Raw genomic sequence first — 41,499 nt, 5'->3', positions numbered from 1 at the left:
GTCCCATCTCCCGCATCCCCTCTGGTTCTCCCCCCCGATCTACAGCAAGGCCTTGCACCGGTCATCGATCGGCACATCCGCGTGCTGGTGCTGGGCAGCTTTCCCGGCGCGGCGTCGCTGGCGGCGCAGCAGTATTACGCGCATCCGCGCAAAGACCTTTGGTCAATTTGACACCTGGCTGGATATAATCGGCAGCCTGCCTGCCCTCGTGCCGATTCCATGCCTGCCGCATACTCCTATATCCGGTTCTCGACCCCGGAACAGATCCGAGGCGACTCCCTTCGCCGCCAACTCGAAGCATCAGAAAAATACGCAGCTGACCACGGATTGACACTGGATCAGTCGTTGAACGTGCGCGACCTCGGTGTTTCCGCCTTCACCGGTTCGAATATCGAACGCGGCGCCCTCGGTCAATTCGTCGCGGCCATCGACGAAGGGCGGGTACAGCCCGATTCGTACCTGCTCGTAGAATCGCTTGACCGGCTGTCGCGTCTCCCTGTGACCGAAGCGCTCGCCGTATTCCAGTCCATCATCAATCGCGGTATCACCATCGTCACGCTTGTCGATGGGGCTGTATATAGCAAGGATCGGCTGAGAAACGACTGGACGCCGTTGCTGATCGCATTGGTCAGCATGTCGCGCGCTCACGAAGAATCGGCCGTGAAGTCCAGGCGGATCAAGGCAGCGTATGAGGCAAGGAAGAAGCGAGTCATCGCTAACAAGGAAGTGAAGATCGGGCGTTGCCCGTGGTGGCTCAAGCTCTCCGATGACAAGACGAAGTACGAAGTTATTGAAGAGAATGCCGCGACAGTTCGGTTGATGTTCGATCTAGCGAAAGACGGGATGGGCAATGCCCTGGTCGTGAAGGAATTGAATGCTCGCGGTATTCCGACAGCGCAACATTCAAAGTATTGGCAGAACAGTACGGTTGGGTTCAATCTGACAAACATTGCTGTTATCGGCGTCTTGCAGATGGATCAAGACAACAATGGCCGCACGACGACCAATACTTTCGTCGAAGATTACTATCCACCGATCATCGACAAGACGCTCTTCTATGAAGTGCAGGCGATGCGTAAGGCTCGAGACCGGAACAAGGGAACAATGAACGCTGGCAGAAAGGGCCAGTGCTACAACATCTTTCAGGGTACCGCGAAGTGTGGCTATTGCGGGAGTCCGATGCATATTCGGCGTAAGCCCGGAATCAACACGGGCTTTCTTTACTGTTCCGGCGCGTTGCAGGGTAGCGGCTGCGTTGGTGGCGTCTCGTACAACATCCGGCAACTCGAATCCGAGTTCATCACGTTCACGCGGGAACTGGACCTTCGTCGCGTCCTTGGCGAGTCATCCGCGGACGATGGGATGACGGCGAAGCGGGCGAGTTTGGCTGCTTGCAATGCCATGGTGGAAGAAGCAGAGACGAAGCTAAAGAATCTGATGGCGGCCATCGAAACAGGTGGCGACATGCAGATCCTTGTCCAGCGACTGCGGGATGTGGAGGCTCAGCTAAATGACTTGAAGAAGCAGCGACTTGCTCTGCAAAGCGAGGTCCAGATTTCGTCGAACATCGCTCGGGACGAACAGGCATCGCTTGAAGTGCTGGGCCAATTGATGGAGCAGCTCGAGTCCAAGGAAACCGAACTTGATGAAAAGCTGCGCCTACGTTTCCGGATGCTGAGCGAGGTGCAGAAGGTTGTCCGGCGACTCGATCTATTCCCCGGTGGCCCCTTGCTCGCATCGGATGAAATCGAAGCACTGCGTAGCCAGTTGGAGGACAGTGGTTTCGACGATAGCCGTATCGATGACTATTTTTCACAGCTACCTCTCAAGCCGGATCGGACTGCGCGCTATTTCATCGCGTATCTGCGGAACGGTATCCGCCGTACTGTTCGTCAGGGAGAGGTCTTGGAGATGGACCCCATGCGTTCCCAGAAGGCCATGGCCGCAATAGAAGGTTTGATTGCGGACGAGGTGGCTGATGACGCTTAAGCGCTGTTTCCCTCCGGTCGTTGATGCCAACACTCGGGTATTGATTCTCGGTAGCTTGCCCGGCGAGGTTTCATTGGCTCAGGGGCAATACTATGCGAACCGCCAAAATCACTTTTGGCGGTTGGTCGGCGATATCCTTGGCGAAGACTTGGTTCATATGGACTACGCTGCGCGGTTGCAAGGGCTTTTGGCGCATCGCGTTGGTCTATGGGATGTGGTGGCTGAAGCTAAGCGAGAAGGCAGCTCGGACAGCAAGATACGGGGTCATGCTGGGAATGATCTGCTGGGTTTGGTCGAATCGATGCCGAATCTAGCAGTGATTGCGTTCAATGGTGGTACGGCTGAGCGTATTGGCTTGAAGGCTCTCGGGCAGCATGGTGATCACCATCACGTCCTCAGACTTCCTTCCAGCAGTCCGGCGCATACCGTGCCATATTCGGAAAAGCTGAATGCTTGGCGGGAGTTGGAGGTATGGCTTGCCAAGTCAGCTTGATGGGGGCGGTGACAACTCGTTCGAATTCTGTGTAACTACTGTAGGCTGCGAGTTGTCACCGGCCGACGCTTGCTGACCACGGACAGGACGGTCCGAAAGATGCGGCGCCGGGCTATCCAGGCCGGCCGGTATGTACGGAACTGCTGGCCGAGACCGGAGGCTGTCCCCGGCGGCGTCCTGGACAATATGGGCGACGTCTTTAGCCAGGGAGGGACTGGGACGCATTTGTCATCGTTCAAAAGCCCGCCACGATTACGCTCGCTGAACCCAAGTAGCGCTTAAGCTGCGCGTCAACTGCCTGCGTAAATTGGTCCATGGCAATAGACCGAACCTTACCCCCAGATCCCAGCAGTCCGTGCATCGTATGTATTGACCTTAGCATGCAACAGTTCTTCTAGGGCCGCAGCACGCTTCATGTCTGCCTCTGAGAAGACACCGATATAGATGCTCCAGAGTTTGGGAACATCTTTGGATGGAAAGTGCGTGGCACGGTTCAGGGCCTCGACAATGTGCAGGTCGCTGTCGCCGAACGCAAATCCAAAAGTGACCACTGAACCGTCGACACTACTTAGATGGTCGAAACAATCGGCTAAATAGGGGTTGGCTCGGATTTGCGCCAGCTTGTCTTCCCCAGAACCAGCAGTGACAAACACCGGGTAATCGTCGGCCTCAATGCGGGAGCTGATGTTTTCGAGCAGATAGCTCGCTCCGTCATACTGCTCCTTCTCGACTGCGGTCCCTGTGTCAAAGAGAGGCAAGGCGCCGTGGACGTAAAACACGTTCTGCTTCGATCTATTCGGCCCCCAACGCAGCGCAGACCATTCTGATTCCTCCACTTTCCGCTCAACCTCTACGGGGTTTAGAAGCTCTCGGCCAAAGCCGTCACATGCATTTGGGATACCCTGGCGCATTAACACCCAGTACAAAAGAAGGTCGTAGTTAGACGTGAAGATTGACCCACCGGTCTCAAGGAACCGGTTCACGAACTTGGCGCACGATGCACTTTTTTCATCCGGCACTTTGAAAACGTGTTCGGGATGCAGCGACTTAATGGCATCAATCAGGCTCTTCCGCAGGCCATCGTGGGCAGCTGACACTTTGGCTTTGAGAGCTTCATCACCTCCGAAAATCTCCAAGAGAGCTGAGAATGCGTCTAGCTGTTCCATCATCAGCTCGAAATTCTTGGTCTTCATTGCGCCCAATACTCCGGCCAGCATGGGATCCTTAAGGCTCGCGACGAAGTCGAATAGGGCGTTGTATGAAAAGATTGAGCTGTCGTATGCCATGCTAAAGCCGTTGCCCAGTAGGAGATGGGCTGTGCGTTTCTTCTTCGCCAAGCTCGTCATCACGTCTTCAAATGTTTTGTAGTGCATTGCGTCTCTTCCTCCGGTTGGAATTTTGCTGCATCTCGCTGGGCCAATCCTGCACCTAGTGCCGGTATTTTCCACAAGAGTTCGAATTATCTCGCAAACTCACGGACCGTGATTGGTGGCAGCATCTGGGTCTGGTCGATGTGCGCTTTCGCTGCATTGCAGACGTTCGATTGAACAAGCGCAAAGACCGCAATGGGTTGTGTGCGGCCGCCAGCCTGGCATCGTTTTGATGCTTGCTGAAACGCCGCGGGTGACAACTCATTCGATTTGTGTGTAACGACAATGCGCTGCGAGTTAGCACCGGCTCTTCGGGCTCAGCACCTCCCGCTCCCTTTTCCCGTAGGTTGGATAAAATGGCGTTATCTGCACTTTGCGAGGTAAGACTATGGCAAACACTCCGCTGTTCGATGATACGGGCCGCAGGATCGGCTTCACCGAGGATCGGGCCAACGGCAATATCGTCGCGTACAACGCCGAAGGCAAGCCGCTGGGCTACTACGACGCGTCGGCGCGGTACACCTTCGAGTGGAACGGTCGTCGCGTCGGCAGCGGCAATCAGGTAGGACTGCTGTTCCGCTGATCGTCCTGCACGCTGTCGATGGCGGTATCTGTTTGCTGTTCGTCGGCAGATTCCCCAAGCTCAGCCGAGTCTCGGGCGGCTATCTCAGCCAGATATCGACGCATGAACGCGTTACATTCGCGGGTCATTCTGCGTCCCTCATTGGCCATCATCACTTCTTCCATCGTGGGATGGCGGCATTCTTCGGGCGATAACCATCCATACTTCTCTGCCCAGCGTTGTCTGTGTGCGGTGATGACTGCCTGTAGTCGCTCCAGTCTGTCCATGTTCTTCTCCTTGCCTGTTCTGGCGAATCACTGATCGGACTATTTATCCGTGGTCGAAACGACCACTCAGCACTGGGTAGTAGCGTTCACGGCGTTTTCGCCGACGACGCTTGCAGTTCGAATGCCCGTCGGGGTAGATTCGATAGCTTGACTGAGGAGCTATCGTGGCAGCGAATCTTGAACAGATCGCATCGATGTTCCGGGTGACCTACTCAAAAGACCCGGCAGGTGGAAACAAGGCAGAAGCGTTTGTAATAGACAAGACAGCGAGCGATTGGCTGTGGTGGTGGTATCGCTACCTCAAGGAGAACCGAGACTACGAAGCCTATTGCATGGCACGCCGAACAGACGACGCGGAGAAGTGCGCCTTGCTGGAAGCCGAGTTTGAACGTGTAGCCGAGGTGTATTCGGACTGGGGTGACATACACGACGAGAAACCGATGCACCGGAACGAGGCCGGTTGGCAACGATGGTTGTACGACAAGCGGCGTTTGTTCTTCGTCGAGGTGCCTTCGGTCAAGCCAATCGATCTGCCGGCCATCGGGATCGATAGCGGCGCCGTCGCCATCCAGATACCGGCCACGGTATCGAAGGACGAGCTATTGCGCCTGCTCGGCGAGTTCGTTGAGCAGGACTACGCCAAGTTGGCTGATGCGGTTGCACCCAAATATCAGCTCTACGCACCGCAGGGTCGTATCGACCAAAGTACCTTCCAATCGGCAAAGAAGGCGTTCTACGTCAATGCTGCGGCGCAGCAACACGTGTTCTTTCCCATTACGAATGCCGGGACAGCGCTGGAAATCATGGCGTTGGAACTCAAAACCGAACTGGGATTCGACTGGGAACTTGACTCGGACCAGGAAGAGCGGCTTCTGAATGGAACCTTGAGCATGCTGGAACTTGAGGCCGTCAAAAGGCAGGTTGCCCGCTACAAGCTTCAGTACGACGCCTACGTTTCGAACACTATCCACGGCGTGTTTCCGAAGAAGTAGCGCACCGATTCACCGGGAACAGATCAGTTTCGAAACCCAGATTTGATCTGTTCGTTCCAGGGAAATCTCCGAATTGGAACAATGCACCCCGTCAACAGCACATGCCAACGAGGCGATAGCTGAGACATCCATTGTTCAACTAAACGGAGGTTTCCATGCAAGAGTTCCAACAAATCGATGCCCAGATTGCGCTTTGCGACAAGGAGGTTGCGGCCATTACCGAGGCGAGGAACATCCTTTTGGCACAACGCGAAGAAATCCGGCAGAGCATGCGTCAAGCGGAGCTGCCGGGTCTGCTGGCCAGGATCAAAGAACTGGGCTTCAGCAAGGCCGAGCTGGGTTTCGTGACGCCAAAGATGGACAAGTCTGAAGACACCGGCCCCAAGAAGTTCCGTAATCCGAAAACGGGCGAGGAGAGCTCCGGCCGCGGAAATCTTCCCGCTTGGCTGACCAAAGAGAACAAACCGCAATTCTTGAATCCGGCGTATGTAGAGCCGGCGTCTAAGATGAAACCCGCTGCCGCATCGCCTGTACCTGAGAAGCAGACTAGTCAAAGCACGGCGCCGGTAGCCGATACGGCTCAGGATAGGATCTCCGCTTCTACTCCGACGCCTGTCGATCCGCCCACTGCTGTTGTCGCTCCTGTTGTGAGCGTCGCCACGGAGGTCACGGTTGAAGTTCCCGCCATCAGCTCGAATGAGGTAGCTGGGCCGGCGCAGGTGCTTCCCACTATTGATTCCAGTACGCAACCGATCGCTGCTGCGGCCTGACCCGACCGCGCCCGGACGGGTGCCACTGCACAAGCCGACGCTGTGGCGTCTGACGTGCAGCCGATAAATAGACCTGTTGCAAGCCAGTGGGTGGCCGTCTCCGCTTCGCGTCGTTACCAATAAACGACGGATGCCCACTGCGCTTCGCAACGGTCGATCTGGTAACTCGACCATACCCAGCGAAGCGGCACCATCCATTGTGGTTCCGCACAACCCTCTGCGCATAAAGGAATTCACATGTCCAATTGCAATCTGCTCATCCGTTACTCCCGATTCGAACAAGCCTACGACAACCTGGTCCAGCCCATGGAAACCACGTGGGGCAGTTTTTCCCAATCGCTCATCTCCGGTCACACCGTATCCGATGAGCCCAAGCTTTCGTTGCCGTGCTTCAGTGCATGGCGCTACAAGGACGTCTCCGATCCGACCATTGATTATGGCACCGATAGTGAGGGAAACCGTCAGGTGCGGTTCTCCATCACTCACACCCGCCGCATTCAGGGGAATCTCGTCGAGATGACGATGCTGGTCCTCGATTTCGACGGCGATCTTTCGATCAGCGAAGTGCAATCGAAATTTGAAGATCTCGAATTCGTCTGCTACACGTCGCTCAACCATCGGGTCGAAGAGAAAGATAAGTTCCGCGTCGTCCTCCCTCTGGCTAACCCGATGCCTGTTGCTGATTTTCGGCGCCTGTCGCCCGCAATCGAGCACTGGCTTGCAAAGGTCCGTGCAGTGCGCGTCGATGATTCGACGCTGGACATAGGACGAGTCTTCATTCTGCCTGCTGCCCGCGATGAGCGTCGTTCGTTGGCGCAGGCGTGGCGAAACGAAGGGGAACTGCTCGATTGGCGAGCATTCGAATCGATACCGGGCGCCAGTCTGCGAAAAGGCTCCGCCAGTGTCCGACGCAATGCTGTCGTTGGATTCAAGTTGAAGCCCGACGATGTTCTAGATACGGCAACGGGCAGCATCACCGTTCGCGACATTGACCGCAAGATCTCTTACGTGCGGTGTCCGTTCCATCTTGATTCGAAACCGTCTGAATTCGTCGCGGTATCAAAGGGCGGCACCCCGTATCTGGTGTGCAAGAAGTGTGGAACCATCTATATGGGCCACGCTCGTAACGACGACATTATTGACGGCTTGGCCAAGATTGTCGAGCGCAAGCGCCTTCGCGCCGAACGGGAGGCCCAGCAATGAGCACGACGCCGTTCGATACCTACTCGGAGAAATCCGTATCGCAGTTCTGGCACGACTGTACGGAACTGGTTCCGTTCAAGGATCAGCACACTTGCAGTGAGCGCGAGGCATTGGATTTCAACAGCGCGGAATCCGATGGCAACATCCTGGTCGATACTCGCTATCTTGGTACGCAAGTGGAGACTGATAGCCGACGCCTTCACGATGCCAATGTCATCTTCGTGAAGGCTCCGAAAGGAACGGGTAAGACGCAGTGGCAGGCCAAGTACCTGAAGTCGATTCCACCACAGCGGAGCGTGCTGCAAATTGGACACCGCCAATCGTTGGCGACCGTGCTGTCGCATGAGTTGGGTCTCAAGTGCTATCTCGACGACAAGGCGATGCACTGGCGCTACTCCGTCAGCGTGGATAGTCTCGACCTAGTTAAAGCGGCTCCGGGATATGACTTGTTGATCATCGATGAGTCTGAGCAAGTGTTCCGCCACCTCATTGGCGACACGACGAAGGCGAAGCGCGAGAAGATCTTCAGTCTCTTGGTCAAGTTGTTCTGGTGCGCCAAACAGGTCATCTGCTTGGATGCGGATATGACCAGTGAACTCACTGGTTACGTGGTGTCGAAATTGCGCCGCAATTTCGAATCCGATCGAATTCTGTCTATCGTCAACGAGTGGCAGTCGGATCGAATCATCGAGGTGTACCAAGACAAGGACCATCTGATCGCGGAACTCATTGCGGCCATCTACGAAGGAAAACGAGTGTATGTTCCGGTCAGTGAACTGAGGCTCGCGAATACGCTGAAGTCTTTTCTGGAGCAGTTGCCTCGGACGGATGGCAAGCGAATCGATGTGTTGCTGCTGACGAGCGAGACGAACAACGAGACTCGGCACAAAGCATTCTTTGCAGACCCCAACGGGGAGGCATCGAAGTATCAGGTGCTGATCGCCACATCGACCCTCAGTACCGGTGTGAGCATCGATGTCGAATGGTTCGACGCCGTGTACGGCGTCTTCGGGCAGGGGGTCTATACCTATCAGGATTGCGATCAGGCAATCAGCCGTGTTCGGAAGTGCGATACGGTGAAGGTGTGGATTCAGGGCGGCGGGAAGCGCGAGTTCTCGTCTGAGGAGGCAATTCGTAGCAGCGCGGAAGAGAAAGAGGTGATGACCCGGCGACTCATACTTCCGGACGATGATCCGTCGCTTACTCTGGCTGAAAGGAGCTACCTCGACGTGTATTCCAGAATCGCCTGGTGTGATCAGGAGTGGAAGATCAAGCGCGATGGGAAATTTGCCGGATTGAAAGAAGATGAGGGCTGGCGAGTGCTGGTGGTTTCGCGCAATGACGAAATGAAGAGTGCCGGCCAAGAGATGCAGAGATTCGGGCGTGATCCGTTCGGCAACAAAAAGGCCAAGTTGATTTTCGATGCAAAGAGTATTCCCGCCGATGAGGCTGAAACGCTGAATGAGATAGACCGTTCGGAGCTATCAATCGAAGAGAAGCGATCACTGAGGAAGTGGGTCATCGCCAAGTTCTTCAGGTTGAAATCGCCGGAAGAGTTGACGTTGAAACAGATCCAGTTGTATGAAACGCCTTCGATCCGTGATGTAGTGAAGAACGCGAAGCTGCTACAGGAATCGAGGGCGAGTGCCTTGCACATAGATCGATTCGAACGCGAAAGCGACAAAGTCACCCATGCTTTCACCGACCACGATCATCGCGTTATGAAGCGTGATCTATTTAATGGCGCGCTACGGGCCGCGGGCATTGAGCGCCAGGAGGCGTTTCGAAGGGCAACGCTGTATAGCGCCGTGGAACGAGAGTACGCAACCGTCAGGGCGGATTATCGGGATTCCAATTCGCGCCCGGTTCGTGATGCTTCGAAGCATCGACGAGAGCAGTTGGCGAAGCTGGAGTGGATTGTCCCCATCGAGGCGATCGATCGTGTTGCAAGCTACGCAGCGGAGAATCTGAATACGGTGAACCACTTCTTGGGTACGAACTTCGTAACGCCGGAGGCACCGGAAACGAAGGTCAAGATCTTCAATACTCTGCTGGGTCGGATCGGCATCGCCATTAAGAAGAATCGAAGGACCGGCAGCGAAGGGTATGTGGTGGACTACGAGAGGATGGCCGAGCTGTCGCCGGTGGTGAATGAGACCGAACTTGCCATGGGGTAAAAGGGATGGGCCTGTACAATTTTGCATGGGTTTTCAGTAGATTAGTAGTATGTCTACGAACTCGAATCTACTGGGGCTGTGTGCAAATATGTACAGCGGACGGTAGTGGGTAAGGCTGGGGCTGAAGATCGGGCATTGGGCTGGCCGTACAATTTTGCGTGGCTTTTCAGTAGATTAGTAGTATGTCTACGAAACTAATCATACTGGGCGGCCATGCAAATTTGTACATGGGTCCCTGCTGGTCAGGGGCGCAGGAACGGCCGGGACACCGGCCGACCATCAAGAGGCACACAGGGACGGCCTGGCGGCCGGCTTGCGTTGATCTGTCCGGTCAGCTGCCTCGCCGTCCCTGGCGGTCTCCTGGGCGGCTGGCCAATTGGCAATCGGTACCGCAGGCCCTAAAGTTGAACCCCGATTGGGTGATGCACCATTCGGTTTCGGGCTGGCACTTCGGGTGATATTAATCTAGAGCTTGTCTAGCTCAATAGCGTCTAGCACTCTTTCAAATTGGACGTTACGGGCTTGCAGCTTGACTTCAAGGAATCCAGTTGGGCTAGCGGGACCCTCGGTGCGCTGCCTCCACTGCGAGAAATCCATCGGTACGGCATCAGTTGCTATCTCCGCCCCTGGGGGAAAGGTCATAGATTTCGAATTCCAGTCGAAGAATCCGGTTCCGCTGATACCAACGAGTCGCTCCAGCTTGTCACAAACGCGCTCGGCATTGAATGAGATTGCTGCGCAAAGGTACTCCTCGCCCGGGCGTACCAAGACTAGTTGAGGCCTATCAAATTGGACTTTGATATTTACGACCCATCCATATTCAGTGATCGTATCGTCCTTTTCCAACAAGTAGTTCGTAAACCAATCGAGCACTTTCTTACCCCGAATGGAAAGGCTGTCCGCGTTGAAGTGAACAGTATCAATCGGATCCTGAGCGAAGTGGAGGGTCATAGCAATCTGCCCCCAGCGGGTGACATCGGCCTCCCAACGCGTTCCGACGAAGAATTTCTTGTTTGTTAGATTCTTGTCGAGGAGAGACAGAGCTTGAATCCCATAGTGTGCGCACTTCTCCAGTGCGGGCTTCGAGAAGCCTTTGCGGGAGACCAAGATCTTGAAATTCGCATTTACCTCGGACGCCTTGGTAATGAACGCGTCGATTTCGGGCGTTCCGACCTTCTTCCCTAAGTCTTTGCACTCGATGACACCTAGCATTTTCTGTCCGGCAAAGACGCCTCGTACAACTACATCAAACTGCCGAGAATGCCCGAGCCGGTCCACGATCACCTCGTCGTGCGTGACCGCTGCTGCAGGATCAAGTTGATGTTGAATGGCTGCTACCACCTTTTCGAACGCAATGCCGGGGCGGTCTATTGAGCCATCATTATTCTGCTGTTCGTTCGCGGCTGCTACCATATAGAAGTTTGATGGCTGTGGGGATTCCATCTGCCCACTAATAAGACGAAGGGACTCATGAATACTGCTTAATTAGCGGGCTTCACGCATGGTTTGCCATTGCCTGGTTCAACGGGATACCCAGCCGAATTCATGTCTTGTCGTCGAGGATCCCCTTGTAGGTACGTCACCTCGTTGTCTTTGACCACGTAATCGGAAGCGACTCCGCCGTCGAATAGGGCCACTCTCTCTGTGGTCGCCGCAATCAAGAATCCTTGCGCCTTGATTGTGTCGCCATCGTGCACCCGCACGAAGCTATAGGTCGGCGGCAGATGATTCGGGCAAGCAAGAAAGACTTGTTGATAGCGTTGCGCCAGCTTCTTTCCTGCGTACGAGCCGACAGTCGCTGGCAACGCGATCGCCACACTGATGATGAGCGGGAGGCCAAACATAGTGTAGACGCTCAGGAACGGCAATGCGCACAAGCCTACTACCACGCGCGCAAATCTCATCCCGCGCTGGCCAGTGGGAACCCGTTCTTGCTGCTGTCGCCATCGCTCCACCTTGGCCTGTGCACGATTCAGTAGCGCCCAGAAAGCGGAGATTGCCAAGAGGAAGAGGAACGTCACCAAGAGGACGGACCATTCTCGGTTGAGGTACTTGAAGGCCGATTGGCAAAACGTGGAGATCGCATTGATGCCATGCAGCATCGTTTGCGTCTTGTCGCGCGGAAACCGATCGGAGTCTATTCTGAACTGGCCGAAATACTCGGTTTGGAACTGCACGCCGATGAAGTATATGGTGGCAGTGAACAACACGCCCAGGGCGGACGCAATGAGACTTGCTGGCAGTACGTCGGCGATGCGTGTCGAGCGGCGCTCGGCCGACGGCGTCTCCGTTTGCGCTCTCATGTGAGTGATCGGAGTTGCCAAATTCTTGGATTGGTTCAAGTACGCGCCCCTAGGGAATCAATGCCGGTAACTGATGATGATATATCGGCTCGGCGTGGATTGGGTCCCTGGCGGCGTCCTGGGCGGTCGGTCTGCTGGCCTGTCTTCTGCCGTTGCCGGGCGAGCAGGAAACATTTACTAAATACATTTGGTAAACATTCCGATACCTGGAGCCATCCCGGCAGTGTACGAGGCCAAACCACCTGGATAGAATGTTTAAAAAGTTCGATTGGCGAACAATTTCTAAACATTCTGAGGTGCCGGATGCGGGAAGGGAAGGCGAAGGTCTTGTCCGAGGCTGAATTCAAACGGGCCGTCAACACGGCGAAGAAATACGCGCATGCCAAGCGCAATGTTGCGCTGCTCTATTGTTCGTTTGGCCTCGGGCTGAGAGCAAAGGAGATGGCTGCACTGAGAGTGAGGCATGTCATCGGGCCGGATGGTGATCTGCTGGAGGAAATCAACCTCGATGGTTCAATGACCAAGGGCCGGAAGCAGCGCCATGTCTTCCTCACGAACATGCGTGTGGCTGACGCGATCCGCGAGTATCTCGATGAACGTCGGGAGGCAGAAGGAATCCTGTTCAACTACGAGGCACCGCTGTTCCGGTCGCAGAAAGGTAGCCAGTTCTCACCCAATACGTTACAGCAGCTCTTCCACCGGCTGTATGCGCAAGCACGATTGCAAGGTGCGTCGAGTCACTCCGGACGACGCACGTTTGCTACCACGTTGATCGAGAAGGGCGTAGACATCAAGGCCGTCTCGACGCTGATGGGGCATTCATCGATTGCCATGACGGCGCAATATGTGGAAGATAATCCTGTAAGATTGAAGCAGATCAGTGCCGACTTGCTATGAGTCAGTGCATGCTGCGACCAGACTCACTGGATGGCATTTTAATGAAGGCGGATATGACGATGGTTGAAGATAGCCAGAGCGATGAAAATGTAATGCCAGACGAGTCGGTGCTGGAGAACAACACTGGCTACGATGATCAGCTCGTGGCGGAAATCCTGAAGGCGGAAGCTGGTCCTTGGTCTGAACCAATGACTGCTGACGAGTTGCTAAAAGACCTGGGGATCAAAACGTGACACAGTATGTGCGTGGCAGGAGCTAGACGGAATCCTGTTCAACTACGAAGCTCCGCTGTTCCGGTCGCTGAAGGGCAGCCAGTTTTCACCGAACACGTTGCAACAGCTCTTCCATCGCATGTACCAGCAGCCGAGGTTGCGGGGAGCATCCAGCCACTCGGGGCGGCGCACGTTCGCTACCACACTGATCGGGAAGTGCGTGGACATCAAAGCCGTTTCGACATCGATGGGGCATGCATCGATTGCCATGACTGCCCGGTACGTCGAAGATAATCCGGTACGATTGAAGCAGATCGGTGCGGATATCCTGTAGAGAAAAAAAGCAGTGCTGAAAACGGAGATGACGACTCAAGTTGATATTGAGTAGGCCGTTATCGTTGATTGGAGCTGGTACTCCAAGTTTGTACGGCAGGCCCGCAGCGCGGCTGTCCGGTGAGATGGTGAACTAACAAACAGCGAGCGAGGCACTATGGAAAAGTCGCACGAGGAATATCTTTCCTGCTTTCGCGGTGTGGAGCAGGGGGAAGTTGGGGTGGCCACGCCACAGGTGTGTGATAAGTGTGGTTCAGACGCTCGGCTGATCAAGGCTTACGAGGTGGCACTCGATATCAGAAAATTCGAGATTGATCTGTACTGGAAGCGATCGAATAGCTTCTGGTTGATTGTGGCCGCACTTGGGGCCTTGTTAGTTGGGACACTTTCGGCAAAGGATGTTGGAGGGAATTTGAAGTCTCTCGTTATTTTTGCCATCTGCACCTTCGCGGCGGTTGTTGCGTATGCTTGGTCGCTCGTCAATAAGGCCGGGAAGTTTTGGCAACGAAACTGGGAGTATCAGGTTGACGTACTAGAGGATGCCGTCATCGGCCCACTGTATAAAACAGTCTTCTCGAAGCATTCGCCGGAGAAAGAGCAACTGTATTCGGTGTCGAAACTCAATCTCGCTTTGTCACATTGCGTGATGGGGGCGTTCCTCACATGCGCGTTGCTTAGCATTCCAGTGCCCAGTCCAACTGACGCCGACACGCTCCCATGCATGTTCGGGAAGCTTGCTTTTTTTGTCATCGCGGTTGGGGCCGCGATGTATGTCTGGCGCAAGGGGAAGGCTGACACGGCCAAGAATGGTGTCTCAGAACTGCGATTGCACTATACCCGCCGGACCGTTGGCCCACTATCGGGTTGACGCTGCGCTATTACTCGTCACCGAAAAAATGGCCATCGGGCAACTATGATTGATCTGTCACGAGGGATCGCTGACATTGTCAGCCACACTTTCGCGGGAATCGATACAAAGGAAGAAGCAATGAAATTGAATGCGATGCGGGTAGCAGTGGTAGCGCTCGCCTTGACCGGGTGCGCGACAGGAACACCAACGACATTGACCCTCAAAGATCCCCAACACCGGCATCTAGATGATGAAGTGGCGATGACAGACGCTGGGACGGCACGCCGGTGCGCCGAAAACATGCTGAATGCTTCGCCCGTTGTGGCGGCTACTGATGTTTCGACAAAGGTGTCGGGTTCTGGGAAGAATATCATCGTTGACGTTTACGCGACGTTGTTAAATGTAGGATTCTTCGGTCAATCGCTTCCGGTGTCCTATCGTTGCACGTATGTCAATGGAATGATGTCAACTACGTGGACAGGCGGGCTGAAGGGCGGCTAAGCGAGAAATTGACTCGCATCCATCATCGGTTAAGTGCTCGCATGTAAACAACAACGTAATGACGCTGCGGTCGGCTACTGTGTTTGTCTAAACGCGCATTGACCCGCTGAATGCGAGTCACGCTCGGGAAAAAATTGACCGATCAAGAACTTTTCTCGGTTCTTGCCGATCTATGCCGCGCATGGCCACGCTAGGACCACGTGGCGTCAGCAACCTTGGAGGTGTGGATGGCAGTAGGCATGCTAGAGGCGCACATGAGCTCAGTGGAGAACGCGCTTCTTCACAACTCCCGGATTCCTGCAAATGCCGGGCATATGCTTCATCGTGGAACCCCACGGGAGAATTTGATCGCCACCTTTCTGAACTCTCATCTGAGCGCAAATGTTGCGATCGGAACCGGTGAGGTCATAGATTATCGGTCCAAACCGCGAGAGCAGAGAAACCAATTTGATATCGTCATTTATCGCCGAAACTACCCCAAACTGGATTTTGGCGGAGTGAACGGCTTTCTGGTCGAATCCGTTGTGGCAACAATCGAAGTGAAATCGGTTTTGGACTACAGCGCGCTGCGTGATGCTGTGTCTGCGGCGTCCAATCTCAAGAAACTTGAACCGAAATACAGTCGCACCGCTTCGTTTGGCTGGTTCCCACCGAAGCCGTTGTCCTTTGTGATCGCTTACAGTGGACCTGCAAACATATCGACTGTAAGTGCCTGGACGGCGAAAGCGCGAGATGAGCTCGGAATTCCTCCGGACGCTTGGTCGCCCGAGAATCGATTAGCGACAGCAGGACAATGCCTAGACGGGATTAGCGTCCTCGGACTTGGTGCTCACTACCTTTGCAATTCGCCCCTCTTTGGTAACCAGATTGACCCTCGGGTGCGTCGATTCTTTTGCGAAGGAGAGACGGGCGCATTGCTATTATTTTTCCTTGCGTTGCAACAGGCGTGCCAGAGCACAGAGAGTGCGGAACTCAATACGAGGCCATACCTAGAGGGGCATGCGTTCAATGGCACATTCAGCGATTAGCGGCGCTATCGGGTCGGTATGCCGCTGGTGTATCGTGATGCGCGATCCGAACCATATTTGTGAGTGATTGTTGTCATGGACCGCTGCTACATGTGTGAAAATCCAGCGACCTCCCGTGAGCATGTGCCTCCGCGCTGTCTTTTCCCGGAAAGCAAGGACATGGAGGGTGAGCTTCACAGGCGAAACTTAATTACTGTCCCGTCGTGTGACGTGCACAACTCCGCAAAGTCGCGCGATGACGAATTCCTAATGGTTAGCCTAGCCGGCATCATCGGGAACAATTCGATCGGCTATCGGCACAAGTTCGGCAAGGTCAACAAAGCAGTCCGCCGCAGTGCGAATCGCTTACTTGAGGAGGTATTTGTCAAGAAAAAACATGTGTTTGTAGTTGAGGTCAGGCCGAACAAGTTTATTGACGTGATTTGGGGTACGGCTGATGCTGAAAGATTGCATCGTTGCTTTGAGCACATTATTCACGGCCTGCACGTTCATCACTTTGGCGTCCCATTTAGTGGACAGATTCGTGTGCATTTGGCGTACCTCCATGCAGAGAAGCAGAACGCCAAGGCGTTCAGCGAGCTATTGAAACGGAAATTTGAGATTGAACTTGATGGAAGACCAAAATTTGGGGAAAATCCGCAAGTCTTCTTCTATCAGGTTACCGATGAAGATCGCCTCGGCCTCTACGCCATGCGTTTGTGCTTCTACGGCGGTCTGAACGTCTACGCATCGTTAAAGCCAGATGGCACTGCGATGCCGGCTGATCTGGGCATGGAACTTCTGAATCGGGGTATTCCAACTGTGGTTACACTCGGGGAGGAGAGATTCGTTTTCAACGACGATGGGTCCGCAGGTCTTCTTGATGAAGGTCATGCTGTGCGAGGCAATTCTGGTTAGTCTTTTAGCGTTGGGGGGCAGGCAGCTCAGTAGTCGCTCGGAAACAGCAATGTTGTGGCGCTGCGGTCAGCTTCCGTGATGATCCAAACACATTCGCCAGCGATCCGGTACGACGATAGGATGCGTGTACCCGCCAAAATTGCGTACCGGTTCGCTTCGGCATCTTCGGTCGGAACGTCACCCCAGTCACCCCGAACATGACGGTCTAGGTAAGGATCGGCAGCAACGCCTTCGCGTTCAAGGTGCGTCAGCACGCCACGTGTTGCAACGATCTGTCCAAGCGGGAAGAGTGAAGGTCTCGGTTTCAACGGAATGATGACAGCGCTGTGCATCGGTTCTTGGTCATCGATGGACATGAATAGATGGTCTCCATAAGTGGCAACGTCGGCGCTGCCGGAAATAAAAAAACCAGGGCGGGGTGCCCTGGCTCTCGGTGTCATGTGGTCAGATCGACAATGACGGGTCGTTCGATTTGAAGCCACCAGGCTTCAAATCGCAATCGTCGTTGCTTCATATGTATGTCCATTGGTTCGCTGTCGGCGGACGGCAGTCGGTTCGAAAGGGATGTGCCGCGAAGCGAACGCCTGGCCGCTTGTCGGGAAATGAGTCGATCAGCAGGGAAGCCCGCACGCTGGAACCATCCGTCCCCGTTGTCGGTGACAACGTAAGCGCCGTGTTCCAGATCTTTGGACATGCTCAGAAGCGTCTCAAGCATGGTCGTGGATCGAGGCTTCCATTGGTTCTGTGACCTGACCGGTGTAGCGTCGAAGATCAGCATGCCGTCAGCCTTATCGGGCGAGTCAATCGTGATCGAGGAGGGCTCGTAGGGCATGGTGATGTCGCTGCCGGGAACAACACATCGATCTCATCACTATAGAATGAAGAGAGCGGTGTTGTTCCCGATGGCCGTTAGTGGCCAGTGGTGCCGTTCGGATTTACAGCACCACTGCCCGCCAGCCGATCACGTTGCAGCTTGTTGTATTGCGTATCGTAAGCTTTGGCGAGGCACTCGGGCGTTTGGCACACATTGCGGACCTTCGTCAGCCACTGACGCTGTTCCTGTTTCACCTGATTCGGATTGCCGGTGGCGCTGAGGACTTCCTTGTAGAAGTCGGCAACGACAGAATCGGCGTCGGACAGCGTTTGGTCCGCACAGATCATCTTTTCAACGTTCGTCGATGCCTTCGTGCAATTGAAACTCGGGCCAGCGAACACGGAAGGACTTGCTGCAAGAAGCACGGCGATGAGAATGGCGGTGTATTGGGTTTTCATGATGGAAGTTGCTGTCTCTGTTGGTGACGCGTGGTGAAAGAGATTACGACGCGCTGGTCAGCTTTCGCGTGCATACCGTCATCAGTGCGCCGGAAAAACGTAACGGGTCCGCTCCGAACTTCCGAGTCGTCGCGGCAAGGTCCGGGTCGCTTTCAATGCCGTGTCCAAAATGAAGCAAAAGCTTCTTCTCGTATGCACGATATTGCAACGGTACTTGGCCGCTGAATCGCGAGTGGATTCGATTGGCGTGCTCTTCGATGTCAATCCGTTCGCCTTGAGCCTTCGATGCGAGAACCCCCGACACGTAGGTCACGACGACAGAGCACAGGTTTGTTGCAATGTCGCTGGGTAGCGGCGGCTTGATGTTCTCGGCTGCCTTCTTCTCACGCTTGGCAACCGCCTTTTCCTCGGCAGTCTGCCGGTCGTGGGCGACTTCTTCGGGTGTGCGGGTGACGCTGGTGAGCATGGCCGTCACAACGAGCACAGGCAAAGCGATGAGGGCAATCTTCTTGCGACTTGGATTCGCGCTCTTGCGCATGATCCAGGCAGGTTTGATCATGCCTGCGATGAGGCCGATCATGGCGAGAGCGAACAGCAGGTGAAAGATTTTGGACATGGCTTTCGGTCAACTTTGAGGCAAGGCAGTGACGAATATGGTTCCGGGCCGTTTCGCTGGGCTATGCGGGCGGGAACAACACATCGTCCATCTCTCTATAGTGTTGAGGTCGGTGTGTTGTTCCAGCCCTGATCTGCGTTGATCACCACATGCTGACGCCGCAGTAGTTGCGCGTCACGCTGACGTAGTTGTTCAACTGGTTGGCTGCGATCTTGTATCCCATGTCGGGGCTACCGGAACGCGCATAGTTTGCGATGTCGGCGGCAGACCCAGATTTCATGTAACCCACCAACTCACTGATGGCATTGGCGCAAATGCCATTATTGACCTGGGGCGACTGCTGTGCCTTCTGGATTACAGTCTTCGCCGTGGCATACACGTCCACGAAGTCGCGCTTCTCTGCCGACATATGCGCAGCCGCATACGCTTGGCCCTGGATGCCTCCATCGTTTGCAACGGACTCAGCGTCGTCTGCCATCTTGGGTTTCGTCACGCCCGACAGCGCAGCCGTCACGACGAGAATTGGCAGCATGCGGACGAGGATCTTCTTTCGCGTGGGCGTTGCGATGACCCTCGCTGCAAAGGCAGGGCGGATCATCGCGACAATTAGCGCCAGCAGGCTGACGGTGAAGAGAAAGTGAAATAGTCCGTGCATGGTGATTCCAAGTGACTAGGAGAGGGGCCTTGCTGGCCGATGTCTGTTGGCTGGCGATGCGAACAGGAACAACTCATTCACTATCTCTCTATAGTGTTGAAGATCGCGAGTTGTTCCCGAGGCCCGCTAGTTGCGCTGATTACTGTGGAACAGAAACGCCATACACCGAGTCAAGGCTCACAATCTTGCCTTGGAACGGAATGATCCAGTTCAGCCAGGTCTGACCATTCGGGAACGATGCCGTGTTGGTGTAGATCTGACTTGCGGTGTTCGACGCGAGATCGACCTTCTGAATCTCGCTGAAGCCGTAGTACGCTGCCGTGTGGGTCAGGTGAACGCGGTTCAGGTAGACCTGCCCGTTCTTGAGCACAACATCCAGCGTGGTCGTGTAATTCGCATCCGCAGGCAGGGCTTGCGTGGTTACGAAATGCTCCGTCCCATCGTTCTTGATGATCGTCGGAACCCAACCGGTGTTGTTCGTGTTGTCTTCGTCGCCAGCAAGGAATGCGTCGTACTGACCACGACCGAAATCGATCAGCTCTGCCGTATAGATCTGGGACGAGATAGGAATCGTGCCAGGGAGTCGCGTGAAGTCCTCGGCGAAGGAGCCGTTCTTGTCGTTGATGAGGAAGTACGGCTTCGCGTGGACAATGTTGTCGGTCACAACCACATCAGCATAGCCATTGCCATTGAAGTCGGCGGCGGATGCGCTGTGGCAGAAGCAAGTGGTCGGTGCCGTTGCGTTCTTGTACGAGCCATCGGCTTGACTGAGCAAGTAGTGCGGCTGCTCGCCAGGGAACGGCGCTGCATCGAAGCCATGGCAGGCGAAGAAGACATCCGGCTTCCCGTCAGCATTGAAATCCGCAACCAGTGCCTTCCGAGGGTGGAGGCAGCCGGTGTTGCTCGTCAGAACATCCGAAGTATGGTCGATCCACTGGCCGTTTACATTCTTCCAGAAGTGGATATGCCCGAATTTGTTGGCCGTCGTCGGATCGCCAGAATTGTATTCAAGCGAATGCGTGACCATCGAATACGTGCCTTCCTGGAAGAAGTCGGCGAATGCGACTGCATTTCCGGCAGCAACTTCTTTGGGAAGGGCTTGCGGACCAATGGCTTCGCCAGCCGTGACTTTGTTCAGGTACGAGGCTTTTTGAACAGTCAGGGGAACCATCATCGTGGCCGACTGTGTTGCCGAGCCACCAGCGCCAGTGCATTGCAGCGTGAACACCGCCTGGCCAGGCGTCGAAGCCGCTTGTGCCGAACTACCCGAGGTCGCTTGCGTACCAGACCATGCGCCGGACGCCGTGCAGGAGGTCGCGTTAGTGCTCGACCAAGTCAGTTTCGTATTCTGGCCCAGCGCGACCTTCGATTGATCGAAAGCTATGGAAACGGTCGGTGCAGGCGATGCAGTCGGCGCGGTGGATGTGGTTGCGGAAGAGCTTCCATCGCCTCCGCCCCCGCACGCCGACAGCACTACTGCGCTGACTGCGATAGCAAATGCTCCTGCGAACTTCGATTTCATACATTCCTCTATGTGAGTTGTTATTGGTGCTCAAGGGCTCTACTTGCGGCGCGTGTAATGAAACGGCTTGACCCACACAACGCGACCACAACTTGCAAAACTGCGCCGCCGCATCAATGACGCGGCAGCGCAGCACTAACGAGGGCAAGGCAATGCCTCCCCAACGGTTCGCATAAGCAGGCATCCCGCCTGTCTCAAAGCTCGATGATCTGGTGAACAATTGCCTGGACCTCCGGACCGCTTTTCCGCAGAAGGGAGGCGAAGCGCGAGACGATGAGCCGATTCTTCCGCGTCTCGATCTTGTTGATCTGCCGGACCACGGCCGGATCGAAGGGCTTGCCGGGCTTCATGTTTTCGATGGCAGTCTTGGCCAACGTAGTGCGTTCGCTGTCCAGTTCCTGCAATGCCGCCCGGAATTTCTCGGGGGATTCGCCAGCGATGCTTCGGGCAGCTGGCTTCGGTTGCGGATTCCCTGCTGCTTCGGGAGTGCTGGCCGGGGCGGTGGAAGGCTTCGTTTCAGGCTTTGCGCTCATAGTATTTTCCGATTAAAGTTGTCAAAACAACAGTTAAATACTATCCAGTGTTTTTGGCTTCGTACATCTTTTTTCGCGAAAAATCAAAGAGTTAGATTGAGTTCGTTCGGCCAAGGCGCCAGCCGGAAAGTACTGGGTAGGATGGCCGGCGCCGTCGTTACAACTTCTTCTTCCTGTCCGAGGCCATCAGACGACTTGGAACTAGGCTCCCGCTTTGGCATCTCTGCATCCCCTATAACGGCATCGCATTGTAATCTTAAACATCACAATGTGATGCCGCAGTTCATGTAATTTTTGCCTCACTGAGCCGACCATTACGACCGTGCGTATGAGGTCACACATGGACGAGTTACGGAAGGCAGCATTGGTGAAGGCGGTAGGACAGGCAATCGCGTCGAAGCGCGCCGCGGCTGGGCTGTCGCAGGAGAAGGTCGCGGAAGAGCTTGGCATTAGCCGCGAGGCGGTTTCACGGATTGAAACCGGCGTAGCGGTCCCATCGGTGGTTCGGCTCGCGGAGCTGGCCGAGATTTTTGGCTGCGGGATAGAGGAACTGCTGACCGATGCCTCGAACCGGAAGGTAGATCAGGCCAGGAAGATTCTGGAATTACTAGATGGCTTGACCGATGAGAAGCGCGAAATGCTCATGAGCGTGATTCGCCAAGTAGTCACTGGTTTTACCAAGTGACTGATCTTGCTTGGTAGGTCTTTAGACTTAATGGAAAAGATATTTGTGCGGGAGTGCGAGGCAGGGATAACACATCTCACTCATATGTATAACTGTTGTGAGCGCGTGTTGTTCCATGGGGAAATGCGCAATCCCCCTTTGCCCCTATATCAAGAATGTGAGCTAGCCGATAACTTATCGTCACGGCAGGAATTGGTCAACAAAGGTCATATGCCGGCTGTATATGATAGAAGGTGCGATTCAAAGCTGGGTTTGAAGCTATGGCAAAGAAAAAAAGAGAACTACATACGGCCTACTCCGGGTTCGTTCTCACATTCGAACCAGCGAGGACAGGATGGCTCGCGGAGCGGTTGCACTCCGGGCTGCCATTAAGCGAGTCATTCTCTGCGCTCGACTGGACCTTTGCGCGAAAAGAGCTGGTTATGTTGGTGCTCGCAAAGGAGCCGCTGTCGATTTCGGCAGTGACTTTGATGGAGAGGATGCATGGAAGCGGCGGCTCTGGCAAAGTTAAGATGCGCATGTCCAACATGGTTGTCTTCGATGCTCCGGTGGTTGACCATGAATTTATTAATACCACATTAGCCGATTCTGTATGTACTCCTGAAACACTCAAACGGACAGAGTTCAACGCCTGGGAGGCGTTGATCGCCGAGCTTTGTGAACTTCGTCCCGACGCTGCCCACGCAATTAGCCAGCTCATAGCTTTGCGCGGAGCAGAGCCCCGCCTAGTGGGAGAGTCTAACCGCGTAGAGCGACTGAATGAACAACGTGATGGGCTTGGGCTGAGCCTTGACATTGCGCAACTTGATCGACCTGCTGTGTTGAAGAATCTGCGAGTAGACAAGGTCGAGAAAGCGCAGTCGATTATTGACCTGCTTGATGCAATGCCAGTTCAAGAACGCAGCATGCTAGAGCATGACGCGCGGATTTTTAAATTCTTGCTGGGCGAGAAGTCCCAAAAGGCGGCACTCTTCTCTGACGGCGCCGAGCGGTCGGTACGAGTTTACGTAGCAGACCAGACAGACCTTGAGACAGTGCTTGGCATTGATCTTGTAATCTATAGCACTTGCTACGATAATTTCTTGCTGTTGCAGTATAAGAGAATGGCTAAAGATATCGATGGATGGTCATACCATGTCAAGCCAACATCGAATCTTCACGGGCAACTTGCAAGCATGGCAGCTTTTCGCTCCGTAGCCAAATCTGTGCCTCCTTCGTCGCCTACGCTTTGGAGTTACCGTCTCAACGAAGAGCTCTTTTACTTCAAATTTTGCGAGCAGTTCCGCCCCGATGCCCGGGACGATAGCCTAGTCCCGGGCATCACTCTTTGCGAGCCACATTTACGCGAGTTCCTCACATTGCCCGAGGCGAAGGGGCCAAGAGGTGGTACGACTATTGGTTACAACAACTGCCCCCGTTATCTGAACAATACAGAGTTCGTTCAGTTAGCGAAAGTCGGGTGGATTGGTGCCGGAGCGCAATCTGCAACTTTATTGCAAAAGGTTCTTGAGGCGAACCGGAGTGGTGGTCGATCGGCAATGCTTGCGATAATAGATACCCCGAAGAGGAAATCTGCATCTGGGCGGGGTAAAAAAAAATAAGCGATCATCAAGAAAGCTAGGGGTCGTGGGTACAAACCAACTACGGAATACCTCGGCACTTCTCGATTACACCAGTGACCTTGTCTGGCACTCCTGTGATTTGTTCAATGCTCCTGAGGACGCGGCGTCATGTCCAGTCAATTCGGAGAAGCACCGTTAGAGTGAGCGTCAGGCTGATCAGCGTGGAAATTAGAAAAATAGATATCCGGAGGCAACTTTGGACCTGCATGTACTGAAGAAAGTCCTGCAAGATCACTTCCGTGACGGCTTGGTAACAATCATCGGCTCCGGCTTGTCGTGCGCAGAAGGCTTGCCAGGTATGGGGGAACTTGGAGCTCATCTCCGTTCCACGATGGGTCCTCTCGTTTCCAAGGACGACCGTATCCTTTGGGACTCGATCAGCGACGCAGTTGAAAAGGTGGGTCTAGAAGCGGCCCTTCTCAAGCATCCGCCATCGGTTTCACTAGAATCTTCAATTGTCGCTGTTACTGCGGCATTGATTGTGGAGCGTGAACGCGCAACAGTCGCCGAAGTTTTTAATGGTACACGGGTTCTGAGGCTGACCCGGCTTCTCAAGCATTTGTTGAAACCCAATAGTGGATTGCCCATAGTGACTCCCAACTATGATCGACTGATTGAGGTTGCTTCTGAGGAGGCGAATCTGGGCGTTGACACGATGTTCGTGGGCCGATTTGCAGGTCGATTGAACCCAAAAGAAAGCCGCCTAAGCTTTTGCAGGAGTGTTTCTCTGCGGAAAAAGCAGGCGTCGTTTGAATACAGTCCACGGGTAAATGTCCTTAAGCCCCACGGAAGCTTAGATTGGTATCTTCGGAATGGGACGCCTGTCAGCTATGGCGGTGAACTATCGGGCGCAACGCGACTGATCATTACGCCTGGACAGAACAAATTTCGAAACGGATATGACAGTCCGTTCGACATACACCGTGAGCGAGCGAACAGAGCTATTGACGAGGCTGGGCGCTTGCTCATATTGGGATATGGCTTCGCTGATGGGCACTTGGAGACTCATCTTGTGCCCGCAATACGTGCCGGTCGGCCGACACTGATGCTCACATATCTGTACTCTTCAGTCTGTTGACTGTTTGGCGTTTGGACTCGCTTGGGGTGCCTACAGTGTCGGATGCAGAGTTTTAGATTGGTCAGCGCCCAAGTCATCCGTCCAGTACAGCCTAACGGCCATCTTTGGTGTTGTGTTTAGATGTACGGACGCAAGGAGTTGCACGGATTGATATCGGTCCAGCGTTTGCAGGGGAAACTTAAGTTTGATGTCACTCTCTAAAACGATTTCATTTCCCTCCGGGAAATCTATCCGAACGTTGCGTGCTGTAGCGCGACCTTGATTGAATATCTTCAAGCGGTAGCCATTCGAGCCGAGTTTCACAAAGCTCGCACCAAGGTCGGCGCGCTTCCCATCCTCAACGTCCGCTTTCTCACGCTCGATGAGCAGAGCGTTCAGAGCCGCTTGCCCCTTGATCAACTCTACCTGTTTTCGGTTGAACTGAACCGTTTTCACTGTCGAGTAAACGGACAGTACTAGGGCAAGTACCGCAGCGGTGCCGCTGAGGTCGACCGTCATGCTGATCATTTGAGCGTTATGTTCTTGCTGTTTTTGAACGCCTCTTTAAGCGTCTTCTGCAGTTCCTCGGCGATGTCTCTTTTGAGCTGCTCAGCCACTTCCTTTAGGTGCTGATCGACGTTCTCCGCGTTTGCTTCCATCAAATCGGCGCGCGACAGACTGCGGCCACAGGAGCCACAGGTCACAATCGCAGAGTCATCTGTTGACCCGTTCTCGCAAGAAAAGTGCGTTGATCCGCAGGTTGGGCATTGCAATCCCACTTGGCGGTCGTATTTGGAAGCATTCATTGTGGCCTCACGAAGGCATGATGGTCAAAGCCAGGTTTTTTTGCTTGGCGAGATATTGAACAAGCCCGCGAGGGCTCCGGCGGGTGGCTGACTGGCATTTGCTTGCTGCCCCAGTAAGATTGATGCCAACGTGTTGGCAGAAATGGCGCTCTTCTTCTTTTCGAGCCAGTCCTGCATCCCGCTATTCAATACATCACCTTGATGGTGCGTGGCGGGGAGAAAAAAGTTCATCTGTACGGGCGTCAACAAGCTCTTGTTGTGATCATTGAGGTTCTGGTGGACGACGGTCGCCACTTGTATCGGGAGCTTTCCGTCCTTGTTGCCTTGGTGGCACAGATTCGAGGCTTCGTTCACAACGTTGCCCATCCAGACAATGTCGTTTACGCCCGATCCGCTGTAGCCGGATTTCAGCATCAAGGCCCTTCCGTACGAGATACCGATGCCACATTTGATCGGCGTGTACCCCTTCTTTTCAAGGCGCCAGTTGAGGTGCAGGATCAGCGAGTTGAGCGACGCCGCTGCGAGGAAAGCCTCGTCAATGTTCTCTTTGAGAGGCGTGTCGAAGATACCGCTGACGCAGTCGCCTGCGATGAAAATCTCTTTGCATTGCCGGGACGTGTTCAGCAAGGCCACGCACTCACTGATGTACGCGCGGTAGATTTTGCCAAGTACCGGCGTGGTGTGCATTGTGGTCAGGTTCGAACTTCCGCGGATGTCGATGAAGACTGCCGTGCAATTGACGTAGAAACCGTTGGTGTATGTAAGACGCGCACGGTCGGGAATGCTGTCCAGCTCTTCATATGCACCGGCCGGTGCATCGAGGATTTCCCGTAGGCGATCGTCGCTGTCATCAGACGTATAGTTGCGCCAGTTGCTTTCCATGCTTACCCCATCGCCTTAATGAAGATCGCGCCTGCGGTGAGCAGGAGTGCGCCGATCCAAAAACCAGCTGCGTGCTTAACACGCACGTTCTTAGTCATTGCCACGTGGCATATTGCGTGGTGCTGCTCCAGCGCCTCGCGCGCCAGATCTCGGTCGCTCATCGCCAGTACGTCGTTGGCAAAGCGGGAGCCTTCAGATTCGCCATACTTCCCCGCAACGTAGGCAAAGAACGAAACTGAACCGACTGACGGCTTTGTGTCGAGCTTAATTCGGGGGAATACAACGGCGACCGCGAGCAGAAGTGCGATCAGCGCTAGGCCGGATGCGATGTATGCCAAGTGCTTGACCCAGGGCAATGGGCTATCCGGCAGCTTCGCGCTGGTCCAGACGAATGCCAGCAGCGCGCCGTTGATGGCGACGAGAAAGCCAGCCTTCGTGTCGAGCACAGAGACCCATTTGCGCGAAACCTCTGCTATGGCCTGGAAGGTCTTAATCTGGTCTGCTTCGGTCATCGTTTTGCTGGCTTTGACCACTATATATTGAAATATATTACACGAATTTTCTAGATCTAGTGGTGTGCGCTAGCGCATGGTGGCTTTACTGCCATATTGGCAGGTGTCAAATTGACCAAAATATCAACCAGTTCTGGCCGCTGCTGGGCGCGCTGACCGGTGAGCCCCTGCCTGATTTGCCTTACGCTGATCGGCTGGCGCGGCTCCTATCCTACGGCATCGGCGTGTGGGACGTGCTCGGCGCCTGCGTGCGCGAGGGCAGCCTGGACAGCAATATCCGCCATCCGCAGGCCAACGACTTCGTGCGGCTCAAGGCGCTGGCGCCTGCGTTGCGCCGCGTCGGCTTTAACGGCGGCACGTCGGGTCGTTTCGCCGCGCAGTTTGCGGCGGCAGGCTATGAGACTGTGGTGCTGCCCTCATCGAGCCCGGCACATGCGGCGCGCAATTTCGAGCAGAAGCTGGCGTTGTGGCGTGGGCTGCTGTCATAAGCGCTGGTCGTCGTGCCGGCGGGCAAGCCGGTTGCTCTGATGGTCTATGATCGAAATCTCGCAACGCCAATCGACGCGCCGCGGCGCAGTCATTTACCGTGAGGGTTCCCATGCCGCGCTCTGACTGGACCCGCGAAGCGATTCGCAAGATCGAAGCCGACTTCAACCGCAGCGCCGATACGCACCTGATTCCGCTGGACCTGCCGGGCTATCCCCGTATCCAGTTCTATTTCAAGGATGAATCCAGTCATCCGACCGGCAGCCTGAAACATCGCCTGGCGAGATCGCTGTTTCTCTACGCGCTTTGCAATGGCTGGCTGAGCGAAAAAAGCACCATCGTGGAGGCATCCAGCGGTTCGACGGCCATCTCCGAAGCCTACTTTGCCAGGCTGCTCGGCCTGCCCTTTGTGGCGGTGATTCCGGCGGGGACCTCAAGGGCGAAAATCGAGGCGATCGAATTCTATGGCGGGCGCTGCCAACTGGTTGCCAATCCGGCGGACATCTATACGGAATCGCACTGTATCGCGCTGGAGACCGGGGGCCATTTCATGGACCAGTTCACCTATGCGGAGCGTGCTACCGACTGGCGCGCCAACAACAATATCGCCGAGTCGATTTTCAAGCAGATGGCTGACGAGGAGCACCCGGTTCCGGCGTGGCTCGTGGCCAGCGGAGGTACCGGCGGCACCGCCGCAACATTGGGCCGCTACGTTGCCTACAGTCGACATAAAACCCGCATTCTTTGCGCGGACCCCGAGAACTCCGTATTTTTCGACTATTTCAAAAGTACGCTGGCGGGCCAGCCGGACAGCAGCCTGAGCCTGGACGCGGGATCGAGGATCGAGGGCATCGGCCGCCCGCGCGTCGAACGCTCCTTTATTCCGACGTGCATCGATGCGATGCTCAAGGTGCCCGATGCCTTGTCCTTTGCCGCGATGCGCTATCTGGCGGGGCGCTTCGGGCGTCGCGTGGGCGGCTCGACAGGCACGAATTTCGTCGGTGTGCTGTACCTGGCCGAGCGGATGGCGGCTGCGGGTGAGGAGGGGGCTATCGTCAGCCTGCTGTGCGATAGCGGCGAACGCTATAGCCACACCTACTACGACGACGCGTGGTACCAGGCGCAGGCAATCCCGGTCGCGGAGCCTGATGCCCTGATCGCACGTGCGGTGAACGGCGAAGCACTGCTGACACAGCAGGCGCTTGCTGGACTGGAGGCTGCCGGCGATGGGGTTCAGGGCGCTACGTAACCCCCGGGCAGCACGCGCTGGCGCCGTGGCGCGCGCATCGTCGGCAACAGCGGCCGGGGCGGCGATGGCGCCCCGGCCGCCAGTTCTGCCCCATCACAACGCCAGCGCAGCCATCTCCCCGTAAGCCCGGTTCAGCCAGACCTTGACGCGCTGGCGCTCCAGCATGCCGAGCCCGGTGGTGGCGCGATCCGGGTGATTGACCGCGGCCCAGAAGCTGGTGCTTTGCTGGTCGATCTTCTGCATAGTCGTATCGGGCAGGTGGCGCAGCGTCATCACGCTGGCGCCCAGCGCTTCGGCGCGGGCGCGTTCGCCCGAGGCTTCCAGGATCTCGAAGCGATCGCCGCGGACTTCATTGAGGACCAGCACCAGCTTGATGCGGCCGCCAAACTGGTCAAGCCACTGGCGCAGCAGGTCGACCGAGTCTTGGCCCGCATCCATCACGTGCCACCAGGTGAGCGTCAGGCCGTGCGCTTCGGCCAGCGCCAGCACGTCGGCGTCGTCCATCCATTTTGCGAGTGCGTGCTGCGTCTGGGCCGCGAGGTCGACCAGGATGCGCCGCTGCGGGTCTTCCACGGCGTGCTCGATGATGGGGTCCAGGCTATCGTGCTTGTCCAGCACGGCGGGCGCGGCAAAGTCGGCATAGAAGCGCAGCAGGGCGCCGTGCGACTTGTCGGTGTCGAAGCCCAGGAACGGCATGCTCCGGTCGATAAAATGCTGGGCTAGCAGGCGCGCGACGAGCGATTTGCCGACGCCGCCTTTTTCACCACCGATGAAGTGGATGTAGCTCATATCTGCGGATCCTTTGTCGTGGAGGGCCAGGTTGGAGGGGCGTCTCGGGTTTTGGCAAGGCAAGCCCGGCAGGTGAGCCGGCAAGCCAAGCGCAGAACGTAAGCGCAAGACAGCCTTACCGTAAAAGGCATTTGTGACAGTAGCAAGTAGCATGCCGCATCGGGCACCCCGGCCGCATCTGTCACAATCACGGCTACGCATGCCGGTGGGAAACCCGCCGGCCAACGCTTTGCAGGATAGATAGACAATGCCGTATCTAGGAATTGGTTTTCACGTCATCATCGCCGTGTTCTTCGCCGTGCACGCAGTGCGCACTCAGCAGAACATGTACTGGCTGTTGATCCTGTTCGCCTTCCCGGGCCTGGGCAGCGTGGTGTATTTCTTCGCCATCTACCTGCCCGGGCTGCGCCAGACGCGGGGTGCGCGGGCCGCCAAGCGCGCCATTGGCCAGTTGGTCGACCCCAACCGCGCGGTGCGCGAGGCGCGCGACGCGTTCGACCGCGCGCCCACCGTGGATCACCGCATGCGCCTGGGCGCCGCCTTGCTCGACGCGGGCGAGCCCAAGGCCGCGCTGGAACACTATGAGGCCGCCGCCAGCGGGCCGTTCGCCACCGACCCGGCGCTGCTGCTGGGGCTGGCGCGCGCGCAGTTCGCCACCGGTGGCCATGCCGCTGCCATAGCGGCGCTGGAGCGCTTGTTTGCCTCCCAGCCCCAGGCGCGCCAGCAAGCGGACCCTGCATTGCTGTACGCTCGCGCGCTGGCCGCGTCGGACGCGCCCGGCACGCGGGCCGCATTCGAGCAGGCACTGAGCTGCGCCAGCGATGCCGCCGCGCGCTGCCTGTTTGCCGACTGGTTGACGGCCCGCGGGGAACCCGCCGACCGGGAGCGCGCCCAGGCGCTGTACGCGGAGATCGTGCACGACGGCAAGCACTGGCCGCGCCACGCCCGCGAGCACAACCGGGAGTGGCTGCAGCGCGCCCAGGGCGCGCTCGGCAAGGCCTGATCCCGGATCGATCCGAACTGACTTGCGTGCCACCCCGGTGGGCGGCACGCTTACACGCATTCTTCCTGACCACCATGACTCTTCTCAAACGCAAATCGATTGAAGCCGTGGCCTCGCGCCGTCCCGCGCGCGGCGCGCGCAGCCCTGAGGACGGACGCGGCGCACGCGGCGCGCAAGCTGCGCAGCGCGAGGAAAAGCGCATGACTCCGCGCTTTGCGCCGGTGACCTTCTCCGAGATGGACGGCGTGCGCTACCTGCATTTCGGCACCGAATGGGTGCAAGGCGCCATGCGCCTGCGCAAGCCCGATGCCATCGAGCTGGAGTACGCGCAGCAGATGATGGCATGGCTGTTGTTCCTGTCGCCCTCGGCGCCGGAGTTTCACGTGACGCAGCTGGGCCTGGGCGCGGCAGCGCTCACCAAGTTCTGCCATCGCCAGTTCAGCCGCGCGCGGGTGACGGCGGTGGAGCTCAACCCGGCCGTGATCATTGCGGGCCGCAGCATGTTCGGCCTGCGTGAAGACGACGAGCGCCTTACCGTGCGGGAGCAGGATGCGTGGGACTACGTGATGGATGGCGCGCACACCGGCGCGCTGGATGTGCTGCAGGTGGATCTGTATGACGCCACCGCGCGCGGGCCGGTGCTTGACACCACGGCGTTCTACAAGGCGTGCCGCCGCGTGCTCAAGGCGCCGGGCGTGATGACGATCAACCTGTTCGGCGACCACGACAGCTTCCCGAAGAACATCGTGCGGATCTGCGAAGCGTTCGATAACCGCGTGCTGGTGTTCCCCGAAGTGCACGACGGCAATGTCATTGCGCTTGCCTTCAATGGGCCGGCGATCGATGTATCGTGGGATGTGCTGGAGACTCGCGCGAAGGTGCTGGAAGATACGACCGGCTTGCCGGCGCGGGAATGGGTGAAGGGCTTGCGCGCGGCGAACGCGAACCAGGAAGACGGCCTGCGGATCTGATCCAAGCCGCCAGGTCGCTGGCGGCGCCGGGTTCAGTGCCCGACGCCGCCTCTCTGCATCTCCGCCTCTCTCTTACTGCTTGTGGAAGAACTGCGCCAGCGACCATTCGTCGGTGCGCGCTTCGTACTTCAGGTCCTTGCGCATGGCCCACATCGCCAGCTGGCTGTGCGAGGGGATGATGGCGTGGTCGGCCATAGCAAACCTGGCTGCGGCGCGGGCGTTCTCCTCGCGGGCCTTGTCGCTGGTCACCGTGGTCAGCGATTTCTCGATCAGCTGGTCGAGCTGGGTATTGCTGTATTTGCCCCAGTTCCACGTGCCGTATCCCGTCTTGGGGTTCGGCGTGCCAGTGATCGATCGCAGCGCCACGTCGGCCGCCGCCGACCCCCAGCCCAGCATCTCGAACGCAAAGTCGCCCTGGCGCGCGCGGGTGAAGTACGCGGCTACCGGTAGCGTTTCCACCTTGGTCTGGATGCCGATGCGCGTGAGCATGCTGGCGGTGGCCTGTGCCACGGCGGCATCGTTGAGGTAGCGGTTGTTGGTGGCATGCAGCGTCAGGCCGAAGCCATCCGGATAGCCAGCCGCGGCCAGCAGCTTCTTGGCGCCTTCGGGGTCATAGGCATCCGGCTTGGTGCCGGGGTGGCCGAAGATCTGCGGCGAGACGATCGACGAGGCCGGCACGGCCAGTCCTTCCATGATGCGGCTGACGATGGCGTCGCGGTTCAGCGCGTGGCTGATGGCGGCACGCACGCGTGCGTCCTTGAAGGGGTTCTTGCCCAGCGGCTTGCCGGCCTTGTCGGTGACGTAGGGCGGGTTGTCGCGCGACTGGTCCATCTGCCAGAAGATGGTGCGCCACGAGACCTGCTGCTCGATGCGGAACTTGGGGTTCTGCTTGAGCTTGGCCACGTCCGCGGACGGGACGCTTTCGATCACGTCGACGTCGCCGGACAGCAGTGCCGCGCTGCGCGCGCCGTTGTCCGTGATGATGCGAAAGATCGCGCGATCCCATTCCGTCTTCGGGCCCCAGTAGTCGGGGTTCTTCGCCATGACGATTTCCTGCCCGCGCGCGAAGCGCACGAACTTGAACGGGCCGGTGCCGATCATCGCCTTGCCGGAGTCGAAATCCGCCTGGCTCAGCGTGGCGGCTACCTTCTTCGGCATGATCGGCACGCTGTTCAGGTCGTTGGCCAGGTTGGCGTAGTTCGGCACGCTCATGGTCAGGCGAACGGTCAACGGGTCGGGCGTGTCGATGCGCGCGATCGGCTTGGTGTAGCTGGTGAAGGAACCCGGGCTGTTGGTGAGCTTGTCGGGGCGCTCGAGCGAGGCCTTGACGTCTTCGCTGGTAAAGGGCGTGCCGTCATGCCATTTCACGTTGGGGCGCAGCTTGATTTCCCAGGTGATGGCGTTGACCGGTTTCCACGACAGCGCCAGGCCGGGGATGTAGCGGGCGTTCTTGTCGAGGAACACCAGCGACTCGAAGATATGCAGCGCGATGGCGTTGTTGGGGCCGGAGTTGTTCCACTGCGGGTCCATCGAGGTCACATCGGCGGACAAGCCGATGCGCAGGTCTTCGGCCTGCGCCGCGCCGGCAGGCAACAGCATCAGCGCGGCACTGCTGAGCGCGAGCGCGGCACCGGCTTGCAGCAGCGCGCGGCGCGGCATCATGGCGGTGAGGCTGGAAGTGTGGCGTGTGCGGCGTGTGGCGGTCATCGGGATGCGCTCCTCGTACGGGCCGCCGCCAGGATGGGGCGGCGGCGGGTTCTCAGATGGGGTGGCGGGACATGCTTGGACGGCCCGCTTGTCCACCCCGGTTGCCCGCATTGTGCCGTCAAAACGACATCTGCGTGCGACATCGACGTCATATCCTTATGCTCGCAGCCGTGGATGGCATTTGTCCACGCCCGTTGCCAGAACCGCAAGCCCTGGCGTGCCCGCGGCGCTCGGCAGCCGGGTAGAATCCCGCCCATGTTTGCCAACTCCCGCACCATCACCTCGGCACAGGCCGATGTCCACGACCACCTCGAGGCGCGCCTTGCCCGCCACCTGGCGGAGCCCTTTCGCAAGCCCATCGGCGAGCCAAGCCGGCGCGCGCTGGATCTTGCATTGCAGCAATGGCAGCAGGCCGGCGCGGCCCCGCTGATCCTGGACGCTGGCTGTGGCGTGGGGGAGAGCACTTTGCGCCTGGCCACGGCGTTCCCCGGGCATTTCGTGATCGGCGTGGATCAGTCGGAAAAGCGCTTGACCGGGGGCAAGGACTGGTGGGACGGCCCGATGCCGGCCAATTTTGCCTGGGCGCGCGCGGACCTGGTCGACGTCTGGCGGCTGCTGCAGTCGGAGCGCATCGCGGTGGATCGCCACTACGTGCTGTATCCCAACCCCTGGCCCAAGATCGGCCACCTGGGGCGGCGCTGGCAGGGGCATGCGGTGTTCCCGGCGCTGGCTGCGTGCGGCCGGTATCTGGAATGCCGCAGCAACTGGCAGGTCTATATCGACGAGTTTGCCCAGGCCCTGGCGCTGGTTGGCCGGCCTGCGCAGGTCGAACTGTGGCAGCCGGCCGAGGCCATCACGCCGTTCGAGCGCAAGTACGCGGCCTCCGGTCATGCGCTGTGGCGCTGCGTCAGCCCGGCGGCGGCCGGCTGAAGGAAAAACGGCCCGCGCAAGGCGGGCCGTTGGTCACTCAGGGCGAAGCGACGCAGTTTAGAGGCCATTTCAAAAAGATTCTGGCGTCGTTGCGCGGCCTTGCCGTACCACTTGTACTGTCTGCGGCCGCGCGCCTAGCCAGAACCGCTTCGCTTCATTTTGAAACAGCCTCTTAGTGGAACAGCGGCTGCTGCGTGGGCGCGTCTTCCGGCAACTCGGCGTGGACGATCTCGCCCGAGCGGTCGGCGTAAAGCGGCGTGCCGCAGTCTTCGCAATACTCGGGGTCGAACAGCGCGGCGTGGCGGAAGATGTCTTCCACCCCGGCGTTGCGCAGTTCCTCGCAGATCTGCTCCAGCGGGTTGTCCTTCTCGCTGGCATCGATCTCGCCGGACTCGCGGCCGTACACCGGCCAGACGATGCCGTAGATCACATCCTTCTCGCCGCGCATGGTGAAGCCTACGCGGTATTCCTCGACTTCCTCTTCGCCGAATGCCGCCACCACGGCCGCCATCTGGCCGGCCGGCACATCCAGCGTGCCGCAAAGGTAGTTGACGGCGGCGCGCACGGTCAGCGGGCGGATGCTCTTGTCGGATTCGCGGCAGGACAGGAAGAAGGCGTCGGGCAGCAGCAGGTCGAACTCACAGCCGGGCATCAGCAGCGCGATCGAGGGCTGCACCTGGGTGCGCCATTGCTCCAGGCAGACGCTGCGCTCGGCATGGTGCTCCTTGGCGTCTTCCTGCCAGCGGAACAGGGCCTGCTCGTGCGGCGCCACCACCACGGCGAGCAGGTAGCGCGGATCGGCCAGGATCGGCGCGGTTTCCGGCAGGTCGCGCAGGTCGACCTTGGGCGTGGTGCCGGCCATGGCGGCCGATACCAGCTTGTAGGTCAGGGCAAAGGTGTCACTGTGCGTGCGCGGCAGCTGGTCGATGCTGTACAGGTAGGGCGACAGCGCCATCTTGGTGTTGGCCGCCAGCACATGCGCCTGCATGTGCACAGCCAGCGTCTGCGACAGCTCGGGCTTGAGCGCGCCGGACGGGATGGCGTAGCGGGTGTGGGCCAGGATGGGCGCAGCGATCAGCAGGGCGTCGTAGGTGACGCCGTCGATTTCGACGGTAGCCGATTCGGCCAGGGTCTCGGCTTGCTCGGCGAGCACGTCGGAGGCGTCGGCGTTGTGCTTGAACAGGTGTTCGAGCGCCGCGTCGAGCGCGGATTGGCTGCCGTTCTTCAGGAGCCGGCCCAGGCGTTGCGAAAGACGCCGCTCCCAGTAGCCATCCTCCATGCGGCTGCCCGAGGCATCGAGCGCAAGCGCATCGGCCACCAGACGCTCGGCGTCAGGCGAAAGACGTTGGGAAGCCTTGGGGCGAAAACCTGCCATAAGTCGAAATCATCCGTTTTTCGGTAAAACGGTATTCTACTCGCTGCGTTGACAAAAAAAGCCGCCAGGGGGCCGGGCGGCTGTATTGCATTGCGTCAGGCAGCGCCGCGCAGCGGCGGAACCGACCGGGTTTTACTTCTGCGCGGGCGCTTGCGCCGCCTCCGGCGCGTGGGTTTCCACGCCGTGCTGCTCGCCGCCCATCGAGATGTCGCCGCCTTTTGACAGCATATACAGTGCGGCGCCGGCAATGACGACGAATGCGATGAAAATCTTTGCCATGATGTCTCCTGTGCGTTTCAGGCGGGGTCGGCCGGCAGGGCTGTCCCGCGCAAGGCGTTTTCTTTGTGGATGCCGGGCAGTTTGGCAGGGCAGCCTTGCGTGGAACTTACACCGGTCAACACTTGGGGTAAGCCCGGTGCAAGCGACGGCTGATGCGCTTTAGGGCCGGCGCGGATGGCGCCCCAAAGAAAAACGCCGCTGGCCATGGCCTCAGAAAGAGGCGCAGAGCCAGCGGCGTCACCCCTTGGCCCCGAAGGGCCAGGGGCATTGCGCTCAGGCAGCCAGCAACTGACGCAGCACGAACGGCAGGATGCCGCCGTGGTTGTAGTAGTCGACCTCGATCGGGGTGTCGATGCGCAGCAGCAGCGGCACGCGCTGCACGTCGCCATTAGCGCGCTTGATCACCAGCGTCACGTCCTGCTGTGGCTTCAGTTCGCCTTCGATGCCTTCGATGTCGAAGGTCTCGTCGCCGACGATGCCGAGCGTCTGCACGCTGTCGCTGCCCTTGAACTGCAGGGGCAGCACGCCCATGCCGACCAGGTTGGAGCGGTGGATGCGCTCGAAGCTGCGCGTGATCACGGCCTTCACGCCGAGCAACTGGGTGCCCTTGGCCGCCCAGTCGCGCGACGAGCCCGTGCCGTACTCTTCGCCGCCGAACACCACGGTGGGCGTGCCCTCGGCGATGTACTTCATGGCAGCGTCGTAGATCGACAGCGCTTCGCCGGAAGGCTGATGCAGCGTCACGCCGCCTTCCACGCGGGAGCCGTCGGCCTTGACGGGCAGCATCAGGTTCTTGATGCGCACATTGGCAAAGGTGCCGCGCATCATGACTTCATGGTTGCCGCGGCGCGAGCCGTAGCTGTTGAAGTCCGCCTTGAGCACGCCGTTGGCCAGCAGGTACTTGCCCGCGGGCGACGATTCCTTGATGGAGCCGGCCGGCGAGATGTGGTCGGTGGTCACCGAGTCGCCGAAGACGCCGAGCGCGCGCGCATTGCGCACACTCGACTGCGTGGCGGCCGGCTCCATGCCGAAGCCGTCGAAGAAGGGCGGCTCGGCGATATAGGTGGACTTCGGCCAGTCGTAGACCTGGCCCTTGGTGCCCTTGACCTTGGCCCACAGCTTGCTCGGCTTCTTGACCTGCTCGTAGTTGATCTTGAACACCTTCGAGTCCATCGCGTACTTCATCAGCGCGTGGATTTCTTCCGAGGTCGGCCAGATGTCGCCCAGGTAGATCTCGCGGCCGCCCTTGCCCGTGCCCACCGGCTCGGTCATCAGGTCGCGCGTAACGTTGCCGGCGATGGCGTAGGCCACCACCAGCGGCGGCGAGGCCAGGAAGTTGGCGCGGATGTTCGGGTGGATGCGTGCTTCGAAGTTGCGGTTGCCCGACAGTACGGCGGCGGCCACCAGGTCGTTCCTGGTGATGGCCTCGTTCAGTTCCGGCGTCAGGTCGCCGGCGTTGCCGATGCAGGTGGTGCAGCCGTAGGCGGTCACGCCGAAGCCCAGCTTTTCCAGGTACGGCAGCAGGCCGGCGGCTTGAAGGTATTCCGTCACCACGCGGCTGCCAGGGGCTAGCGACGTCTTGATATGCGGCGCCACCTTGAGGCCGGCTTCCACCGCCTTCTTGGCCAGCAGGCCGGCAGCCAGCAGCACGCTCGGGTTGGAGGTGTTGGTGCAGGACGTGATGGCGGCGATCAGCACGTCGCCGCTCTTCACGTTCACGCCGTCGGCCGTGGTGTAGGTCTTGTCGAGTTCCGCGATGTCCTTGTTGAAGCCGTTCTCGGCGGTCGGCTTGGCGAACAGCGAGGCAAAGGTGGACTTGACGTTGCCGATTTCGATACGGTCCTGCGGGCGCTTGGGGCCGGCCAGCGAGGGCGCCACGGTGCCCAGGTCCAGCGTGACCACATTGGTGTAGTCGATTTCGCCGGCCTTGGGCACGCCGAACATCTTCTGGGCACGGAAATAGCCCTCGAAGGCGGCAATTTCTTCTTCGGTGCGGCCGGTGCCCTTGAAGTAGTCGATGGTTTTCTCGTCGACTGGGAAAAAGCCCATGGTGGCGCCGTACTCCGGTGCCATGTTGCCGATGGTGGCGCGGTCCGGCAGTGCCAGGCTGGCCGTGCCTTCGCCGAAGAACTCGACGAACTTGCCGACGACCTTCTCGCGGCGCAGCATTTCGGTGATGGTGAGCACCAGGTCGGTTGCCGTCACGCCTTCGCGCAGGCGGCCCTTGAGCTCCACGCCGACCACGTCGGGCGTCAGGAAATAGACTGGCTGGCCCAGCATGCCGGCTTCCGCCTCGATGCCGCCCACGCCCCAGCCCACCACGCCGATGCCGTTGATCATGGTGGTGTGGCTGTCGGTGCCGACCAGGGTGTCGGGGTAGTACACGCCGTCCTTCTTGTGCACGCCGCGGGCCAGGTACTCCAGGTTCACCTGGTGCACAATGCCGAAGCCCGGCTGCACCACGCCAAAGGTATCGAAGGCCTGCATGCCCCATTTCATGAACTGGTAGCGCTCGTTGTTGCGCTGGAACTCCAGTTTCATGTTCAGGTCCAGCGCGTTCTTTTCGCGGAAGTGGTCAATCTGCACCGAGTGGTCGACCACCAGGTCCACGGGAACCAGCGGCTCGATCTTCTTGGGGTTCTTGCCCATCTTCTCGGCCACGTTGCGCATGGCGGCCAGGTCGGCCAGCAAGGGCACGCCGGTGAAATCCTGCAGCACCACGCGCGCAACCACGAAGGGGATCTCGTCGACACGCTCGGCGACGGGCTTCCAGTGGGCGAGCTGCCTGACGTGCTCCTCGGTGACCTTTTTGCCGTCGCAATTGCGCAGCACGGATTCCAGCACGACGCGAATCGATACCGGCAGGCGCTCGACTGCCACGCCTAGTGCCTTGCCCAGTTGCGGCAGGGAGTAGAACTGGCCCTTGCTCGACGGGCCGATCTTGAATTCTTTCAGAGTCTTATTGAGATTGTGGGGCATTGCCTTACTCCAATCGAAGGATGGTGCGGACTTGCTTGGACTCGTAAATCGTCTATCGCCGCCGGCTGCCGGAGAAGCAGGGTTGCCGCGCGGCGCGCGGCGCGGGTTGCGCGCCGTGTTCATGCCTACTGCTTTTCTTGCTGATTGATCGTGCAGGACTGCTTTGCTGCTGAATCGCTAAACCAAGGTACGTGCCGCGTGGATTTTAGGCCAAGGCGTCAGCCGCCGTCAGCCCCATTGGCTTTGGCGCACGCGAATCGGCCCTGTTTTTTGCTCAGGCCACCCAGTTCACTCAGATCACTCAGATCACGTACAGGTCGACATACTCATTGACCGGCATGGCCTCCAGGCGCGCCTGATCCAGCGACACCGCCAGGATCGCTTGCTGCTGCCTGGCCGGAAAGCGGCGGGCCAGGTTGGTCTTGAACTTCTCCACCAGCAGCGGGATGCCCTCGTCGCGCCGGCGCTTGTGGCCGAGCGGGTAGTCCACCACGACTTCGGGCAGCACCGTGCCGTCGTCCAGCGTAACGGTCAGCGCATTGGCGATGGAGCGCTTGTCCGGGTCGTGGTAGTCGGCGGTGAACCGCGGATCCTCCACGCACACGATCTTGTCGCGCAGGGCGTCGATGCGCGGGTCCGCCGCTATCTTGTCTTCATAGTCCTCGGCGCTCAGCCGGCCGAACAGCAGCGGCACCGCCACCATGTACTGGATGCAGTGGTCGCGGTCGGCGGGATTGGCCAGCGGGCCTTTCTTGTCGATGATGCGGATGCAGGCCTCGTGGGTGCGGATGGTGACTTGCCTGATCTGCGCTGCCGTCTTGCCTGCGGCGCACAGCTGGCCGTGCAGGGTCATGGCGGCCTCCACCGCGGTCTGCGCGTGGAATTCGGCCGGAAAGGCGATCTTGAACAGCACGTTCTCCATCACGTAGGTGCCATACGGGCGCTGGAACCTGAAGGGCTGGCCCTTGAACAGTACGTCGTAGAAGCCCCAGCCCTTGGCGCTCAACACCGAGGGATAGCCCATCTCGCCGGTCCGGGCGATCAGCGCCAGGCGCACCGCGCGGCTGGTGGCGTCGCCGGCGGCCCAGCTCTTGCGGCTGCCGGTATTGGGGGCGTGGCGGTAGGTGCGCAGCGCTTGCCCGTCGACCCAGGCAAGGGACACCGCGTTGAGGATTTCGTCAACGGCAAGGCCGAGCATCTGCGCAACCACGGCGGTGGAAGCCACCTTGACCAGCACCACGTGGTCCAGGCCCACCTTGTTGAATGCGTTTTCCAGCGCGATGCAGCCCTGGATCTCATGGGCCTTGATCATGCCGGTGAGCACGTCCTTCATGGTCAACGGCTTGCGCCCGGCGGCCACGTTGTTGCGCGAGAGCCAGTCGGCGGTGGCGAGGATGCCGCCGAGGTTGTCGGACGGGTGGCCCCATTCGGCGGCCAGCCAGGTGTCGTTGAAATCGAGCCAGCGGATCATGGCGCCGATATTGAAGGCGGCCTGGATCGGGTCGAGCTGGAATTGGGTGCCGGGCACCTTGGCGCCGTTGGGGACCACCGTGCCGGGCACGATCGGGCCCAGCAGCTTGGTGCAGGCCGGATACGACAGGGCTTCCAGGCCGCAGCCGAGCGTGTCGATCAGGCAGTTGCGGGCCGTGTCGTAGGCAAGCGCGCTCTTGACCTGATACCTGGTGACGTAGTCGACGATGTCGGCCATGACCGGGTCCGGTTCGGGGCGGACGTTCGAAATAGGCGCGGACATGGGATATCCCTCGGATATTTGTGCTTCCTGGTGCCCATGGCGCCGTAGCCGGACGATGCCAGGCTACGGCCCCTTACTACTGATTACCGCTTACTGGTCTTACTGCGCTTACTGCTTATAGGTTGGTGCTTACTGCTTGGGGGCGGCCGGTGCCTGGGAAGCATCGGCTGCCGGTGCCGCCGGGGCGATCAGCAGCGGGGTGGCTACCGGAGCGCGCAGCGCGCCAGCCTGGGTCGGGGCCGAGCCGCCAGCCTGCATGTCCGCGGTCTGGCACTCGTCGGCCAGGCGCTGGCCGGCGTTCTTGTTGAACAGCATGGCCTTGCTCGGGATCACGACCAGGTCCAGCCCGGAGCGGGCGTCGAAGTAGCGGTCGGCGCCGGTTACGGTGGACAGGCGGGGCAGGCGGTATTCCTTGCCCTCCCAGTTCACGGTGATGACTTCATCGCGCCGCATGTTGCCGCCGATGTACAGGACATGGCCCAGTTCGCACTGCCATTTTTCGCCACTCGGGACGACTGCGGGCGCTGCGGCCGCGGTCTTCTTGGTGCTTTTCGCATGGGCCTTCTTGGCGGGAGCGGCCTTCTTGGCCGGTTCCTGGGCCATCGCAACGCCGGCGGTGGTCAGCGTAAAGGCGCCGATGCAGGCGGCGAGGACAAGATGCTTCATTCTGTGGGTTCCTTCTGGGGTTGGGTCAATAGTGGTGGCTTGCCGGCAAGGCCGGCAGTCATATCCGCCGCTATTCTCTACGATTTGAAAGTCGGGGCGTAGTGCCCCTACCATCCGTTACATAATTCGGTGCAACTCCAGGCCGGCCAAGGGCGCTTTCCCTACATGGCAAGGCGGTTTGCGGCCTGCCCAGCCTATTTCCGTTTTCCGATCGGCACGAACTTCAGGTTTTCCGGGCCCGTGTAGTTGGCGCTGGGGCGGATGATCTTGTTGTCGATGCGTTGCT

Annotated in this window: 44 protein-coding genes and 1 pseudogene; 23 read left to right on the top strand and 22 right to left on the bottom strand. The window is 58.3% G+C overall.

The window, feature by feature from the left end:
• Positions 1-21 precede the first annotated feature (21 nt).
• From AC1RWI_RS27445 to AC1RWI_RS27435, 3 genes and pseudogenes are all read left to right on the top strand, one after another.
• Positions 22-168, top strand: a pseudogene (locus AC1RWI_RS27445) (DNA-deoxyinosine glycosylase); the annotation flags it as partial.
• Between the two features lie 51 nt (positions 169-219).
• The gene (locus AC1RWI_RS27440) at positions 220-1,989 is read left to right on the top strand and encodes a recombinase family protein (RefSeq protein WP_492869888.1); all 1,770 of its coding nucleotides are present in this window, start codon (positions 220-222) and stop codon (positions 1,987-1,989) included.
• Positions 1,979-2,482: a DNA-deoxyinosine glycosylase gene (locus AC1RWI_RS27435; protein ID WP_492869887.1), complete on the top strand. Its 504-nt coding sequence runs from the start codon at positions 1,979-1,981 to the stop codon at positions 2,480-2,482. Before AC1RWI_RS27440 ends, AC1RWI_RS27435 begins: the two co-directional genes overlap by 11 nt.
• A gap of 332 nt (positions 2,483-2,814) precedes the next feature.
• Here AC1RWI_RS27435 and AC1RWI_RS27430 read toward each other — a convergent pair whose 3' ends face one another.
• The gene (locus tag AC1RWI_RS27430; protein ID WP_492869886.1) at positions 2,815-3,855 is read right to left on the bottom strand and encodes a DUF4917 family protein; all 1,041 of its coding nucleotides are present in this window, start codon (positions 3,853-3,855) and stop codon (positions 2,815-2,817) included.
• Between the two features lie 385 nt (positions 3,856-4,240).
• Between AC1RWI_RS27430 and AC1RWI_RS27425 the strand changes: the two genes are divergently transcribed.
• On the top strand, positions 4,241-4,435 hold the full coding sequence (locus AC1RWI_RS27425) for a hypothetical protein (protein WP_492869885.1): 195 nt from the start codon (positions 4,241-4,243) through the stop codon (positions 4,433-4,435).
• On the opposite strand, the gene AC1RWI_RS27420 is transcribed toward AC1RWI_RS27425, so the two are convergent.
• Positions 4,411-4,701 (bottom strand): hypothetical protein, encoded by a 291-nt coding sequence (locus AC1RWI_RS27420; protein ID WP_492869884.1) that lies wholly within the window; start codon positions 4,699-4,701, stop codon positions 4,411-4,413. The two genes, AC1RWI_RS27425 and AC1RWI_RS27420, sit on opposite strands and share 25 nt — an antisense overlap.
• A gap of 164 nt (positions 4,702-4,865) precedes the next feature.
• On the opposite strand from AC1RWI_RS27420, the gene AC1RWI_RS27415 reads away from it, so the two are divergent.
• The 4 genes from AC1RWI_RS27415 to AC1RWI_RS27400 all read left to right on the top strand — a co-directional run bounded on the left by AC1RWI_RS27415 (position 4,866) and on the right by AC1RWI_RS27400 (position 9,843).
• Complete coding sequence (locus AC1RWI_RS27415) at positions 4,866-5,693, top strand: hypothetical protein (protein ID WP_492869883.1); 828 nt, start codon at positions 4,866-4,868, stop codon at positions 5,691-5,693.
• A 155-nt stretch (positions 5,694-5,848) separates the two neighbouring features.
• The gene (locus AC1RWI_RS27410) at positions 5,849-6,463 is read left to right on the top strand and encodes an H-NS histone family protein (RefSeq protein ID WP_492869882.1); all 615 of its coding nucleotides are present in this window, start codon (positions 5,849-5,851) and stop codon (positions 6,461-6,463) included.
• Positions 6,464-6,700: 237 nt separating this feature from the next.
• Entirely contained in the window at positions 6,701-7,666 is a 966-nt protein-coding gene (locus tag AC1RWI_RS27405; protein ID WP_492869881.1) for a hypothetical protein, read from the top strand.
• A complete protein-coding gene (locus AC1RWI_RS27400) occupies positions 7,663-9,843 on the top strand; it encodes a plasmid replication protein, CyRepA1 family (RefSeq protein ID WP_492869880.1) in 2,181 nt (726 codons plus the stop codon). Before AC1RWI_RS27405 ends, AC1RWI_RS27400 begins: the two co-directional genes overlap by 4 nt.
• A gap of 465 nt (positions 9,844-10,308) precedes the next feature.
• Here the strand turns inward: AC1RWI_RS27400 and AC1RWI_RS27395 are convergent, their stop codons facing one another.
• The gene (locus tag AC1RWI_RS27395; RefSeq protein ID WP_492869879.1) at positions 10,309-11,286 is read right to left on the bottom strand and encodes a restriction endonuclease; all 978 of its coding nucleotides are present in this window, start codon (positions 11,284-11,286) and stop codon (positions 10,309-10,311) included.
• A 38-nt stretch (positions 11,287-11,324) separates the two neighbouring features.
• Positions 11,325-12,185: a hypothetical protein gene (locus AC1RWI_RS27390; protein ID WP_492869878.1), complete on the bottom strand. Its 861-nt coding sequence runs from the start codon at positions 12,183-12,185 to the stop codon at positions 11,325-11,327.
• 288 nt (positions 12,186-12,473) lie between these two features.
• Between AC1RWI_RS27390 and AC1RWI_RS27385 the strand changes: the two genes are divergently transcribed.
• The 7 genes from AC1RWI_RS27385 to AC1RWI_RS27355 all read left to right on the top strand — a co-directional run bounded on the left by AC1RWI_RS27385 (position 12,474) and on the right by AC1RWI_RS27355 (position 16,864).
• Positions 12,474-13,043: a tyrosine-type recombinase/integrase gene (locus tag AC1RWI_RS27385; RefSeq protein WP_492869877.1), complete on the top strand. Its 570-nt coding sequence runs from the start codon at positions 12,474-12,476 to the stop codon at positions 13,041-13,043.
• Between the two features lie 8 nt (positions 13,044-13,051).
• Positions 13,052-13,276, top strand: a complete 225-nt coding sequence (locus AC1RWI_RS27380) for a hypothetical protein (RefSeq protein ID WP_492869876.1) — start codon at positions 13,052-13,054, stop codon at positions 13,274-13,276.
• Between the two features lie 31 nt (positions 13,277-13,307).
• Positions 13,308-13,589 (top strand): tyrosine-type recombinase/integrase, encoded by a 282-nt coding sequence (locus AC1RWI_RS27375; RefSeq protein ID WP_492869890.1) that lies wholly within the window; start codon positions 13,308-13,310, stop codon positions 13,587-13,589.
• 156 nt (positions 13,590-13,745) lie between these two features.
• Positions 13,746-14,456 (top strand): RipA family octameric membrane protein, encoded by a 711-nt coding sequence (locus AC1RWI_RS27370; RefSeq protein ID WP_492869875.1) that lies wholly within the window; start codon positions 13,746-13,748, stop codon positions 14,454-14,456.
• Between the two features lie 45 nt (positions 14,457-14,501).
• Positions 14,502-14,939: a hypothetical protein gene (locus tag AC1RWI_RS27365; RefSeq protein ID WP_492869874.1), complete on the top strand. Its 438-nt coding sequence runs from the start codon at positions 14,502-14,504 to the stop codon at positions 14,937-14,939.
• Positions 14,940-15,166: 227 nt separating this feature from the next.
• Positions 15,167-15,967, top strand: coding sequence for a DUF6602 domain-containing protein (locus AC1RWI_RS27360; RefSeq protein ID WP_492869873.1), 801 nt, complete (start codon positions 15,167-15,169; stop codon positions 15,965-15,967).
• A 249-nt stretch (positions 15,968-16,216) separates the two neighbouring features.
• Positions 16,217-16,864 (top strand): hypothetical protein, encoded by a 648-nt coding sequence (locus AC1RWI_RS27355; protein ID WP_492869872.1) that lies wholly within the window; start codon positions 16,217-16,219, stop codon positions 16,862-16,864.
• A 26-nt stretch (positions 16,865-16,890) separates the two neighbouring features.
• On the opposite strand, the gene AC1RWI_RS27350 is transcribed toward AC1RWI_RS27355, so the two are convergent.
• The 7 genes from AC1RWI_RS27350 to AC1RWI_RS27320 all read right to left on the bottom strand — a co-directional run bounded on the left by AC1RWI_RS27350 (position 16,891) and on the right by AC1RWI_RS27320 (position 21,462).
• Positions 16,891-17,220 carry a hypothetical protein gene (locus tag AC1RWI_RS27350; protein WP_492869871.1) on the bottom strand — a complete coding sequence of 110 codons (330 nt, stop codon included), beginning with the start codon at positions 17,218-17,220 and terminating at the stop codon, positions 16,891-16,893.
• A gap of 80 nt (positions 17,221-17,300) precedes the next feature.
• Positions 17,301-17,696 (bottom strand): hypothetical protein, encoded by a 396-nt coding sequence (locus tag AC1RWI_RS27345; RefSeq protein ID WP_492869870.1) that lies wholly within the window; start codon positions 17,694-17,696, stop codon positions 17,301-17,303.
• A 77-nt stretch (positions 17,697-17,773) separates the two neighbouring features.
• Positions 17,774-18,136, bottom strand: coding sequence for a lysozyme inhibitor LprI family protein (locus tag AC1RWI_RS27340; protein WP_492869869.1), 363 nt, complete (start codon positions 18,134-18,136; stop codon positions 17,774-17,776).
• A 43-nt stretch (positions 18,137-18,179) separates the two neighbouring features.
• Entirely contained in the window at positions 18,180-18,752 is a 573-nt protein-coding gene (locus tag AC1RWI_RS27335) for a hypothetical protein (RefSeq protein WP_492869868.1), read from the bottom strand.
• A gap of 142 nt (positions 18,753-18,894) precedes the next feature.
• The gene (locus AC1RWI_RS27330) at positions 18,895-19,407 is read right to left on the bottom strand and encodes a hypothetical protein (RefSeq protein ID WP_492869867.1); all 513 of its coding nucleotides are present in this window, start codon (positions 19,405-19,407) and stop codon (positions 18,895-18,897) included.
• A gap of 139 nt (positions 19,408-19,546) precedes the next feature.
• Positions 19,547-20,929 (bottom strand): FG-GAP repeat domain-containing protein, encoded by a 1,383-nt coding sequence (locus AC1RWI_RS27325; RefSeq protein ID WP_492869866.1) that lies wholly within the window; start codon positions 20,927-20,929, stop codon positions 19,547-19,549.
• 194 nt (positions 20,930-21,123) lie between these two features.
• Positions 21,124-21,462 (bottom strand): hypothetical protein, encoded by a 339-nt coding sequence (locus tag AC1RWI_RS27320; RefSeq protein WP_492869865.1) that lies wholly within the window; start codon positions 21,460-21,462, stop codon positions 21,124-21,126.
• 340 nt (positions 21,463-21,802) lie between these two features.
• On the opposite strand from AC1RWI_RS27320, the gene AC1RWI_RS27315 reads away from it, so the two are divergent.
• The 3 genes from AC1RWI_RS27315 (at position 21,803) to AC1RWI_RS27305 (ending at position 24,847) form a co-directional block, all read left to right on the top strand.
• Positions 21,803-22,147, top strand: a complete 345-nt coding sequence (locus tag AC1RWI_RS27315; RefSeq protein ID WP_492869864.1) for a helix-turn-helix domain-containing protein — start codon at positions 21,803-21,805, stop codon at positions 22,145-22,147.
• Between the two features lie 233 nt (positions 22,148-22,380).
• The gene (locus AC1RWI_RS27310) at positions 22,381-23,748 is read left to right on the top strand and encodes a hypothetical protein (RefSeq protein WP_492869863.1); all 1,368 of its coding nucleotides are present in this window, start codon (positions 22,381-22,383) and stop codon (positions 23,746-23,748) included.
• 217 nt (positions 23,749-23,965) lie between these two features.
• On the top strand, positions 23,966-24,847 hold the full coding sequence (locus AC1RWI_RS27305) for an SIR2 family protein (RefSeq protein ID WP_492869862.1): 882 nt from the start codon (positions 23,966-23,968) through the stop codon (positions 24,845-24,847).
• 30 nt (positions 24,848-24,877) lie between these two features.
• On the opposite strand, the gene AC1RWI_RS27300 is transcribed toward AC1RWI_RS27305, so the two are convergent.
• Genes AC1RWI_RS27300 through AC1RWI_RS27285 form a run of 4 tightly spaced genes read right to left on the bottom strand, consistent with a single transcriptional unit; the run spans position 24,878 to position 27,026 of the window.
• Positions 24,878-25,345, bottom strand: a complete 468-nt coding sequence (locus AC1RWI_RS27300) for a hypothetical protein (RefSeq protein WP_492869861.1) — start codon at positions 25,343-25,345, stop codon at positions 24,878-24,880.
• A 5-nt stretch (positions 25,346-25,350) separates the two neighbouring features.
• On the bottom strand, positions 25,351-25,632 hold the full coding sequence (locus AC1RWI_RS27295; protein ID WP_492869860.1) for an ECs_2282 family putative zinc-binding protein: 282 nt from the start codon (positions 25,630-25,632) through the stop codon (positions 25,351-25,353).
• Positions 25,633-25,656: 24 nt separating this feature from the next.
• Positions 25,657-26,514 (bottom strand): adenylate/guanylate cyclase domain-containing protein, encoded by an 858-nt coding sequence (locus tag AC1RWI_RS27290; RefSeq protein WP_492869859.1) that lies wholly within the window; start codon positions 26,512-26,514, stop codon positions 25,657-25,659.
• 2 nt (positions 26,515-26,516) lie between these two features.
• Entirely contained in the window at positions 26,517-27,026 is a 510-nt protein-coding gene (locus tag AC1RWI_RS27285) for a Pycsar system effector family protein (RefSeq protein WP_492869858.1), read from the bottom strand.
• A gap of 95 nt (positions 27,027-27,121) precedes the next feature.
• Here AC1RWI_RS27285 and AC1RWI_RS27280 point away from each other — a divergent pair, with 95 nt between their 5' ends.
• Positions 27,122-27,514, top strand: coding sequence for a DNA-deoxyinosine glycosylase (locus tag AC1RWI_RS27280; protein WP_492869889.1), 393 nt, complete (start codon positions 27,122-27,124; stop codon positions 27,512-27,514).
• A gap of 110 nt (positions 27,515-27,624) precedes the next feature.
• Positions 27,625-28,761, top strand: coding sequence for a PLP-dependent cysteine synthase family protein (locus tag AC1RWI_RS27275; protein ID WP_492869857.1), 1,137 nt, complete (start codon positions 27,625-27,627; stop codon positions 28,759-28,761).
• Positions 28,762-28,854: 93 nt separating this feature from the next.
• Here the strand turns inward: AC1RWI_RS27275 and AC1RWI_RS27270 are convergent, their stop codons facing one another.
• Positions 28,855-29,550 carry a P-loop NTPase family protein gene (locus AC1RWI_RS27270; protein WP_492869856.1) on the bottom strand — a complete coding sequence of 232 codons (696 nt, stop codon included), beginning with the start codon at positions 29,548-29,550 and terminating at the stop codon, positions 28,855-28,857.
• A gap of 247 nt (positions 29,551-29,797) precedes the next feature.
• On the opposite strand from AC1RWI_RS27270, the gene AC1RWI_RS27265 reads away from it, so the two are divergent.
• Positions 29,798-30,553: a tetratricopeptide repeat protein gene (locus tag AC1RWI_RS27265; RefSeq protein WP_043348063.1), complete on the top strand. Its 756-nt coding sequence runs from the start codon at positions 29,798-29,800 to the stop codon at positions 30,551-30,553.
• A 74-nt stretch (positions 30,554-30,627) separates the two neighbouring features.
• Positions 30,628-31,524, top strand: a complete 897-nt coding sequence (locus tag AC1RWI_RS27260; protein WP_043348060.1) for a class I SAM-dependent methyltransferase — start codon at positions 30,628-30,630, stop codon at positions 31,522-31,524.
• A gap of 72 nt (positions 31,525-31,596) precedes the next feature.
• Here AC1RWI_RS27260 and AC1RWI_RS27255 read toward each other — a convergent pair whose 3' ends face one another.
• On the bottom strand, positions 31,597-33,231 hold the full coding sequence (locus tag AC1RWI_RS27255; RefSeq protein ID WP_052494631.1) for an ABC transporter substrate-binding protein: 1,635 nt from the start codon (positions 33,229-33,231) through the stop codon (positions 31,597-31,599).
• 255 nt (positions 33,232-33,486) lie between these two features.
• On the opposite strand from AC1RWI_RS27255, the gene trmB reads away from it, so the two are divergent.
• Positions 33,487-34,161 (top strand): tRNA (guanine(46)-N(7))-methyltransferase TrmB, encoded by a 675-nt coding sequence (gene trmB, locus AC1RWI_RS27250; RefSeq protein ID WP_173430683.1) that lies wholly within the window; start codon positions 33,487-33,489, stop codon positions 34,159-34,161.
• 172 nt (positions 34,162-34,333) lie between these two features.
• Here the strand turns inward: trmB and AC1RWI_RS27245 are convergent, their stop codons facing one another.
• The 5 genes from AC1RWI_RS27245 to AC1RWI_RS27225 form a co-directional block, all read right to left on the bottom strand.
• Positions 34,334-35,536, bottom strand: coding sequence for a DUF2863 family protein (locus tag AC1RWI_RS27245; protein WP_043348057.1), 1,203 nt, complete (start codon positions 35,534-35,536; stop codon positions 34,334-34,336).
• A gap of 132 nt (positions 35,537-35,668) precedes the next feature.
• Positions 35,669-35,815, bottom strand: a complete 147-nt coding sequence (locus AC1RWI_RS27240; protein WP_170301880.1) for a hypothetical protein — start codon at positions 35,813-35,815, stop codon at positions 35,669-35,671.
• Positions 35,816-36,088: 273 nt separating this feature from the next.
• Positions 36,089-38,794: an aconitate hydratase AcnA gene (acnA, locus tag AC1RWI_RS27235; protein ID WP_043348054.1), complete on the bottom strand. Its 2,706-nt coding sequence runs from the start codon at positions 38,792-38,794 to the stop codon at positions 36,089-36,091.
• A gap of 301 nt (positions 38,795-39,095) precedes the next feature.
• Entirely contained in the window at positions 39,096-40,547 is a 1,452-nt protein-coding gene (locus AC1RWI_RS27230) for a bifunctional 2-methylcitrate dehydratase/aconitate hydratase (RefSeq protein WP_043348052.1), read from the bottom strand.
• Positions 40,548-40,676: 129 nt separating this feature from the next.
• Entirely contained in the window at positions 40,677-41,213 is a 537-nt protein-coding gene (locus AC1RWI_RS27225) for a hypothetical protein (protein ID WP_043348050.1), read from the bottom strand.
• Positions 41,214-41,499 lie beyond the last annotated feature (286 nt).

The sequence above is a fragment of the Cupriavidus sp. MPR-AND1C genome (assembly GCF_058809705.1).
The sequence above is the reverse complement of the archived record's forward strand: the minus strand, read 5'-3'. Positions and strand labels throughout refer to the sequence as shown.

What these genes read in the sequence shown, in the direction of transcription:
- AC1RWI_RS27440 (WP_492869888.1), top strand. Translation starts at nt 220, where the DNA reads ATGCCTGCCGCATACTCCTATATCCGGTTCTCGACCCCGGAACAGATC.
- AC1RWI_RS27435 (WP_492869887.1), top strand. Translation starts at nt 1,979, where the DNA reads ATGACGCTTAAGCGCTGTTTCCCTCCGGTCGTTGATGCCAACACTCGG.
- AC1RWI_RS27430 (WP_492869886.1), bottom strand. Translation starts at nt 3,855, where the DNA reads ATGCACTACAAAACATTTGAAGACGTGATGACGAGCTTGGCGAAGAAG.
- AC1RWI_RS27425 (WP_492869885.1), top strand. Translation starts at nt 4,241, where the DNA reads ATGGCAAACACTCCGCTGTTCGATGATACGGGCCGCAGGATCGGCTTC.
- AC1RWI_RS27420 (WP_492869884.1), bottom strand. Translation starts at nt 4,701, where the DNA reads ATGGACAGACTGGAGCGACTACAGGCAGTCATCACCGCACACAGACAA.
- AC1RWI_RS27410 (WP_492869882.1), top strand. Translation starts at nt 5,849, where the DNA reads ATGCAAGAGTTCCAACAAATCGATGCCCAGATTGCGCTTTGCGACAAG.
- AC1RWI_RS27405 (WP_492869881.1), top strand. Translation starts at nt 6,701, where the DNA reads ATGTCCAATTGCAATCTGCTCATCCGTTACTCCCGATTCGAACAAGCC.
- AC1RWI_RS27400 (WP_492869880.1), top strand. Translation starts at nt 7,663, where the DNA reads ATGAGCACGACGCCGTTCGATACCTACTCGGAGAAATCCGTATCGCAG.
- AC1RWI_RS27395 (WP_492869879.1), bottom strand. Translation starts at nt 11,286, where the DNA reads ATGGAATCCCCACAGCCATCAAACTTCTATATGGTAGCAGCCGCGAAC.
- AC1RWI_RS27380 (WP_492869876.1), top strand. Translation starts at nt 13,052, where the DNA reads ATGCTGCGACCAGACTCACTGGATGGCATTTTAATGAAGGCGGATATG.
- AC1RWI_RS27370 (WP_492869875.1), top strand. Translation starts at nt 13,746, where the DNA reads ATGGAAAAGTCGCACGAGGAATATCTTTCCTGCTTTCGCGGTGTGGAG.
- AC1RWI_RS27365 (WP_492869874.1), top strand. Translation starts at nt 14,502, where the DNA reads ATGATTGATCTGTCACGAGGGATCGCTGACATTGTCAGCCACACTTTC.
- AC1RWI_RS27360 (WP_492869873.1), top strand. Translation starts at nt 15,167, where the DNA reads ATGGCAGTAGGCATGCTAGAGGCGCACATGAGCTCAGTGGAGAACGCG.
- AC1RWI_RS27355 (WP_492869872.1), top strand. Translation starts at nt 16,217, where the DNA reads ATGGTTAGCCTAGCCGGCATCATCGGGAACAATTCGATCGGCTATCGG.
- AC1RWI_RS27350 (WP_492869871.1), bottom strand. Translation starts at nt 17,220, where the DNA reads ATGTCCATCGATGACCAAGAACCGATGCACAGCGCTGTCATCATTCCG.
- AC1RWI_RS27345 (WP_492869870.1), bottom strand. Translation starts at nt 17,696, where the DNA reads ATGCCCTACGAGCCCTCCTCGATCACGATTGACTCGCCCGATAAGGCT.
- AC1RWI_RS27340 (WP_492869869.1), bottom strand. Translation starts at nt 18,136, where the DNA reads ATGAAAACCCAATACACCGCCATTCTCATCGCCGTGCTTCTTGCAGCA.
- AC1RWI_RS27335 (WP_492869868.1), bottom strand. Translation starts at nt 18,752, where the DNA reads ATGTCCAAAATCTTTCACCTGCTGTTCGCTCTCGCCATGATCGGCCTC.
- AC1RWI_RS27330 (WP_492869867.1), bottom strand. Translation starts at nt 19,407, where the DNA reads ATGCACGGACTATTTCACTTTCTCTTCACCGTCAGCCTGCTGGCGCTA.
- AC1RWI_RS27325 (WP_492869866.1), bottom strand. Translation starts at nt 20,929, where the DNA reads ATGAAATCGAAGTTCGCAGGAGCATTTGCTATCGCAGTCAGCGCAGTA.
- AC1RWI_RS27320 (WP_492869865.1), bottom strand. Translation starts at nt 21,462, where the DNA reads ATGAGCGCAAAGCCTGAAACGAAGCCTTCCACCGCCCCGGCCAGCACT.
- AC1RWI_RS27315 (WP_492869864.1), top strand. Translation starts at nt 21,803, where the DNA reads ATGGACGAGTTACGGAAGGCAGCATTGGTGAAGGCGGTAGGACAGGCA.
- AC1RWI_RS27300 (WP_492869861.1), bottom strand. Translation starts at nt 25,345, where the DNA reads ATGACGGTCGACCTCAGCGGCACCGCTGCGGTACTTGCCCTAGTACTG.
- AC1RWI_RS27295 (WP_492869860.1), bottom strand. Translation starts at nt 25,632, where the DNA reads ATGAATGCTTCCAAATACGACCGCCAAGTGGGATTGCAATGCCCAACC.
- AC1RWI_RS27290 (WP_492869859.1), bottom strand. Translation starts at nt 26,514, where the DNA reads ATGGAAAGCAACTGGCGCAACTATACGTCTGATGACAGCGACGATCGC.
- AC1RWI_RS27285 (WP_492869858.1), bottom strand. Translation starts at nt 27,026, where the DNA reads ATGACCGAAGCAGACCAGATTAAGACCTTCCAGGCCATAGCAGAGGTT.
- AC1RWI_RS27275 (WP_492869857.1), top strand. Translation starts at nt 27,625, where the DNA reads ATGCCGCGCTCTGACTGGACCCGCGAAGCGATTCGCAAGATCGAAGCC.
- AC1RWI_RS27270 (WP_492869856.1), bottom strand. Translation starts at nt 29,550, where the DNA reads ATGAGCTACATCCACTTCATCGGTGGTGAAAAAGGCGGCGTCGGCAAA.
- AC1RWI_RS27265 (WP_043348063.1), top strand. Translation starts at nt 29,798, where the DNA reads ATGCCGTATCTAGGAATTGGTTTTCACGTCATCATCGCCGTGTTCTTC.
- AC1RWI_RS27260 (WP_043348060.1), top strand. Translation starts at nt 30,628, where the DNA reads ATGACTCTTCTCAAACGCAAATCGATTGAAGCCGTGGCCTCGCGCCGT.
- AC1RWI_RS27255 (WP_052494631.1), bottom strand. Translation starts at nt 33,231, where the DNA reads ATGACCGCCACACGCCGCACACGCCACACTTCCAGCCTCACCGCCATG.
- trmB (WP_173430683.1), top strand. Translation starts at nt 33,487, where the DNA reads ATGTTTGCCAACTCCCGCACCATCACCTCGGCACAGGCCGATGTCCAC.
- AC1RWI_RS27245 (WP_043348057.1), bottom strand. Translation starts at nt 35,536, where the DNA reads ATGGCAGGTTTTCGCCCCAAGGCTTCCCAACGTCTTTCGCCTGACGCC.
- AC1RWI_RS27240 (WP_170301880.1), bottom strand. Translation starts at nt 35,815, where the DNA reads ATGGCAAAGATTTTCATCGCATTCGTCGTCATTGCCGGCGCCGCACTG.
- acnA (WP_043348054.1), bottom strand. Translation starts at nt 38,794, where the DNA reads ATGCCCCACAATCTCAATAAGACTCTGAAAGAATTCAAGATCGGCCCG.
- AC1RWI_RS27230 (WP_043348052.1), bottom strand. Translation starts at nt 40,547, where the DNA reads ATGTCCGCGCCTATTTCGAACGTCCGCCCCGAACCGGACCCGGTCATG.
- AC1RWI_RS27225 (WP_043348050.1), bottom strand. Translation starts at nt 41,213, where the DNA reads ATGAAGCATCTTGTCCTCGCCGCCTGCATCGGCGCCTTTACGCTGACC.